The sequence below is a fragment of the Faecalibacterium sp. An77 genome, assembly GCF_002161315.1.
Lineage (GTDB): Bacteria > Bacillota > Clostridia > Oscillospirales > Ruminococcaceae > Faecalibacterium.
In genome coordinates, this window is the sequence record NZ_NFHK01000001.1 from 170,737 (window position 1) to 228,032 (window position 57,296).

At 63.0% G+C, this 57,296-nt stretch carries 51 protein-coding genes (2 of these 51 only partly in view); 30 read left to right on the forward strand and 21 right to left on the reverse strand.

Features of this window, described 5'->3' with window-relative positions; genetic code table 11:
• The 3 genes from B5G28_RS00740 to gpmI all read left to right on the forward strand — a co-directional run.
• Nucleotides 1-497 carry the final stretch of a phosphoglycerate kinase gene (locus tag B5G28_RS00740; RefSeq protein ID WP_087245423.1) on the forward strand. It extends 712 nt beyond the left edge of the window, so the window shows 497 of its 1,209 coding nt (coding positions 713-1,209); the start codon falls outside the window, past its left edge; the stop codon is at nt 495-497.
• A gap of 114 nt (nt 498-611) precedes the next feature.
• Entirely contained in the window at nt 612-1,382 is a 771-nt protein-coding gene (gene tpiA, locus B5G28_RS00745; protein WP_087245425.1) for a triose-phosphate isomerase, read from the forward strand.
• 39 nt (nt 1,383-1,421) lie between these two features.
• Nucleotides 1,422-2,954 carry a 2,3-bisphosphoglycerate-independent phosphoglycerate mutase gene (gene gpmI, locus B5G28_RS00750; RefSeq protein WP_087245427.1) on the forward strand — a complete coding sequence of 511 codons (1,533 nt, stop codon included), beginning with the start codon at nt 1,422-1,424 and terminating at the stop codon, nt 2,952-2,954.
• 403 nt (nt 2,955-3,357) lie between these two features.
• Here the strand turns inward: gpmI and B5G28_RS00755 are convergent, their stop codons facing one another.
• The 6 genes from B5G28_RS00755 to B5G28_RS14355 all read right to left on the reverse strand — a co-directional run bounded on the left by B5G28_RS00755 (nt 3,358) and on the right by B5G28_RS14355 (nt 9,743).
• Nucleotides 3,358-4,299, reverse strand: a complete 942-nt coding sequence (locus B5G28_RS00755) for an ATP-binding cassette domain-containing protein (RefSeq protein ID WP_087245429.1) — start codon at nt 4,297-4,299, stop codon at nt 3,358-3,360.
• Nucleotides 4,292-5,338 (reverse strand): ABC transporter ATP-binding protein, encoded by a 1,047-nt coding sequence (locus B5G28_RS00760; protein ID WP_087245432.1) that lies wholly within the window; start codon nt 5,336-5,338, stop codon nt 4,292-4,294. Before B5G28_RS00760 ends, B5G28_RS00755 begins: the two co-directional genes overlap by 8 nt.
• A 22-nt stretch (nt 5,339-5,360) precedes the next feature.
• The gene (locus B5G28_RS00765) at nt 5,361-6,302 is read right to left on the reverse strand and encodes an ABC transporter permease (protein WP_087245434.1); all 942 of its coding nucleotides are present in this window, start codon (nt 6,300-6,302) and stop codon (nt 5,361-5,363) included.
• A complete protein-coding gene (locus B5G28_RS00770; protein ID WP_087245436.1) occupies nt 6,302-7,252 on the reverse strand; it encodes an ABC transporter permease in 951 nt (316 codons plus the stop codon). Before B5G28_RS00770 ends, B5G28_RS00765 begins: the two co-directional genes overlap by 1 nt.
• Nucleotides 7,252-9,270, reverse strand: a complete 2,019-nt coding sequence (locus B5G28_RS00775) for an ABC transporter substrate-binding protein (protein WP_087245437.1) — start codon at nt 9,268-9,270, stop codon at nt 7,252-7,254. The genes B5G28_RS00770 and B5G28_RS00775 overlap by 1 nt, the downstream gene beginning before the upstream one ends.
• Nucleotides 9,271-9,452: 182 nt before the next feature.
• Nucleotides 9,453-9,743, reverse strand: coding sequence for a hypothetical protein (locus B5G28_RS14355; RefSeq protein WP_144066502.1), 291 nt, complete (start codon nt 9,741-9,743; stop codon nt 9,453-9,455).
• On the opposite strand from B5G28_RS14355, the gene B5G28_RS00780 reads away from it, so the two are divergent.
• Genes B5G28_RS00780 through B5G28_RS00790 form a run of 3 tightly spaced genes read left to right on the forward strand, consistent with a single transcriptional unit; the run spans nt 9,742 to nt 13,636 of the window.
• The gene (locus tag B5G28_RS00780; RefSeq protein WP_087245439.1) at nt 9,742-10,164 is read left to right on the forward strand and encodes a hypothetical protein; all 423 of its coding nucleotides are present in this window, start codon (nt 9,742-9,744) and stop codon (nt 10,162-10,164) included. The genes B5G28_RS14355 and B5G28_RS00780 overlap by 2 nt on opposite strands.
• A gap of 11 nt (nt 10,165-10,175) precedes the next feature.
• Complete coding sequence (locus B5G28_RS00785) at nt 10,176-12,752, forward strand: TetM/TetW/TetO/TetS family tetracycline resistance ribosomal protection protein (protein ID WP_087245441.1); 2,577 nt, start codon at nt 10,176-10,178, stop codon at nt 12,750-12,752.
• A 2-nt stretch (nt 12,753-12,754) separates the two neighbouring features.
• Nucleotides 12,755-13,636: an NAD(P)H-hydrate dehydratase gene (locus B5G28_RS00790; RefSeq protein ID WP_087245443.1), complete on the forward strand. Its 882-nt coding sequence runs from the start codon at nt 12,755-12,757 to the stop codon at nt 13,634-13,636.
• 42 nt (nt 13,637-13,678) lie between these two features.
• Here B5G28_RS00790 and B5G28_RS00795 read toward each other — a convergent pair whose 3' ends face one another.
• Nucleotides 13,679-14,140, reverse strand: a complete 462-nt coding sequence (locus B5G28_RS00795) for a methylated-DNA--[protein]-cysteine S-methyltransferase (RefSeq protein WP_087245445.1) — start codon at nt 14,138-14,140, stop codon at nt 13,679-13,681.
• A gap of 80 nt (nt 14,141-14,220) precedes the next feature.
• Between B5G28_RS00795 and B5G28_RS00800 the strand changes: the two genes are divergently transcribed.
• From B5G28_RS00800 to B5G28_RS00810, 3 genes are all read left to right on the forward strand, one after another.
• Entirely contained in the window at nt 14,221-14,958 is a 738-nt protein-coding gene (locus tag B5G28_RS00800) for an NAD-dependent protein deacylase (RefSeq protein WP_087245447.1), read from the forward strand.
• Between the two features lie 75 nt (nt 14,959-15,033).
• Nucleotides 15,034-15,660, forward strand: a complete 627-nt coding sequence (locus B5G28_RS00805; protein WP_087245449.1) for a hypothetical protein — start codon at nt 15,034-15,036, stop codon at nt 15,658-15,660.
• Nucleotides 15,661-15,744: 84 nt separating this feature from the next.
• Entirely contained in the window at nt 15,745-16,707 is a 963-nt protein-coding gene (locus B5G28_RS00810; protein WP_087245451.1) for a D-2-hydroxyacid dehydrogenase, read from the forward strand.
• A gap of 89 nt (nt 16,708-16,796) precedes the next feature.
• Here the strand turns inward: B5G28_RS00810 and B5G28_RS00815 are convergent, their stop codons facing one another.
• The 6 genes from B5G28_RS00815 to B5G28_RS00840 form a co-directional block, all read right to left on the reverse strand.
• Complete coding sequence (locus B5G28_RS00815) at nt 16,797-17,984, reverse strand: hypothetical protein (protein WP_087245453.1); 1,188 nt, start codon at nt 17,982-17,984, stop codon at nt 16,797-16,799.
• 3 nt (nt 17,985-17,987) lie between these two features.
• Entirely contained in the window at nt 17,988-18,473 is a 486-nt protein-coding gene (locus B5G28_RS00820) for an RNA polymerase sigma factor (RefSeq protein WP_087245454.1), read from the reverse strand.
• 160 nt (nt 18,474-18,633) lie between these two features.
• A complete protein-coding gene (locus B5G28_RS00825; RefSeq protein ID WP_087245456.1) occupies nt 18,634-19,797 on the reverse strand; it encodes an aminotransferase class I/II-fold pyridoxal phosphate-dependent enzyme in 1,164 nt (387 codons plus the stop codon).
• Nucleotides 19,798-19,873: 76 nt separating this feature from the next.
• On the reverse strand, nt 19,874-20,566 hold the full coding sequence (locus tag B5G28_RS00830) for a peptidoglycan-binding domain-containing protein (protein ID WP_087245458.1): 693 nt from the start codon (nt 20,564-20,566) through the stop codon (nt 19,874-19,876).
• A gap of 3 nt (nt 20,567-20,569) precedes the next feature.
• On the reverse strand, nt 20,570-22,924 hold the full coding sequence (locus tag B5G28_RS00835; RefSeq protein ID WP_087245460.1) for a peptidoglycan-binding protein: 2,355 nt from the start codon (nt 22,922-22,924) through the stop codon (nt 20,570-20,572).
• A 135-nt stretch (nt 22,925-23,059) separates the two neighbouring features.
• Nucleotides 23,060-24,169, reverse strand: coding sequence for an aldo/keto reductase (locus B5G28_RS00840; protein WP_087245462.1), 1,110 nt, complete (start codon nt 24,167-24,169; stop codon nt 23,060-23,062).
• A 216-nt stretch (nt 24,170-24,385) separates the two neighbouring features.
• Between B5G28_RS00840 and B5G28_RS00845 the strand changes: the two genes are divergently transcribed.
• Entirely contained in the window at nt 24,386-25,273 is an 888-nt protein-coding gene (locus tag B5G28_RS00845; protein WP_087245464.1) for an aldose 1-epimerase family protein, read from the forward strand.
• 2 nt (nt 25,274-25,275) lie between these two features.
• Nucleotides 25,276-26,373, forward strand: coding sequence for a DUF3810 domain-containing protein (locus B5G28_RS00850; protein ID WP_087245466.1), 1,098 nt, complete (start codon nt 25,276-25,278; stop codon nt 26,371-26,373).
• A gap of 80 nt (nt 26,374-26,453) precedes the next feature.
• Here the strand turns inward: B5G28_RS00850 and proS are convergent, their stop codons facing one another.
• Nucleotides 26,454-27,893 (reverse strand): proline--tRNA ligase, encoded by a 1,440-nt coding sequence (proS, locus tag B5G28_RS00855; protein ID WP_087245468.1) that lies wholly within the window; start codon nt 27,891-27,893, stop codon nt 26,454-26,456.
• A gap of 121 nt (nt 27,894-28,014) precedes the next feature.
• Nucleotides 28,015-28,251, reverse strand: coding sequence for an acyl carrier protein (gene acpP / locus B5G28_RS00860; protein WP_087245470.1), 237 nt, complete (start codon nt 28,249-28,251; stop codon nt 28,015-28,017).
• A 223-nt stretch (nt 28,252-28,474) separates the two neighbouring features.
• Between acpP and dapF the strand changes: the two genes are divergently transcribed.
• From dapF to B5G28_RS00880, 4 genes are all read left to right on the forward strand, one after another.
• Nucleotides 28,475-29,323, forward strand: coding sequence for a diaminopimelate epimerase (dapF, locus tag B5G28_RS00865; RefSeq protein ID WP_087245472.1), 849 nt, complete (start codon nt 28,475-28,477; stop codon nt 29,321-29,323).
• 24 nt (nt 29,324-29,347) lie between these two features.
• The gene (locus B5G28_RS00870; RefSeq protein WP_087245474.1) at nt 29,348-30,541 is read left to right on the forward strand and encodes an LL-diaminopimelate aminotransferase; all 1,194 of its coding nucleotides are present in this window, start codon (nt 29,348-29,350) and stop codon (nt 30,539-30,541) included.
• A 212-nt stretch (nt 30,542-30,753) separates the two neighbouring features.
• Nucleotides 30,754-31,224, forward strand: coding sequence for a YhcH/YjgK/YiaL family protein (locus tag B5G28_RS00875; protein ID WP_087245476.1), 471 nt, complete (start codon nt 30,754-30,756; stop codon nt 31,222-31,224).
• 100 nt (nt 31,225-31,324) lie between these two features.
• Complete coding sequence (locus B5G28_RS00880; RefSeq protein WP_087245478.1) at nt 31,325-31,846, forward strand: GNAT family N-acetyltransferase; 522 nt, start codon at nt 31,325-31,327, stop codon at nt 31,844-31,846.
• 139 nt (nt 31,847-31,985) lie between these two features.
• On the opposite strand, the gene B5G28_RS00885 is transcribed toward B5G28_RS00880, so the two are convergent.
• The 4 genes from B5G28_RS00885 to B5G28_RS00900 all read right to left on the reverse strand — a co-directional run bounded on the left by B5G28_RS00885 (nt 31,986) and on the right by B5G28_RS00900 (nt 37,986).
• Complete coding sequence (locus tag B5G28_RS00885) at nt 31,986-32,885, reverse strand: SPFH domain-containing protein (protein WP_204228788.1); 900 nt, start codon at nt 32,883-32,885, stop codon at nt 31,986-31,988.
• A 19-nt stretch (nt 32,886-32,904) separates the two neighbouring features.
• On the reverse strand, nt 32,905-33,348 hold the full coding sequence (locus B5G28_RS00890; protein ID WP_087245480.1) for an NfeD family protein: 444 nt from the start codon (nt 33,346-33,348) through the stop codon (nt 32,905-32,907).
• Nucleotides 33,349-33,605: 257 nt separating this feature from the next.
• Entirely contained in the window at nt 33,606-35,462 is a 1,857-nt protein-coding gene (locus B5G28_RS00895; RefSeq protein ID WP_087245482.1) for a glycoside hydrolase family 13 protein, read from the reverse strand.
• A 127-nt stretch (nt 35,463-35,589) separates the two neighbouring features.
• On the reverse strand, nt 35,590-37,986 hold the full coding sequence (locus B5G28_RS00900; protein WP_087245484.1) for a glycogen/starch/alpha-glucan phosphorylase: 2,397 nt from the start codon (nt 37,984-37,986) through the stop codon (nt 35,590-35,592).
• 690 nt (nt 37,987-38,676) lie between these two features.
• Between B5G28_RS00900 and B5G28_RS00905 the strand changes: the two genes are divergently transcribed.
• The 9 genes from B5G28_RS00905 to mgsA all read left to right on the forward strand — a co-directional run bounded on the left by B5G28_RS00905 (nt 38,677) and on the right by mgsA (nt 47,811).
• A complete protein-coding gene (locus B5G28_RS00905) occupies nt 38,677-39,069 on the forward strand; it encodes a cell division protein ZapA (RefSeq protein ID WP_087245486.1) in 393 nt (130 codons plus the stop codon).
• Nucleotides 39,070-39,119: 50 nt separating this feature from the next.
• Nucleotides 39,120-41,195, forward strand: coding sequence for a U32 family peptidase (locus B5G28_RS00910; protein ID WP_087245488.1), 2,076 nt, complete (start codon nt 39,120-39,122; stop codon nt 41,193-41,195).
• 80 nt (nt 41,196-41,275) lie between these two features.
• Nucleotides 41,276-41,722 (forward strand): dUTP diphosphatase, encoded by a 447-nt coding sequence (gene dut, locus B5G28_RS00915; RefSeq protein ID WP_087245491.1) that lies wholly within the window; start codon nt 41,276-41,278, stop codon nt 41,720-41,722.
• Nucleotides 41,723-41,731: 9 nt separating this feature from the next.
• On the forward strand, nt 41,732-42,313 hold the full coding sequence (locus B5G28_RS00920) for a Maf family protein (protein WP_087245493.1): 582 nt from the start codon (nt 41,732-41,734) through the stop codon (nt 42,311-42,313).
• Between the two features lie 237 nt (nt 42,314-42,550).
• The gene (locus B5G28_RS00925) at nt 42,551-43,573 is read left to right on the forward strand and encodes a rod shape-determining protein (RefSeq protein WP_087245495.1); all 1,023 of its coding nucleotides are present in this window, start codon (nt 42,551-42,553) and stop codon (nt 43,571-43,573) included.
• Between the two features lie 132 nt (nt 43,574-43,705).
• Nucleotides 43,706-44,536: a rod shape-determining protein MreC gene (mreC, locus tag B5G28_RS00930; protein WP_242956736.1), complete on the forward strand. Its 831-nt coding sequence runs from the start codon at nt 43,706-43,708 to the stop codon at nt 44,534-44,536.
• A 43-nt stretch (nt 44,537-44,579) separates the two neighbouring features.
• Nucleotides 44,580-45,113, forward strand: coding sequence for a rod shape-determining protein MreD (mreD, locus tag B5G28_RS00935; protein ID WP_087245497.1), 534 nt, complete (start codon nt 44,580-44,582; stop codon nt 45,111-45,113).
• Nucleotides 45,114-45,159: 46 nt separating this feature from the next.
• Nucleotides 45,160-47,220: a penicillin-binding transpeptidase domain-containing protein gene (locus tag B5G28_RS00940; protein WP_087245499.1), complete on the forward strand. Its 2,061-nt coding sequence runs from the start codon at nt 45,160-45,162 to the stop codon at nt 47,218-47,220.
• Between the two features lie 183 nt (nt 47,221-47,403).
• Nucleotides 47,404-47,811: a methylglyoxal synthase gene (gene mgsA / locus B5G28_RS00945; protein ID WP_087245502.1), complete on the forward strand. Its 408-nt coding sequence runs from the start codon at nt 47,404-47,406 to the stop codon at nt 47,809-47,811.
• Between the two features lie 94 nt (nt 47,812-47,905).
• Here mgsA and mnmA read toward each other — a convergent pair whose 3' ends face one another.
• On the reverse strand, nt 47,906-48,973 hold the full coding sequence (gene mnmA, locus B5G28_RS00950) for a tRNA 2-thiouridine(34) synthase MnmA (protein WP_087245504.1): 1,068 nt from the start codon (nt 48,971-48,973) through the stop codon (nt 47,906-47,908).
• A gap of 1 nt (nt 48,974) precedes the next feature.
• Entirely contained in the window at nt 48,975-49,436 is a 462-nt protein-coding gene (gene rnhA, locus B5G28_RS00955) for a ribonuclease HI (protein ID WP_087245506.1), read from the reverse strand.
• A 546-nt stretch (nt 49,437-49,982) separates the two neighbouring features.
• Here rnhA and B5G28_RS00960 point away from each other — a divergent pair.
• From B5G28_RS00960 to tilS, 6 genes are all read left to right on the forward strand, one after another.
• A complete protein-coding gene (locus B5G28_RS00960; protein ID WP_087245508.1) occupies nt 49,983-51,788 on the forward strand; it encodes a ribonuclease J in 1,806 nt (601 codons plus the stop codon).
• A 58-nt stretch (nt 51,789-51,846) separates the two neighbouring features.
• Nucleotides 51,847-53,826, forward strand: coding sequence for a DHH family phosphoesterase (locus B5G28_RS00965; RefSeq protein WP_242956738.1), 1,980 nt, complete (start codon nt 51,847-51,849; stop codon nt 53,824-53,826).
• Nucleotides 53,827-53,939: 113 nt separating this feature from the next.
• On the forward strand, nt 53,940-55,043 hold the full coding sequence (gene glf / locus B5G28_RS00970) for a UDP-galactopyranose mutase (protein WP_087245510.1): 1,104 nt from the start codon (nt 53,940-53,942) through the stop codon (nt 55,041-55,043).
• 145 nt (nt 55,044-55,188) lie between these two features.
• Nucleotides 55,189-55,644 (forward strand): 50S ribosomal protein L9, encoded by a 456-nt coding sequence (gene rplI, locus B5G28_RS00975; protein WP_087245512.1) that lies wholly within the window; start codon nt 55,189-55,191, stop codon nt 55,642-55,644.
• Nucleotides 55,645-55,762: 118 nt separating this feature from the next.
• A complete protein-coding gene (gene dnaB / locus B5G28_RS00980; protein WP_087245514.1) occupies nt 55,763-57,172 on the forward strand; it encodes a replicative DNA helicase in 1,410 nt (469 codons plus the stop codon).
• Between the two features lies 1 nt (nt 57,173).
• On the forward strand, nt 57,174-57,296 hold the 5' portion of the coding sequence (gene tilS, locus B5G28_RS15165; RefSeq protein WP_087245516.1) for a tRNA lysidine(34) synthetase TilS. Its footprint extends 1,350 nt past the window's final position; the window shows 123 of its 1,473 coding nt (coding positions 1-123); the start codon lies at nt 57,174-57,176; its stop codon lies beyond the right edge, outside the window.

Here is a 57,296-nt window from a genome sequence, read left to right on the forward strand (position 1 = left end):
TCGGCCAGAGCCTGTGCGATGACTCCAAGATCGACTACTGCAAGGAGATGATGGAGAAGGCCAAGGCCAAGGGCGTCAAGCTGCTGCTGCCCATCGACACTGTCTGTGTCAAGGCTTTCCCCGATCCCATCGACGCACCGGTTGAGACCGCTGTCTTCCCGGTTACCAACATGCCCTCTGATATGGAAGGCTGCGACATCGGCCCCGAGACCATGAAGCTCTTCGCCGACGCCGTCAAGTCCTCCAAGACCGTCGTCTGGAACGGCCCCATGGGCGTGTTCGAGAACCCCACCCTGGCAGCCGGCACCCTGGCTGTGGCCAAGGCTATGGCTGAGAGCGAGGCTACCACTGTCATCGGCGGCGGCGACAGCGCAGCAGCCGTCCAGCAGATGGGCCTGGGCGACAAGATGACCCACATCTCCACCGGCGGCGGCGCCTCCCTGGAGTACCTGGAGGGCAAGGATCTGCCCGGCATCGCGGTCATTCAGAACGCATAAGGCAGTCGCTTTTCACAAAGATGTGATGGGTGCGGCGGCGACACGCCGCCGCGCCCTTTTATTTTTGGGCGGCTTTTGGAGGCCGACCCTGGGAAAGACAAGGAGAATACGATTATGGATAAGGCAAAGCGCAAGGCTATCATTGCCGGCAACTGGAAGATGAACAAGACCGCCACCGAGGCTGCTCAGCTGATCGACGAGCTGATCCCCGCCGTCAAGGATGCCACCTGCGAGGTGGTCATCTGCACCCCCTTCACCGACCTGGTGACCGCCGTGGCCAAGACCAAGGGCACCAACATCCACGTGGGCGCCGAGAACGTCCACTTTGAGAAGTCGGGCGCCTTCACCGGCGAGATCAGCGCCGACATGCTGGTGGATCTGGGCGTGGAGTACGTCATCGTGGGCCACAGCGAGCGCCGTCAGTACTTCGCAGAGACCGACCAGACCGTCAACAAGCGCACCCTGGCCGCTCTGAACGCCGGCCTGAAGGTCATCGTCTGCGTGGGCGAGAGCCTGCAGCAGCGCGAGGAGGGCGTCACCGAGGAGCTGGTCCGTATGCAGACCAAGATCGCTCTGCGTGACGTCACCGCCGAGCAGATGGCCAACGTGGTCATCGCCTACGAGCCTGTCTGGGCCATCGGCACCGGCAAGACCGCTACCTCGGACCAGGCCGAGGAGGTCTGCGCCCAGATCCGCAAGGTCATCGGCGAGCTGTACGGCGAGGCCGTGGCTGAGGCTACCACCGTCCAGTACGGCGGCAGCATGAACGCCAAGAACTGCGAGGAGCTGGTCAGCAAGAAGAACGTGGACGGCGGCCTGATCGGCGGCGCCTCCCTGAAGGCTGCCGACTTTGCAGTGATTGTCAACGCTGCTTCCAAGGGCTGAGCCCCGGACAAATCAATAGAAACTGAGGAAGAAAAAACTATGGCAAAGAAACCCATGATGCTCTGCATCCTTGACGGCTTCGGCTGGGTGCCGGACGAAGTGGATGGCAACGCCATCGTCGCCGCCAAGACTCCCTATATCGACCACCTGTTTGCCACCTGCCCCAACGTCACCATCGGCGCCTCGGGCATGAGCGTCGGCCTGCCCGACGGTCAGATGGGCAACTCGGAGGTGGGCCACACCAACATTGGTGCCGGCCGCATCGTCTACCAGCAGCTGACCCTCATCACCAAGTCCATCCATGACGGTGAGATGCAGAAGAACGACGTCCTGGTCCGCAACATGAAGGCTGCCATCGACGCCGGCAAGGCCATCCACTTCATGGGCCTGATGGGCACCGGCGGCGTTCACAGCCACGAGGAGCACCTGTTCGGCCTGCTGGAGATGGCCAAGGCCATGGGCGCCAAGGACGTCTATGTCCACGCCATCATGGACGGCCGTGACACCGACCCCCACGACGGTGAGGGCTTCCTGCAGAACGTCCAGAACGAGCTGGACAAGCTGGGCATCGGCAAGATTGCCACCGTCACCGGCCGCTACTACGCCATGGACCGCGACAAGAACTGGGATCGCGAGGAGAAGGCCTACGCTGCCTTCGTCTACGGCGAGGGCGAGAAGGCCAACGGCTGGAAGGAATGCATCGAGCGCAGCTATGCCAACGGCGTTACCGACGAGTTTGTGGTGCCCTGCGTCACCTGCGAGGGCGGCCGTGTCTCGGAGGGCGACACCGTGGTGTTCATCAACTTCCGCCCCGACCGTGCCCGCCAGATGACCCGCATCTTTGTGGACGACGCCTTCGACGGCTTTGAGCGCCGCTATGGCCGGTTCCCGGTGCACTACGTCTGCATGACCGAGTACGACGCCACCATGCCCAACTGCGAGGTGGCTTATCCTCCCGTGGACCTGAACAACGTCATGGGCCAGTATATCTCCGACCTGGGCATGACCCAGCTGCGCATCGCCGAGACCGAGAAGTACGCTCACGTCACCTTCTTCTACAACGGCGGCCGCGAGGAGCCCTTCGCCGGCGAGGATCGCTGCGTGATCCCCAGCCCCAAGGTAGCTACCTACGACCTGAAGCCCGAAATGAGCGCCCCCGAGGTTGCCGAGGAGTGCGTCAAGCGGATTGAGAGCGGCAAGTACGACGTCATCATCCTGAACTTCGCCAACTGCGACATGGTGGGCCACACCGGCGTCTTTGATGCCGCTGTCAAGGCTGTGGAGGCCGTGGACCAGTGCGCAGGCAAGGTCATCGACGCAGTTCTGGCCGCCGGCGGCAAGGTCATCCTCACCGCCGACCACGGCAACGCCGACAAGATGAAGAACCCCGACGGCACCCCCTTCACCGCTCACACCACCAACCCGGTGCCCTGTGTGGTGATCGGCGCAGGCAACGACTTCACCCTCCGGGAGGGCGGCGTCCTGAGCGATCTGGTTCCCACCATGTTTGAGCTGATGGGCATTCCTCAGCCCAAGGAAATGACCGGCAAGAGCCTGATCGTCCGGAACTGATAAAGTCTCCCGCATCCCCGCATAAAACACAGCACAGAGCCCCGCAGGCCTGCGTCCAGCGACGCACCGCCCGCGGGGCTCTTTTTGCGCTTGGTGAGAAGGTTCCGCCCGCAGGGCAGGGGACTGCCCGGGGCCAAAACCTGCCAGGCAGAGCCTGCATTGCAGCAGACGAAAGTATCAAGGGGAAGGGAAGCCTTCGCACAGCGCCTCCTGGGGGCGTCCTGCGCTCTTTGCCCCGGCCCCGGAAAAGTTATGCCTTCCTGCCAAAACCCTCTGTAGGGCCTCCATTGGCCCCCATGAGGGCGGCGCCCGCCGCAGCACAATAAAAACCCCGCAGCTCCCGGTGAATACCGGAGGCCGCGGGGTCTTTTTGTGCTTATGAGGCTTTCAGGGGGCAGGGGAATCAGCGGGTAGCTTCATACTCCTTGCGGTAACCCTCCAGCTCCTTCTCGTTGCCGTAGACGAAGTGACCATTGGCAATTTCCTGCCAAACGGGCTTGTCGGTGCTGTAGTCGTGAATCGACGGATCATACACCAGCAGCTTTTTCTTCTTCTCCAGGCTGGGGTCCGGGATGGGCACAGCCGACAGCAGGGCTTTGGTGTAGGGGTGCAGCGGATGACGGAACAGTTCTTCCGTCTCGGCCAGCTCCACGATACGGCCCTTGCTGATGACGGCGATGCGGTCCGAGATGAACCGGACCACCGACAGGTCGTGGGCGATGAACAGGTAGGTCAGCCCGCGGGACGCCTTGAGGTTGTTCAGCAGGTTGAGCACCTGAGCACGGATCGACACGTCCAGCGCCGAGATGGGTTCGTCTGCCACGATGAACTCAGGCTCCATAATCAGAGCACGGGCAATGCCGATGCGCTGGCGCTGGCCGCCCGAGAACTCGTGGGGGAAACGGGATGCAAACTCGGGCAGCAGGCCCACCTCGTGCAGGGCAGCCATGACCTTTTCGTGCAGGTCATTCTGGTCCTTGTACAGGTGAAAGTTCAGCAGGCCCTCGGCAATGATATACTCCACCTTGGCGCGCTCGTTCAGCGAGGCCATGGGGTCCTGGAAGATCATCTGGCATTTGCGGATGACTTCCTGGTCCAGCTCCTTGGGGATCTTGCCGTTGATCTTGCGGCCCTTGAACAGGATGTCGCCGGCCGAAGTGGGGTTGATGCGGGTGATGGCGCGACCGATGGTGGTCTTGCCCGAGCCGCTCTCACCCACCAGGGAGAAGGTCTCGCCCTTGTAGATGTCGAAGTTGACGTGGTCAACGGCCACGAACTTCTTGCGCCCCGAGCCGAAGGAGATCTGGAGGTCCTTGATCTCAATGAGCTTTTCTCTCTCAGCCATTGGTGTGGTCCTCCATCATTTTCTTGCGCAGGTTCTGGATCGAGTGGGGGCGCTCCACTTTGGGGGCCCGGGGGTCCAGATACCAGGTCTTGGCGGCGTGGGTGGGCGAAACCTCAAAGAAGGGAGGCTCCTTGACAAAGTCGATGGCCAGAGCCTTCTTGTTCCGGGGTGCGAAGGCATCGCCGTGAATCTCGTTGAAGAGGTTCGGCGGGGTGCCGTCGATGGTGGGCAGAGCCTCGCCCTTGACGCCCAGCTGCGGCAGAGCCTGCAGCAGAGCCCAGGTGTAGGGGTGCCATGCGTCGTAGAAGATCTCCTCCACGGTGCCGTACTCCACAATCTGGCCGGCGTACATGACGGCCACACGGTCGGCCACGTTGGCCACAACGCCCAGGTCATGGGTGATGTAGATGACCGACATGCCCAGATCCTTCTGCAGATCGCGGATCAGCTGCAGGATCTGCGCCTGAATCGTCACGTCCAGCGCGGTGGTGGGCTCGTCGCAGATCAGGACCTGCGGCTTGCAGGCGGCGGCGATGGCGATGACCACGCGCTGCCGCATGCCGCCCGAAAACTCATGGGGGTACTGATTGTACCGGCGCTCGGGGTCGGGGATGCCGACCTTGCCCAGCATCTCGATGGCAGCCTTCTTGGCGGCTTCGCCCTTCAGGCCCTGGTGCAGCTCGATGCTCTCCTGAATCTGTTTGCCGATTTTCTTCAGCGGGTTCAGGCTGGTCATCGGGTCCTGCATGACCATCGAAATCTTCTTGCCGCGGATATTCAGCCATTCCTTTTCGGTGAACTTGGCCATATCGCGGTCTTCAAACATGATGCTGCCGCCGGTGATCTTGCCGTTGGCGTCCAGCATGCCCACAAAGGTCTTGGTAAAGACCGATTTGCCCGAGCCGCTCTCGCCCACGATGGCGAGGGTCTCGCCTTCGTACAGGTCCAGGGAGCACTTGCGGATAGCCTTCAGCGTCCGGCCGCGCAGGCTGAACTGAATCTCCACGTCACGGGCAGAGATAATCGCTTTTTTATCCATTGTTGTTTATCTCTCCCATCTGTTAAACGTGATTGCGCGGGTCGGCTGCGTCCGAGAATGCGTTGCCCATGATATAGAAGGAAACCGAGATGATGGACACGATGGACGCGGGGAAGATCAGCAGGTACGGATAATCCAGGAAGAAGGTGCGAACCTTTGCCAGCAACAGGCCCAGCGACGGGGTCTCGATGCCCAGGCCCAGGCCCAGATAGGACAGGGTGGACTCCATGTTGATGGTGTAAGGAATGTTCAGCGCCGTCTGCAGGATGATGACCGACACCAGGTAGGGCAGGATGTTCTTGGTCAGAACACGCCACAGCGGGGTGCCCAGGCACCGGGAAGCCAGGTTGTACTCCCGGTCACGGTACATGAACACCATGTTGCGCACCCGGCGCGCCGTCTGGAACCAACCGATGAAGATCATGGACACAGCCATGATGGTGAAGCTCTGGCCCACCATCAGGGCGATCAGGGTCATATAGATGATATAGGGAATGCTGTCGAACAGGTTATAAATTTCGGTGAACAACCGGTCCAGCTTGCGCACATAACCCCAGATCAGACCGAAGATGACGCCCACAATGCACTCGCCGGTGGCCACGACCAGGGCCAGGCGGATGGAAATCTGGGTGGCGTACCACACCTGGCACCAGTAGTCACGGCCCAGGTTGTCGGTACCAAACCAGAACTCCGAGTTGGGTTTGGTGAAAGCCGGCGCAGTGTCCGGGATCAGAGTGGCGTAGTCGTACTTGCCGATGACCAGTGCGATGAAGGAGAACACCACCAGAGCCAGGAACAGGATCAGGAAAAACACTGCAACCTTGTTTTTCAGAAAGTTGCGGAACACCGAGCCCCAGTAGGAATAGTTGGAGTAACCGATGCGCTCGGCCTCTTCGGGCGAGTACTCCACGACGTAAAACAGTTCGTCGTCGGTCTTGCCCGCAAAATCCGATGCTTTTGCCATCAGCGGTTGCCCCCTTTCTCTGCGATGGTGATGCGCGGGTCAACGAGCATCATCAGAATGTCGCCAAGGAAGATGCCCACGATGCTCAGCGCGGCGTAGAACATGACCAGAGTCTGGACGACGCTGGTGTCGTACCGCTGGATGGCATCGGTCAGCAGGGGACCCATGCCGGGAACGGAGAAGAACCGCTCCATCAGCAGCGAGCCGCTGATGGTCAGCAGCAGGGACTGAGGCATGAACTGGACCATGGGCACCAGTGCGTTGCGCAGCACGTGGCGGAACATGATCTGGCTGTAGCTCAGGCCCTTGACCTTGGCCAGTTTGATATAGTCACGGGTCAGCTCGTCCACCATATAGCGGCGCATCCACAGCGCATAGCTGGCCGTGGAAGCCATGGATAGACAGATGACCGGCAGCACGCTGGACGGCCCCAAGTTTCGGGTGGAGTACAGCGTGGGCATGCCAAACACCGTGGAGCCGATGACCAGCACCAGGGAGTACATGACCAGCGCCGGGACGGCGTTCACCAGGACGGTGTACACCGTGCCCAGCCAGTCCACAAACTTGCCCTTGAAAGCGGCCTGCGCCACACCGATGATGATGCCGCAGACCCAGGAAATGCAGAATGCGATTGCGCCCAGACGCAGGGAAACGCCCAACCGGTCGCCGATGACACGGGTGACAGCGATGCCGCTTTGAATTCTCCGCGAGGTACCGAAGTCCAGGTGGAGTAACTGCCCATAAAAGCGGACCAGCTGTTCCCCGATGGGGTCCAGAAGACCGGCGGCTTCCAGTGCTGCGTTCTTCTGCTCCGGGGTGAACTTCATCAACTGGTCTTCAGTGAAGTAGTAGTCCGTGGGCAGCATCCGCAGCAGCAGGAAGACGACGGTAACGGCGATCAGAATGGTGATAAACGACTGAAACAGCCGTTTAGCGGTGTATTTCAGCATTAAGCCTTCATGGCTGCCTCATAAGCAGCCGCGAGTTCTTCATACTGCTCCGTGGTATAGGCTTCCTCGGAGGTCTCCCAGTCAACGTACTTGTAGTTGCAGATGCCGTACATAGCGTTGATCTTGGAGTAATCGTTGACGTGGGTCAGGCAGAGCAGAACTTCGTACTGAGCCGGCATGGTCAGGCAGTTCTCCAGCATATAAGCCTCGGCGGTGGCAAAGGCCTCGTAGCGGGCGTCGATGTCGTCGACGATGGCGTCAGCCTCGTGGACCAGGCGCTCAAACTCCTGGTAGGTGGCGATCAGGTCAGCCTGCCAGTCGGCGGGGCCTTCCTCAAAGACCTTGGCGATATAGCTGTAGTTCCAGCTGTAGTAAGCGTTGGCGTCGGTCAGGGTCTCCTGGCCCAGGAAGTTGATGGGATCGCCGAAGTCAGCGCCCCAGCCGTTCTGGATATAGCTGTGACGGTGAGCGTTGACGACCTCCTTGGTGACGCTGGAGACGTACTCGCCCACATCCAGAACGATGAAGTCGTCGCCGAAGCAGTCGGAGAAAGCCTGCTTCATGACGGCAGCGCTGTCCTGAGCGGAGGTGTTGCCGGACAGGATATAGTTCCAGCAGTGGACAGGGAAGGTGACGCCGATGGCGCTCAGCTCTTCCATGGCCTGCTTCTTCAGAGCGGAAATGTCGCCGCCGTTGGCGCGCAGACGGATCATGGTCTCGCCGTCGTACTCGCCGTAGCCCATCTTCTTGCTGACCAGGCTGGTGTACTCAACACCCTGGGTGTTGTAGCAGACGCCGCGCATGGTGTAGTAGTCGTTCTCGCACTTCAGGGGGTTGATGGGGTTGGTACGGGCGTAGTAACGGGTCAGATCCAGGCCCTGCATGAAGCACTGACGGAAAGCAGTGTTGGCGATGGCCTTGTTCCAGTTGTCGTCGGGGGTGCCGTCGTCGTTGAAGCGCTGATAGTTGAAGTGGAACTGATAGCTGTACTTCTTGGGCTGGCGCTCGCACAGCTGGTTGTTGAACTCGTTGCTGGAGTCGTTCTGGATCTGGGTCACGGTGGACTCGGTCAGCTCGATCTCGTCCAGCTCACGGTTCTGGTACAGCTGGTAGCCGGTGACCATATCGGTCAGCATGGTGACGACCACGCGCTCGAAGCGGCTGTGATCGTTGGCGCCGTACCAGTTGGGGTTGGGGATGAAGCTCTTGGTGTTGGACTGAACGAACTCCTCGATCAGGTACGGACCGCAGTACCACATCTCAGCGTAGGTGGCGGCGCGGAAGCCCTCGATGCCCAGCTCGTTGATCAGTTCCTCCGAAGCGGGGTAGAAGCAGACATAACCTGCAACGGTGTCGAAGTAGGGGCAGGGATTCTTGCAGGTGAAGACCAGGGTGTAATCGTCCGGAGCCTCAATGCCCACGCCGTGGTCCAGCATGTCCTGATAGGTCAGGTCAGCAGCGGCATCGCCCTGCTCCACGGTGTACTCATAGTACTCCTCAGCGCCTGCGATGGTCTGCAGGGGCATGGAGGTGTTGAAAGCGGAGTTCTTGAACTGGTTCAGAACCCACTCGGAGCCCACCAGGAAGTCCTTGGAAGTGATGTGGCCCTTGACCTCACCGTTGACGTCGCACCAATCCACATCCTCGCGCAGGTGGAAGGTCCAGACGGAAGCGTCCTCGTTGTGCTCCCAGCTCTCGGCGATGGCGGCCACGGGCTTGCCGTAGCAGTCGGCGCTCAGCAGGCCGTCCACACAGTTGGTCAGGACGTTGAAGTCGGAAGCGTTCTGGCTGTACAGGACGTTCCAGCTCTCGATCTCACGGACGTTGGACTCGTAGCTGTACACCTCAGTCAGGCCGCCGGTGGTGGCAGTGCTGCCCGAAGCAGCGCCCGAGGTGCTGCCCGAAGCGGTGGAGCTGGAGCTGCCGCATGCGGCCAGCAGACCAGCGGCGCCCACAGCGCCTGCGCCCTTCAAAAAGGAGCGGCGGCTAAATGCATGAGGTTCATAGTTTGCGTTCATGTGTTGTATCCTCCCTGTTATTCTTCGTGTCACGGCAAGAGTTGCAGATTTTGCCTGTTCCCATTCCTGCGGCGGTTGCAGAGTCAGTGTATTGCCAACGAATACAAAAAGGCCCAAATACAGACCTCAGCGTCTGTATCTGTGCCCCGCCGCAGAATCCTTAACACACAGGTATTCTACCATCATAAAGGGCGGATGTCAAGAAAACAGGCGGCGCTCAGGCCAACAAATTGCCCCTTCAGGGCGAAAAAGAGTGAAAAAAAGGTGAAAATGAGTGAGCTGCTTTCATCTTGCACCTGTAAAATGTGCAAAAGAATCGTGCTTGATGCACGAGGACAAAATGTGCGCCCGCGGCGCACAGGACGGCGGGTGACTATCTTTTTGGCGCAAAACGTGTTACAATACAGACATTGCCGCTGTGGTGCAGGCCATTGCCCGGGCTGCAAAACCAAGGATGAGGTACGATTGGTCATGAAGAAACTTTTTTCCATTTATAAAAAGGATATGTTCCGCGCGATCCTGTATAAAACGGTGACACGCGCATCCGTCGCCCTGTGCGTCTGCCTGCTGTGGGAACGTTTTTTAAGCGACGGACACTTCACCATCTGGGAAGCCCCCTGCCTGGCGGTGGGGGCGATCTTCCTGGGGTGGGCCTGGCTCAGCTACCTGCGGCTGGACGGGGTCCGGGTTCCCTTCCTGGACCGGGACAAGCTGTCGTCGGAACGCGGACAGCGCCGCAGCCACGCCAGCCACACCATGGCGGACTTTGCCGACGAGAAGATCGTCTCCTTTGACGAGCTGTCCCCGGAGGAAAAGTCCTTTTGCAGCATGCTGTCCAGCCTGATCCTGGGGGTCCCCATGACCGCCATCGGGCTTCTGGCCGGCGTTCTGTGAGGAGGGCGGCCATGGCAGACAAGACAAAGCGCCTGGTGGTGGGGGTGCTGGCCCACGTGGACTCGGGCAAGACCACCCTGTCCGAGGCCATGCTCTACCGGGCCGGGGCCATCCGCAAACTGGGCCGTGTGGATCACCGGGACGCCTTCCTGGACACCGACAGCCTGGAGCGGGCCCGGGGCATCACGATTTTTTCCAAACAGGCCCTGTTCGAGACTGAAAACGCCCGCATCACCTGGCTGGATACGCCGGGCCACGTGGATTTCTCGGCGGAGGCGGAGCGCACGGTCCAGGTGCTGGACTATGCGGTGCTGGTCATCAGCGGCCCCGACGGGGTCCAGAGCCACACCGAGACCATCTGGTCCCTGCTGCGGCGGTGCCGGGTGCCCACCTTCCTCTTTATAAATAAGATGGACCTGCCCGGCCCCGGCCGGGATGCCCTGCTGGACCAGCTGCGCCGGCGGCTGGGGGAGGGCTTTGTGGATTTCGGCGCCGATGAGGACCAGCGCAATGAGGCCCTGGCCCTCTGCGATGAACATTTGATGGACGCCTACCTGGCCGGGGAACCCCTGGCCGAAACCGACATCGTCACCGCCATTGCCCGGCGGCACGTCTTTCCCTGCTGGTTCGGCTCAGCCCTCAAGGTGGATGGGGTGGACGCCCTGCTGGAAGGCCTGGACCGCTGGACCCGGCCTGCCCCGGCAGGAGAACACTTCGGGGCCAAGGTGTTCAAGGTCTCCCAGGACGACCAGGGAGCCCGCCTCACCTGGCTGCGGGTTACCGGCGGCGTCCTGAAAGTCAAGGATACCCTGTCCGGCGGCCCCGAGGGAGAGGGCTGGTCCGCCAAGGCCGACCAGCTGCGGCTGTATTCTGGGGCCAAGTATACCCTGGCCAATGAGGTGGTTCCCGGCCAGGTCTGCGCCGTCACCGGCCTCACCGGGGCCAAGCCCGGAGAGGGTCTGGGGGCCGAGCGGGACGCCGGGGACCCCCTGCTGGAACCGGTCCTCACCTACCAGGTGATTTTGCCCCAGGGGGCGGACGTTCATACCGCCCTGGCCAACCTCCGCCGCATTGAGGAGGAGGAACCCGAGCTCCATGTGGTGTGGGATGAGACCCTGGGCCAGATTCACATTCGGCTGATGGGCGAAATTCAGCTGGAAGTGCTGCAGAGCCTGCTGTCCCGCCGGTTCGGGCTGGACGTCACCTTCGGTGAGGGCGGCATCCTTTATAAAGAGACCATTGCCGAGGCGGTGGAGGGGGTGGGCCACTATGAGCCCCTGCGCCACTACGCCGAAGTGCATTTGAAGATGGAGCCCCTGCCCCCGGGCAGCGGCATCCAGTACGATATCGACTGCCGGGAGGAAGTTCTGGCCCGGAACTGGCAGCGGCTGGTCATCGCCAACCTGGAGGAAAAGGAACACCGGGGCATCCTCACCGGCGCGCCCCTCACCGACGTGAAAATCACCCTCATCGCCGGCCGGGCCCACCTCAAGCACACCGAGGGCGGCGACTTCCGCCAGGCGGCGCTGCGGGCGGTGCGTCAGGGCCTGATGATGACCAAAAACGTCCTGCTGGAGCCCTGGTATCACTTCCGGCTGGAACTGCCCGCCCAGAACCTGGGCCGGGCCATGAATGACATCCAGCAGATGGAGGGAACCTTCGGTCCCGCCGGCCAGGAAGGGGAGATTGCCATTCTGGAGGGTTCGGCGCCGGTCAGCGGCCTGCGGGGTTATCCCCGGGAGCTGGCGGGCTATACCCATGGCCGGGGCCGCCTGACCCTCACCCCCGACAGCTACCGCCCCTGCCGCAACGCCGCCGATCTCATCGCCGCGTCGGGCTATGACCCCGAGCGGGACCTGGAAAACCCCGCCGACTCGGTGTTCTGCGCCCACGGCGCCGGGTATGTGGTGCCCTGGGACAAGGTGCGGGAGCATATGCACGTGGAAAGCGGCTGGGGCAAGGCCAAGCCCGCCCGGGCCGAGGACCCGCAGCCGGTGCGGCGGGCGGCGGCCTTCCGGGCCTCCCTGGAAAACGACGCCGAGCTGATGAAAATCTTCGAGCAGACCTATGGCCCCATCAAGCGGGACCCTCTGGCGGCCTTCCGCCCGGTCAAGAACGACCGGCCCGATTTCAACGCCGAACAGTGGAAGGTGCTGCCGGAATATCTGCTGGTGGACGGCTACAATATTATCTTTGCCTGGGATGACCTGTCCGCCCTGGCCAGGGACAACCTGGCCTCGGCCCGCCAGAAGCTGATGGACATTCTGTGCAACTATCAGGGATTCAAGCAGTGCGTGCTGATCCTGGTGTTTGATGCCTACCGGGTGCCGGGCAGCCCCGGCTCCATCGAGCAGTACCACAACATCCATGTGGTCTACACCCGGGAGGCCGAGACGGCGGATATGTTCATCGAGCGGGTCACCCATGAAATCGGCCGGGAGCGCCGGGTCCGGGTGGCCACCTCGGACGGCATGGAACAGGTGATTATCCTGGGCCACGGGGCGTACCGGCTGTCGGCCCGTCAGTTCCGGGAGGAAGTGGACGAGGTGGAGCGGGAGATCCGCGCCCTGATCCGTCAGGAGGAGTGACCATGGAGCATCTTTGTGAGGAATTCGTCTTTTCCTGCATCGCCCCCCGGGCGCAGGAGAGCCATAAGGGCAGCTACGGCCACCTGCTGGAGGTGGCAGGCAGCCGCCGCTATCGGGGCGCCGCCGGCCTGGCCGCCGAGGGGGCCCTGCGCACCGGCGCGGGCATTGTAACCCTGGCGTCGGTGGAGCCGGTGCTGGCGGCGGTGGCCGCCCGCCTGCCCGAATGCTGCCTGCTGCCCTGCCGGGAAAGCGAGGAGGGCGGCATCCACGCCGGGGAGGCGGACAACCTGTCCCAGGCCCTTCAGAAGGCCACCGTCCTCCTGATGGGCCCCGGCATGGGCAACACCACCCACACCCAAAACCTGGTCCGCCGCCTGGTGGGAGAGGCCAGGGGAACGGTGGTGCTGGACGCCGACGGCCTGAACGCCGCCGCGGCTTTGATGGCAGCCGGGGAACCCCTGCCCCGCCCGGCGGGCAGCCTGATTTTGACCCCTCACCCGGGGGAGATGTCCCGCCTCACCGGCCTGACCATGGCAGAAATCGCCGCCGACCCCGCCGGGACGGCGGTGGGCTTTGCGGCCAAGTGGGGCTGCACCCTGGTGCTGAAGGGCCACCGCACCCTGATCGCCGCGCCGGATGGCCGCCTGTGGCAGAACACCACCGGCAATGCGGGCCTTTCCCGGGGCGGCAGCGGGGACGTGCTGGCGGGCATGGTCAGCGGGCTGGCGGCCTGCGGCCTGCCTGCCCCGGAGGCGGCGGCCTGTGCCGTCTGGCTCCATGGAGCCGCCGCCGACCGCACTGCCGGACGTCTGGGCCAGTATGGGATGCTTCCCCACGACATTCTGGCCGATCTGGGCGAAATCTTCGCAGAGCATGACCGATAAAACCAACAGCGTGCCGCAGAAAAACGGCACGCTGTTTTTGCGTCAGGGTTTGGGCTGTTCCAGGGCCAGCAGGGCGGCTTTGCGGTCCAGCCCGCCGGCGTAGCCGGTGAGGCGGCCCGAGCTGCCCACCACCCGGTGGCAGGGGATGATGATGCCGATGGGATTGCAGTGGCAGGCGCCGCCCACCGCCCGGGAAGCTTTGGGCCGGCCCACCGCCGCCGCAATCTGGCCATAGGTCCGGGTTTCGCCGTAGGGGATGGCCTGCAACGCCTCCCACACCGCCCGCTGAAAGGCGGTGCCCTCGGGGGCCAGGGGCAGGTCAAACACCCGGCGGGAACCCGCAAAATATTCTTCCAGCTGCCGCCGGGCCTCGGCCAGCAGCGGGGTGGGGCAGGGGGCTTCCTCCCCGGTGAGGGGAGCGCAGAAGTTCACCGCCGCCAGGGCGTCCCCCTCCTGGGCCAGACAGAGGGGGCCAAAGGGACTGTTCCAGTGCCAGAGAACCAAAAACACCGCTTCCTTTCTGGTAAAAATATGCTATACTTTTACCATAGCACAAACCACATTGTTTGGAAAGGGGCGGTTTTATGCTCAGGGCACTGGAAGCCATTCTTGCAGAAAGTAAAAACATCGTCTTTTTCGGCGGCGCAGGGGTCAGCACCGAATCGGGCATCCCGGATTTCCGCAGCGTGGACGGGCTGTACCACCAGACCTACGACTACCCGCCCGAGACCATCCTCAGCCATACCTTCTGGGAGCAGAACCCGGAGGAATTCTATCGCTTTTACCGCAACAAGATGATTGTCCGGGGAGCCAAACCCAATGCGGCCCATCTCCGGCTGGCCAAACTGGAGTGGGAAGGCAAGCTGAAAGCGGTGGTCACCCAGAACATCGACGGACTGCATCAGGCTGCCGGTTCCCAAAAGGTCTATGAGCTCCACGGCAGCGTTCTGCGGAACTACTGCGTCCGCTGCGGCAAGTTCTACGATGTGGAGTTCATCGCCAATAGCACCGGGGTGCCCCGATGCACCGACTGCGGCGGCATCGTCAAGCCCGACGTGGTCCTCTATGAGGAATGCCTGGACGAGTCCACCATGGCGGGGGCCGTTGCGGCCATCCGCCGGGCCGATACCCTCATCATCGGAGGCACCAGCCTGGTGGTCTATCCTGCGGCGGGGCTGATCCGGTATTTCCAGGGCCGGCACTTGGTAGTGATCAATATGCAGCCCACCGGGGCCGACCGTTCCGCCGACCTGTGCATCGCCAAGCCCATCGGCCAGGTGCTCAGCGAGGACATTGACCTGGACGCCGCCGACACCGTCTGACAAAAAGCATCCGGTCCTCTCTGGTAGAATATCCGGTGCAGGCGTACGGCCTGCAGGAAGGGGATCGGATTCATTATGTTGCATCTTTGTGAGCCGGCGGTGCAGCCGCGCCGCCTTTCGGCCGAGGAATTTTGTATGCTGGCCCGGCGGGAGGCCTCCAGCCTGTACCGCCCCCGCAGCGAGGTGCTGCGGATGCTGGCGGTGGGGCAGGCTTTTGGGGTCTGCGGGCCCCGCGGGGAGCCCCTGGCCGCCATGATTGAGCTGCCCCTCACCGCCGACGTGGAAGCCGCGGCGGCGCTGCGGCAGTTTCTGGGCCGTCAGGGTCTGGGCCGGGGTTCGGTGCTGGCCCCGCCGGTGGGGGACCGCAGCCTGCTGCCCGAGCTTTTGGGGGCGGCGCTGGTGCCGGCCTGCCGCCATGCGGGGGCGGGCCCGGTGTGGGCGGTGCTGGAGTCCACACCCGACGCCGAGGATTTATTGCCCGCCTATCTGGATGCAGGGCTGGCCCTGCGGGCGCTGCGGCCCCTGAACGGGCTCTCGCCCTGCTGGCTGTTCAGCCGGGTGCCGGGGATGAACCGGGCCGAGCCGGTGTGGGTGCCGCTGGCGGACCGGGCGCGGCTGGCGGCTCTGCTGAGCCGGGGCTGGTCGGCGGTGGGCAGCGAAACCACCGCCGGGGCCACCACGCTGGCCCTCTGCCCGGTGTAAATCCCGGCCCGAACATAGAGGCTCAGCCCCTCCTGCGGGAGAGGCAGAACATAACAACGTATCAACAAGAGGGGAAGTCAAAAGATGAAACTGGTTATTTTGGAAAGCTACGTCATGGAACCGGGGGACCTGGACTGGTCGGGCCTGCGGGCGCTGGTGCCGGATGTCGCCGAGTACGTCCGCACCCCCTACGATCAGATTGCCCAGCGGATCGGGGACGCCGAGCTGGTGGTGCTGAACAAGTGCCGGATGGACGAGGAGATTCTGTCCAAATGCCCCAACCTGCGGTGGGTGGGGATCATTGCCACCGGCACCGACAATCTGGACCTGGAAGCCTGCCGCCGGCATGGGGTCAGCGTGGCCAACGTGCCGGCCTATTCCACCTACAGCGTGGCCCAGATGGCTTTCAGCCTGCTGCTGGCCATCTGCCAGTGCCCCGAACGGCAGGATAAAGCCCTCCGGGACGGCTACTGGCAGCTGGAAATCCCCGCCGGGTATGGCATTCTCCCCCAGGTGGAGCTGTATGGCAAGACCTTCGGCGTCTGCGGTTACGGCAACATCGGCCGCCAGACCGCCCGCCTGGCCCGGGCCTTCGGGATGGAGGTGCTGGTCTGGACCCGCACCGTCCGCCCCGAGTACGCGCAGGATGGGGTGACCTTTGTGGATCTGGATACCCTGCTGGCCAAGAGCGATATCGTCAGCCTCCATTGTCCCGCCACCCCCGCCACCCGGGGCCTGGTGAATGGGGAGGCTCTGGCCAAAATGAAGCCGGGGGCCATCCTGCTGAATACCGCCCGGGGCGCCCTGGTGGATGAAGCCGCCGTGGCCCAGGCCCTGACCAATGGACATCTGGGCTATTACGCCGCCGATGCCTTTGCGGTGGAGCCCCTGCCGGCGGACAGCCTCCTGCGCACCGCCCCACGCACCCTCTTTACCCCCCATGTGGCCTGGGCCACCGGCGGGGCTCTCAAGCGCCTGATGGAAATCACCGCCCGCAACCTGGAGACCTTCCTGGCCGGGGCAGGGGAGAACATCGTCAACCGGTAACCGAAAAAGCCCCGCCCGTCGCGGGCAAGCGGCAGGCAGGGCCAACAGGGAGACTTTTTGCAGCGGTCCTTTCGGGGACCGCTTTTGTGTTACAGGGTGTACATGGCGGCGTTGACCGACATGGTGTCGGGATCGCTGACCTCTTCGTCCTCGTCGTCGTCGGTGATCACATGGAAGGAGCCGGTGGCCACCGCCTGCACCGCGCTCTCCAGGGCGGACTTGCAGAAGATGGAGCCGCAGTTGAACAGGGACAGGTGCTCCAGCACATCGGCGGGGGTCAGGTCATCGGTCAGGGTCACTCTGGGGCAGGCCACCAGGGTCAGACCCTCGGGGAAGGCCTCCAGCAGGTTTTTGTCCACCGTCATCTTGATCTTGTCGAACAGGGGCTTGCCCGGCAGATAAAAGACCTCGCCGTCCAGCACCGTCTCGGGAATGGCGTCCAGAGTGTCGGCCATCTCCTCGGGCAGGTAGACGTCGCCCTCCACCTGCAGGTATTCCAGATCGCTCAGGGCTTCGGCGCAGTCGGGGGTCAGGTATAGGTCGCCCAGCACCACCAGGCTGTCGCCGTACCGGCGCAGGCCGGCGGCGCTGAGGGTCAGATCGTCCTGAACAACCGAGGTGCCGTCGGGCAGCACTACCATCCGGGTGTCGGCGTCAAACAGGGGGGCCAGGCTCTCGGCCAGGGTCTCGCTGACGTAGGCCTCGGGAACCATGAAGCGGACCCCCTTGCTGGCCAGCTCGTCGCCGTCCAGCTCGCTGTCCACCGCCACCAGGCGCTTGGCGGCCCAGTACAGCCGGGGCTCAGCCCGCAGGGCAAAGGATTTGTCCAGCACGGCGTTGTTTTTCAGGATGACCGCCCCTTCCGGATAGGTGTAGAGCTTGCCGTTGATGGAGGCCTTGCTGGCCAGGACGGTGGCCAGGAAGTCGGGACAGTAGACGGTGCCGTTGATGGTCATGCCCATATACTGGCGCAGGGCGTCCCCGGCGTCGGGGGTGATGGTCATGGTGCCGTTGATGAGCAGATACTGGCGGCCGTTGGGGGTGTTGCGGCCGGTGAAGGTGGTCTTGCCGTTGATGGTGTTGAGGGTGGTCTCGTCGTCCAGGTCGATGCTCTTGGAGCAGTTGATCCGGACGTTGTGGCGGGACATCATGGCCCGGGCGTTGGGGCTGGTGATGAACAGAGCCCCGTTGATGTCGATGGATTCAAAGTTGGCCAGGGTTTCCTCCTGGACCTTGCGGGCGTCGCAGACAGCGGCATTGATGTTCAGCTTTTTCATGATTTATTCCTCCTCAAGTGAATCTTGCAGCGTTTTTCGGATGCGGTGGAGACGGGTGCGGATGGTGGCGGCGGGCTGGCCGGTGATCCGGGCCAGCTCGGCGGCGGTGTACCCTGCGTCGTACCGCAGGGTGAACAGGGCACGGTCGCTGTCGGCCAGATGGGCCAGCAGGCTGGCCAGCTCCACCTGACCCATGGCGGATAATGCGGTATCGTCGGCCGGCTCCTCGCCGGGGGGCGGGGCAAACTGTTCCAGCAGCTCCTGCTCTTTGGCCGAGCGGCGGACGCTGTCGCAGAACAGATTGTGGGCTGTCTCAAACAGCCAGCTTTTCAGCTGGGGCGCGCTCAGGGTGCTCAGCAGGTCCTGGTGTCCCAGCGCCCGGAGAAAGGTCTCCTGGGCCAGATCTTCGGCCCGGTCCTCGTCGCGGGTCATCCGGCAGCAGAACCGGACCAGCTTGTCCCAGAAGTCGTCGTATAATGTTTCCCACACGGGCGGTTTCACCTCCTGTCCAGGCTGTCTGCCTGTTCCTGGCCGCCTTCTGTCTGTAGGACGAACGGCAGGGGCGAAGTGTTTCACGGAAAAGAAAAAATTTCAAAAAAACCAGCCGGCAGGGTTGATCCCTTGCCGGCTGGCGCTGTTTTGGATGGATTTAGTTCAGGATGCCGCTGTCCCGGATGGCGGCCACCGCCTCGGCGATCCGCTCAGCGGGCATGGTCAGGGCAAAGCGGACATAGCCCTCGCCCAGAGGCCCAAAGCTGGAGCCCGGGGTGCACAGGACGCCGCTCTTTTCCACCAGATCCATGCAGAAATCCATGCTGGTGGCATACCGCTCGGGGATGGGAGCCCAGACAAACATGCTGCCGTGGCTGTCGGGGACGTTCCAGCCGATGGACCGCAGGCCGCCGCAGAGGGCGTCCCGGCGCTGCTGGTAGACGGCGCACTGATCCTTGACCATGTCCAGGGGACCGGTCAGGGCGGCGATGGCAGCCTTCTGGATGGGCAGGAACATACCGAAATCAATCTGGCCCCGCAGGCGGCGGAAGGCCGCCACCACGTCAGGCCGGCCCACCAGGAAGCTGATCCGGGCGCCGGTGACGTCAAAGCTCTTGGACAGGCTGAAGAACTCCACGCCCACATCCATGGCGCCGGGGGTGTTGAAGAAGCTGTGGCCCTCGGCCCCGTCAAAGATGATGTCGCTGTAGGCGTTGTCGTGGATGATGAGGATGTCGTATTTCTTGGCGAAGGCCACCAGCTCCTCGTAGAGGGCGGGGTTGCCCACGCTGCCCACCGGGTTGGCCGGCAGGGATACGATCATATACTTGGCCCGGCGGGCGACGTCCTCGGGGATGTCGGCCACGTAGGGCAGGAAGCCGTGTTCCTTCACCAGGGGATAGTAGTAGGGCTCGGCCCCGGCCAGCTTTGCCCCGGCGATAAAGACGGGGTAGCAGGGGTTGGGCAGCAGGACGGTGTCCCCCTCGTCGCACAGGGCCATCCCGATGTGGCCGCAGCCCTCCTGGCTGCCGTTGCAGCTGGCCACCTGGTCGGGGGTGATCTCCACACCAAACCGCCGCTTGTAGTAGGCGCAGACCGCCTCCAGCATCTCAGGCAGATCCCGCAGGCTGTACTTCCAGTTCTCGGGGTCCCGGGCGGCGTCCAGCAGAGCCTGCTGGATGTGGGGCGCAGGGGCAAAGTCGGGGGTGCCGACGCTCAGGTTGTAGATCGTCCGGCCCTCGGCCTCCAGGGCCACCTTTTTCTCGTTCAGCGCTGCGAAGATTTCGTCGCCGAACAGCTTCATCCGCTTTGAAAATTCCATCCTTTTCCCTCTCCTTTTTCTATACCGCTTTAGGTTTTGACCATTTTAGCACGTTTTGCCATCCAATGCAACCGCCTTAGTCGATGGTGGAGGCGGTGCGGCCCACCCCCAGGACGGCGGTGGTGATCTTGGTCCAGGTGCTGCAGCCGCAGACGCCGTCCACCGTCAGCCAGTTGCGGCGCTGATAGCCCCGCAGAGCGTTTTCGGTCATGGTGCCGAAAATGCCGTCGATCTGGGCGCCGGTGGAGTAGCCCAGGGTGGACAGGGCATCCTGCAGGATCATCACATAGCAGCCCCGGCTGCCCCGCCGGAGGGTGGGGTAGCCTGTGCCGGAACTGGTGCAGGCGGGCAGGCCGTACCGGCGGTCAAAGTGGACCCAGGTGGGGGTCTGGGAGAGGGGTTCCACATAGCTCCAGGCGCCGGTGCGGAGGGCGGCGCTGTGGATTGCGGCGCGGTTGGCGCTGGTGGTGTTCTGGCCCACGTCAAAGGCCACGCCGGCGTAGTGCTGGCTGCGGGTGCCGTGGCCGCCCTCCCAGATCCGCCGGAAGGCATAGCCCACATAAATGCCCTTGCCGTACCGGCGGCGGGTCAGGTTCCAGGCCTCCATGGCCGCGGTGGTGGTCCAGAGGGTGGGGCTGCCCGACTCCCCGCGGAATTCCCGCACCTTGAGGGTGCTCTCGGTGCTGTAGGGCATGGGGTCGTTTTCGTTGATCTTGGGATAGGTGTAGATGCGGTTGGAGTATTCGTCGTAAATCAGTAGGCGTGCCATGGCTCAGTCCCCCTCAATGGCGCCGGTCTCCTGCTGGATGGCGCCGATGCTGATGGCGTTGGTCATCAGGTCCAGACTCAGGGCCTCGGCGGCAAACCAGGTGTCAGCATCCACAATGCCGGTCTCGGGCAGGCCCAGCAGAGCCTGCAGGCTGCGGGTGTCCTCGGCCAGCTCGTCGGTGTAGGTCTCCAGGATGCCCGGGCTGGTGACATCGTCGTAGTAGTAGGCGATGCGGGCCAGCATGGTGGTGTAGTACAGCACCGCGCTGCCGGAGGACCCCACCGTCAGCGGCGTGCCGGGATAATCCATCCGGGTCAGGGAGACCACCGGGCCCGACAGGCGCAGCCGGTTGACCTGGGCGTACAGGGTGTCCCAGGTGGCGCGGCCCACCACGCCGTCCACCGTCAGGCCGAAGACCCGCTGGAAGGCCCGGACGGCGGCCTCGGTGCTGGCGCCGAACTGGCCGTCGATGGTCACCGAGGGAATGCTGGAGTCATAGGAGTGCATCAGATAGAGGTAGTACTGCAGCTCCCGGACCGCCCGCCCGCTGGAACCGCGGCGCAGGGTGCCGGGGAACTCGCCGGGCCGCAGGCTGGAGGACAGCAGGTCGTTGGCGATGTCGGTGTAGACCTCCCGCATCTTGTTCCAGGTGGTGCGGCCCACCACGCCGTCGTCGGTCAGGCCGAAGTACCGCTGGAAGGTTTCCACCGCCCGGCGGGTGCTGGGGCCAAAGATGCCGTCCACACTGGGGTTGTTCAGGCCGGTGTAGACGGTGCGGGCGATCTTCATCCAGAACTGAATCAGGCGGACGTTTTGGCCGGTGTCACCCTCCCGCAGGGGAACGCCGGGGTAGGCGTTGGGGATGCCGTTGTCCACCTGGATGCTGCGGAACTGGGCATAGATGGCGTTCCAGGTGGTTTCGCCCACCACGCCGTCCACCGTCAGACCGTACCGCTGCTGGAAGGCCCGCACTGCGGCGGCGGTGCCGGCGCCGTAGACGCCGTCCACCGTCACCGACGGAATGGAGGAGACGTACTGGCTGATGGTGTTGAGCCAGAACTGGACCTGTTCCACCGCGCCGCCGGTGGAGCCGGTGCGAAGGGTGGTGCCGCCCCAGGTGCCGTCCGACAGGACGCCCGAGACGGTTTCGCCCTCGCTGGTCAGCTCGGCCAGATCCTTGACGGCTACATAAATATAGCTGATCTTGTACCAGGTCTGGCGGCCCACCACGCCGTCGGCGCTCAGGTTGAACTGCTGCTGGAACCGCTTGACGGTGGCCTCCATCTGGCTGCCGAAGATGCCGTCCACGTTCAGAAGCCCCAGGAAGGGGTAGTCCTTGGTGATGCGGTTGAGCTGGCGCTGTAAGGTAAAGACGCTGGGGTCGCGGTCGCCCCGGCGCACCGGGCTGCCGGGATAGCTCTCGGGGATGGAGGCGATGTTGGAGGTGCGGACCACCTCGATGTTGCTGCCGTAGTAGTACTTCAGGATGCTGAGGGCGTTGCGGCCCTGCTCGGCCAGGGTGACGGTGCCCCACTGCTTGAGGCCGGGGCAGGAGACGCTCTTGCCGTCGCAGTACTCGGTGTAGTAGGGGTTGACGGTGCCCACCTTGCGGACGTAGGTGTTGAAAATGTCGTCGGTCAGGTTGACCATCACGTCAAAGACGGTCCGGCCGTGGACATAGTACTGGTCGTAGCTGGTGGAGTTGGTGATATTGAAGTTGTAGCCGCGGCTGGGGTACCACTCGGTGTAGATGCGGTTGAGGGCCAGAGAAATCTGGCAGTGGATGTTGGCCCGCAGCGCCTGCTCAGGCCAGGTGGGGTAGACCTCGCTGGAGGCCACGTTGGCGATATAATCCCGGAAGGATACCGTCACGTTTTTGGCCGAGGAGGAGGGGGTGCCCAGATGGACCGTGATGCGCTTGGGGATGACCACCGCCGGCAGGACCCGGGGGTCTGCGGCGGGTGCGGGGCCGCTGCCGCCGCCCCCCGCAAAGAGGGGATGGGGCGGAATGACCACCGGCTCATCCGGCTCGGCCACCCGGGCGTCAGCGGGGATCATCTCCAGCGGAGCCAGAGTGACCTGGCCCGAGAAGATCTGGATGCCCTCGATCTTCACCGTCCGGTAGCCGGCTTTTTCGGCCACCAGATCGCAGACGGCGTAGGGGCGGACGGTGGTGTTGTTGGGGTCCAGAGAATAGCTGCAGGCCGGGGCCTCGATCTGGATGTCGGCCACGCTGCCGCCGTTGTCGGTGACCCGGCTGGTGGCGAAGCCGTCGCCGGTGACCTGGACGGTGACGCCGGGCATCGGCGCCGATTCCCGGGCCGCAAAGGTTTGGATGCGCAAAATTCCTGTTGCCATAGGCTGATGCTCCTTTACATAGGATATGGGTTGCCCCAGCATATGCGGACGGCCCCCGGAGGGTGAGGGCAGAGGCATCCTTATAGAAAACAAAAGCCCCCGCCCGAAGGCGGAGGCAGAAAACCCGAAAAAGGCTCAGCGTTCCAGCATGCCGGCGCACTGGTCCAGCAGCTGGGTCACCGGCAGATGCTGGGGGCAGGCGCTTTCGCACTGCTTGCACCCGATGCAGTCGGAGGCGAGGCGGCCCGGGGCGGTGGCGGCAGCATAGGCGGCCCGGGCTTCTTCCTGCTGGCCGTTGGCCAGCTGCTTGTTGGCGGCGGCGAAAATCTGGGGGATGGGGATTTCCTTGGGGCAGCCCTTGGCGCAGTAGCCGCAGGCGGTGCAGGGGATGGCCGCAGAGTGGCCCAGAATCTTCTGGGCCTGCTGGATGACCGCCTGTTCCTGGCTGTTTAGGGGGCGGAAATGGGTCATGGTGGCCAGATTGTCCTGTAACTGGCCGGGGGTGGACATGCCCGACAGCACCGCCAGCACCCCGTCCAGAGAAGCCGCAAACCGCAGCGCCCAGGAGGCATAGGAAGCCCCGGGGGCGGCCTCGTCAAAGAGCTTGCGGACCTCCGGCGGCGGGTCGGCCAGGGCGCCGCCCTTCACCGGCTCCATAATGACAATCTGTTTGCCGTGGCGGCGGGCTACCTCGTAGTTGGCCCGGGCCTGGACGGTGGGATTCTCCCAGTCGGCGTAGTTGATCTGGAGCTGAACAAACGCCACTTCAGGGTGCTGGGTCAGCAGCTCGTCCAGCAGCTGGGGCCCGCCGTGGAAGGAGAAGCCGTACTGCCGGATCAGCCCTCTGGCCTGCTGCTCCTTGACAAAATCCCAGATGCCGAAGCGGTTGTACCGCTCGGTGTTGTTTTCCATGATGGCGTGGAGCAGGTAGTAGTCAAAATACCCTGCCCCCGAGCGGGCCAGACTGGTTTCCAGCTGGCGCTTGGCGGATTTTTCGCTGCGGGCCAGGCCGGCGTGGAGCTTGGAGGTCAGGGTGAAGCTGTCCCGGGGATGGCGCTCCACCAGGGCTTTCCGGGCGGCCTCCTCCGAGCCGTAATAAATCCGGGCGGTGTCAAAATAGGTGAAGCCTGCCTCCAGGAACAGGTCCACCATCTCGCTGGTCTGGGCGATGTCGATGCCCAGGCCCTTGCGGGGCAGGCGCATCAGGCCAAAGCCGAGAGGCCCGCGCGCAGTGGATTCAGACATGGGATCTCCTCCTTTTTCGGGCCCCGGCGGGCCCGATGTTCTGAAAGGGGCAGGGGCTGCCCCGTGGGTCGTGGTTTGTCTGAGTGCATTATACACCATCCCGGCGGCGGTGTCCAACCGCAAAAGCGGCCCGCAGCGGGATTGAGCGTTGCTTTTTTGGCTGTATGGTGTATACTGGAAACACAATCCTACACAAATCAAAAGGAGGTTTATCCCATGCAGGCAACCATCCGCAATGAATATCTGACTTTGACGGTGGACACCCACGGCGCCGAGGCGGTCAGCGTCCGGAATGCTGCCGGGCAGGAGATGCTCTGGCAGGCCGACAAATCCGTCTGGGGCCGCCACGCCCCCATTCTGTTCCCCTGGACCGGCAAGCTGGCGGGGGGCATCCTGACTCACAACGGCAAGAGCTACAAGGGCGGCCAGCACGGCTTTGCCCGGGATCTGGAGCACACCCTGGTGCAGGCCGACGAGAACGTGATCCGGCTGGAGCTGCGGGCGGACGACGAAATCAAGGCCACCCGCTTCCCCTACGACTTTGTCCTCACCAGCACCTTCCGCCTGGAGGGCAAGACGGTTCACCACACCCTGACGGTGGAGAACCCCGCCCATGCCCAGGAGCCGCTGCCCTTCGGCATTGGCTATCACCCGGCCTTTGTGGTGCCCTTTGACGACGCCCACACCACCGCCGACTATGAGTTCCGGTTTGACCGGCCCGAGAGCCCGGTGATTCTGGACGCCCGCCCCAACGGCCTGCTGTCGGGCAAGTGCTATTATCAGTGGAAGAACGCCGACCACATTCAGCTGGAGAACGGCATGTTTGACAACGACAGCTTCTGCATGGCGGGCCTGCGGTCCGAGACCCTGGGCATCTATGAGAAGGACACCGGACGGAACGTCACCTGCAACATTGCCGGCTATCCCTATACCCTGATCTGGAGCGCCAAGAGCGACACCATGAAGTTTGTCTGCATCGAGCCCTGGCACAGCCTGCCCGCCGCCGAGGCGGACGGCCCCTCCTGGTCCAAGCGGGCATCGGCGGCCATCCTGGCCCCCGGCGAGAAGTGGGAGACCACCCTCTGCACCACCTTTGACCGTTGACGGTGCGTGAGTTTGCCGCCGCGCATCGGGCGGCCTTTGTGGCCCTGGGCGGGGCGGCCGCGGCGCTGGCTCTGTTCTGGCTGACCCGCTCCAACCGGGTTTTGATGAACGCCTGGGTGGACCGGGTGTCCATGCCGGTCAAGCGGCTGCTGGGAGCGGTGACCAATCCGCTGCCCTTCAGCGTCTGCGAGGCGGGGGCCACCCTGTTGATCGTGGGAGCTCTGGTTTATCTGGGGCGCTCGGTCTGGATGGCCGCCCATGGCCGACCCGACGCCCTGGGGGCCTGGGTTTTGCATCTGGCGGTGCTGGTGCTATGGGGGTATTTCGGGGTGTGCGCCTTATGGGGCACCCAGTACTACGCCGACAGCTTCGCCCAGAAGGCCGGCATGGAGGTGCCCGGTGTCCAGGTGGAACAGCTGGCCGCCGTGACCCGCTATTTCGGCCAGCAGGTGGCGGCCTGTGCCGACACCGTCCCCCGGGATGAAAACAACTGCTTCGCGGTGAGCCGGGAGGAGATTTTCGGCCAGACCGCCGGCCTCTACGACCCCCTCACCGAGCGCTGGTCCTTTCTGGACGGGCCGGAGCGGAAGGCCAAGCCCGCCTTTTACTCCAAGCTCATGAGCGCCTGGGGGTTCACCGGCTATCTGTGCCCCCTCACCGGGGAGAGCACCCTCAACGTGGACTGTCCCGAGGTCTTTCTCCCGGTGACCATCGCCCATGAGTTTGCCCATCAGCGGGGTGTGGCCGCCGAACAGGAGGCCAATTTCGTGGGCATCATGGCGTCCATCACCAGCGGCCGGGAGGCCTATGTCTACTCGGGCTGGCTGTACGGCTATCTGCATCTGTCCAATGCCCTCTATCGGGTGGACCCGGAGGCCGCGGCGGCCTGTTCCGCCATGCTGCCCGAAGGGGCCCGGGCGGATTTCACCGCCAACAACGCCTATTGGGCCAGCTGGGAAGGCCCGGTTCAGGAGGTGGGGGAGTCGGTGTACACCGCCTTTTTGGAGAGCTACGGCCAGACCCTGGGCATGCAGAGCTACGGCGCCTGCGTGGATTTGCTGGTGGAGGAGTTCCTGCCCTGTACCGGCTGGACCGAATAACGACAAAACAAAAACTCCGCGCCTGGTGGATTCCAGAGCGCGGAGTTCTTTTATTTGTTTATGAGATCAGGCCGAGGGGATCAGTAGGCCACGCCCCAGTAGATCATAGTCTTGGCGGGCTTGCCGCAGCAGGGGCAGACGCCGCTCAGCTCTTCCTGCTCGAAGGGCATGCACCGGCTGGAGAGGCCGGCCTCTTCCTTCATCTTGAGCTCGCAGGCCAGATCGCCGCACCACATGGTCTTGATGTAGCCGGTGTTCTCGGCGGCCAGCTGCTTGACCTCCTCCATGGTGGTGGCAGCCCAGGTGCGCTTTTCGCGGTTCTCCAGGGCGCGCTGGTACAGGTCATGGGTCAGAGACTCCAGCAGGGCGGGGATGGCGGTCTCCAGCTCGTCCAGGCTGACAAAGACCTTTTCGCGGGTGTCGCGGCGGACCAGGACGCACTGGTTCTTCTCCAGATCCTTGGGACCCAGCTCCAGGCGCAGGGGAACACCCTTCATCTCCCACTGGCTGAACTTCCAGCCGGGGGCGTTGTCGCTGTCGTCCAGCTTGACGCGGGCGTACTTGGCGATGGAGGCGGCCACCTCGGCGGCCTTCTCGGTGACGCCGGGCTTGTGGGGGGCGATGGGCACCACCACCACCTGCCAAGGGGCAATGGCCGGGGGCAGGATCAGGCCGTCGTCGTCGCCGTGAGTCATGATGATGGCGCCCACCAGACGGGTGGACACGCCCCAGCTGGTCTGGAACGGATAGTGCAGCTGGTTGTCACGGCCGGTGAAGGTGACGTCGTAGGCGCGGCTGAACTTGTCGCCGAAGTAGTGACTGGTGCCGCTCTGCAGGGCCTTGCCGTCCTTCATCATGGCCTCGATGGTGTAGGTGGCCTCGGCGCCGGCAAACTTCTCCTTGTCGGTCTTGCGGCCCTTCACCACGGGGATGGCCAGATCATCCTCGCAGAAGCTGGCGTAGCAGTTCAGCTGGGCCATGGTCTCGGCCTCGGCCTCGGCGGCGGTCTCATGGATGGTGTGGCCTTCCTGCCACCAGAACTCGCGGCTGCGCAGGAAGGGACGGGTGGTCTTTTCCCACCGGACCACGCTGCACCACTGGTTGTACTTCATGGGCAGCTCGCGGTAGCTGTGCAGGACCCGGGACCAGTGGTCACAGAACATGGTCTCGCTGGTGGGCCGAACGGCCAGCCGCTCCTCCAGTTCGTCGCTGCCGCCCATGGTGACCCATGCCACCTCGGGGGCGAAACCGTTGACCAGGTCGCCTTCCTTCTTCAGCAGGCTCTCGGGAATCAGCACCGGCATGGCCACGTTTTCGTGGCCGGTGGCCTTGAAGCGGGCGTCCAGATTCTTCTGGATGTTCTCCCAGATAGCCTGGCCATAGGGCCGCAGGATGATGAAGCCCTTCACACTAGAATACTCCACCAGCTCTGCCTTGACGCAGATGTCGGTGTACCACTGTGCGAAGTTCTCCTCCTGGCTGGTGATTGCCTGTACGAGCTTTTTCGTCTCTTTTGCCATGGTTGTTTTATCCTCCTCATAGGCCGTGCGCCAAACGCAGCGGCGTTCCGCACGAGCCCGTAAATAAAAAGCTCCCGCCCGGCGGGGTCAACCCCCAAAAGCGGGAACTGAACAGCGCAGTTTACGCCAGCTGGCTGTCAACGTACCGGACCACGTCCCCGACGGTGTGCAGGTTCTCGATGGCGTCGTCGGGTACCTCGATCCCAAACTCATCCTCCAGCGTCATGACCATGTCCACGATGTCCAGGCTGTCGGCCTCGAAATCGTTCAGCAGATCGCTGTCCATGGTGATCTTCTCGGGCTCGACGCCCAGCTGCTCGGCCAGGAAGCCGCGAATCTTCTCAAACGTATTCTCCATAATCGTACATTCTCTCCTTTTATGAATTCTGCGGCGGCCGCCGGGGCCGCTGTGCACAAAAGTTCCTCTTACTTTATAGCGTAAGGCCACACTGTTGTCAAGCCCTGTTTTAAGATTCCATGGGAGAGGGCAGGAAAATTGGTCAAAACACGTCTTTGTGCTTGTCAGACGGGCCCGGGTTCATTATAATGATAAAAGATACAAACCCAATGGGAGGGATACTATGAAGCTGGCCTTTACCAAGATGCAGGGCTGTGCCAACGATTATATCTACCTGGACTGCCGCGCCGCCGGCCTGCCGGAGGACATCGCCGGCCTGGCCCGGAAACTGTCGGCCCGCCGGTTCTCCATTGGCGGGGACGGCGTGATCTGTATCTGCGCACCCCAGTCTCCGGACGCCGACGCCACCATGCGGATCTTCAACGCCGACGGCAGCGAAGGGATGATGTGCGGCAACGGCATCCGCTGCGTGGCCCAGTGGCTGTACACCCATGAGCCGGCCTGCGCCGGCAAGGATCTCCTGCGCATCGACACCCTCAGCGGGCAAAAGCAGATGCGCCGCTGCGGCCCGGGGCTGTGGCAGGTGGAGATGGGCCGCTACAGCGCCATGGCGGCGGACCTGCCCGCCGTGAACATGGGGGAGGGACCCCTGGTCCGCTGCACCCTGGAGGCCGCCGGCCAGAGCTGGCAGGTCACCTGCATCAGTGTGGGCAACCCCCACTGTGTGACGGTGGTGGAGGACGTGGACGCCCTGAACCTGGAGGCCATCGGCCCGTCCTTTGAGAAGCATCCCAACTTCCCCCAGCAGATCAACACCGAGTTTGTCCAGCTGCTGGACCCCTGCCGCGTCAAAATGCGGGTGTGGGAGCGGGGCAGCGGCGAGACCTGGGCCTGCGGCACCGGGGCCTGTGCCACGGTGGCAGCCCTGACCGAGCTGGGTCTGGTCCCGGCGGGGGAGGATATCCACGTCCTGCTGCGGGGCGGTGAGCTCATCATCCGGGTGCTGGAGGACCAGCAGCTGCGGATGACCGGCCCCGCCGTCACCGTCTGTGAGGGCGTAACCGAAGTCTGAAACAAAAGAGAGGAAGAAACGACCATGAAGATGAATCAGCACTACAACGAGCTGAAGGCCAGCTATCTGTTTGTGGACATCAACCACCGGATCGCCGCCTTCCAGCAGGCTCACCCCGACAAGGAGATTATCCGCCTGGGCATCGGCGACGTGACCCGTCCCCTGGCCAAGAGCGTGGTCAAGGCCATGGAGGAGGCCGTCCGTGAGATGGGCACCGCCGAGGGCTTCCACGGCTATGGCCCCGAGCAGGGCTATGACTTCCTGCAGAAAGCCGTCCAGAGCTACTACGCCCAGCGCGGCGTCCAGCTGGAGGCCGACGAAATCCTCATCAGCGACGGCGCCAAGAGCGACCTGGCCAATGTGCTGGGCCTGTTCGACACCGACAACACCGTCCTGGTGCCCGATCCCGTCTATCCCACCTATGTAGACGACAACGTCACCGACGGCCGCAGGATTGTCTACGCCCCCACCAGCGAGGCCAATGGCTTCCTGGCCATGCCCGATCCCTCGGTCAAGGCCGACATCATCTATATCTGCAGCCCCAACAACCCCACCGGCGCCGCCTACAACCGGGACCAGCTCAAGCAGTGGGTGGACTACGCCAAGGCCAATGACGCTGTGATCCTCTACGACGCCGCCTATGAGTGCTTTGTGTCGGAGGAAGGCCTGGCCCGCAGCATCTTCGAGGTGGAGGGCGCCCGGGAGTGCGCCATCGAGATCTGCTCCTTCTCCAAGATCGCCGGCTTCACCGGCACCCGCTGCGGCTATACCGTGGTGCCTCACCAGCTGGAGCGGGAGGGCATGAACCTGAACAAGCTCTGGCTCCGCCGCCAGACCACCAAGTTCAACGGCGTGCCCTATATCGTCCAGCGGGGCGCCGCAGCCATCTTCACCGAGGAGGGCATGGCGGAAATCCAGGCCAACCTGGACTACTACCGTCAGAACGCCAAGGTCATCGCCGATGCCCTGAACGAGTGCGGCGTCTGGTACTGCGGCGGCCACAACAGCCCCTATATCTGGATGCGCTGCCCCGGCAACATGGACAGCTGGCAGTTCTTTGACTGGCTGCTGGAGAATGCCGGCGTGGTGGGCACCCCGGGCGTGGGCTTCGGCAGCTGCGGCGAGGGTTACTTCCGCCTGACCGCCTTCGGCGACGCCGAAAAGACCCGTCTGGCCGCCCAGCGGATCAAAGAGGCCATCCTCTCCCTGAGCAAGTAAAACATCTTCCCGGCAGGGCGCTGCATCCGGTGCGGGCTCTGCCGGTCTTTTTGCCCCAAAATCCGCCCGTCTGCCCGGCCGCACCGCGCACAGCGACAGGGAAAGGCCCGGTTTTTTGTGATGAATGAACGTTGAAACGGGTCGGTTTTTATGCTATACTGGCCCATAGAGCGCCCGCAGGGCGGCGCGCTCTGGAAGGAACGGAGGATACCATGATTTTTGATACCCTGAACAACCTGCCCAACTATCTGGGCATGAGCAGCAATCTGGACGCCGCCATCGAGTACATCATGGCCCGCGATATCACCACCCTGACCGAGGGCCGTACCCGCATCAGCGGGGACGACGTGGCGGTGGAGGTGCGCACCATGACCCCGCAGCCGGGGGAAAAGGTGGATTTCGCCTGCCGCGAAAATACCCTGACCCTGGTGACCGACCTGGTGGGCAGCGAGATGTTTGAGGTCTCGCTGGGGGACTTCTCGGTCAAAAAGCCGGCCGATGGAGATGCGCCGGCCTATGGCAGCGCTCCCACCAGTGCCGCCGGCATGCTGTCGGAGGGGCGGTTCGCCCTGTTCCTGGCCGGAGAGCCCTATAAAGTGGGCATCAAGGCCCAGGGCTGCGGCAAGATCAAGCAGGCTGTGTTCCTGATCGGTTTGGACGAGGAGGAAGACGGCGAGGCGTAAGGGCCCCGGCCGCTCCGGCGAGACGGCCGGAGGGCGGATGCGGCCTGTGCCTGCCGGGAACTGACGTTCAAAAGGCCTTTGAAACGGGAGGGGATGTTGTATGAAGATCGAAACCATCGAGACCCCGCGCCTGTGTCTGCGCGGTTTTATGCCGGAGGATGCGCCCTTTGCCATCAGCCTGTGGAACGATGCCGTCACCGGCCGTTGGCTGTCCGACCCGCGGATCGAGGATATCCCCGACAAGGACGCCTACCTCAAGACCATTGAGACCCTGGGGGACGCCATGGACTGCTGCTATCTGGTGGCAGTGGACCGGGAGAGCGGGGAGCGGATCGGCACCTGCAGCTTTAAGCCCGAGAACAATGGCCGCAGCTATGACCTGGCCTATGCCGTGGACCCCGTCCGCCAGCGCAACGGCTATGGCACCGAGATGGTCCAGGCCCTGATCGACTACGCCCGGGCCCGCCGGGCCGGCGCGGTCACCGTTTGCATCGCCCGGGATAATGAGGCATCCAACGCCCTGGCCCGCAAGGTGGGGGCGCAGATCATCGCCACCGGGTCCTTCACTAAGGAAGGCACCGGCGAGGTGATTCCCAACTACCTCTACGAGGTGAAGCTGTAACCCCGGCGAAAATCTCTGCAACTGACAAAATCCCCTGCGTCCCAAATCGGGATGCGGGGGATTTTTTGCGCTCTTTTCGGGCGAATGGGCCAAAAATGCCCCGGCAGCGGGGCTGCCGGGGCAGGGAAGGCGATGGGATTTACTTGGGATCGGTGAGCAGCTCCTTGATGGAGGGCACCACAGCGCCCAGGTTCTGCAGCTCGGAGGGGATGATGATCTTGGTGGCGTTGCCGTTGGCCACCTTGGCCAGAGCTTCCAGGCTCCGCAGGGCCAGCACCTTGTCCTCGGGCTTGGCCTCGTTCAGCAGACGGATGGCGTCGGCCTCGGCCTGCTGGATGGCCAGAATGGCCTGAGCCTGGCCCTCGGCCTCCAGAATCCGCTGCTGCTTGACGGCGTCGGCCCGCAGGATGGCGGCCTCGCGCTCGCCCTCGGCGGCGGTGATGGAAGCCTGCTTTTCGCCCTCTGCCTTCAGGATGACGGCCCGCTTTTCACGCTCGGCCTTCATCTGCTTCTCCATGGCGTCCTGGATCTCAGCCGGCGGGGTGATATTCTTGACCTCCACGCGGTTGACCTTGATGCCCCATTTGTCGGTGGCCTCGTCCAGGATGGCGGTGATCTTGGAGTTGATGATATCGCGGCTGGACAGGGTGTGGTCCAGCTCCATCTCGCCGATGATGTTGCGCAGGGTGGTGGCGGACAGGCTCTCCAGCGCGGCAATGGGCTGGTTGACGCCATAAGTATACAGCTTGGCATCCATCACCTGGAAGAACACCACCGTGTCAATCTGAATGGTGACGTTGTCGCGGGTGATGACGGGCTGGGGGGCGAAGTCCCCCACCTGCTCTTTCAGGCTGACCTTTTTGGAGATGCGCTCCATAAAGGGGATTTTGATGTGGAGGCCGGCTTCCCAGGTGGCGGCATAGACGCCCAGCCGCTCCACCACATATACGGTGGACTGGGGGACGATCACGATGTTGGTGACCACGATGACCAGGACCACAAGGATCAGGGCCAGAATCAGGAAAGTCATGATGGGCATGGATGTACGCTCCTTTCTGTCAGTGGATGGGTGTCTCAAGGGGAACGGGCTCGACGATCAGCAGGGTGCTGCGGATCTCGGCCACGCGGCAGCGTTCGCCGGGTTCAAATGAGGTGCCGGGTTTGGCCTGGGCGTTCCAGTCTACACCGTCCAGACGCACCCGGCCGGGCACGTCGTCGGTGACGGCGGTGAGAACGGTGGCGGTGCGGCCGATGTTCAGATCGGCGTTGGTGGGCACCGGGGACTTGCGCAGCTTGGCCGCCAGGGGCCGGAGGGCCAGCAGGCAGACAAAGCTGACAGCCACAAAAATCACCGACTGCACCCGGAGGCTGTCGGTAAAGATGCAGCTGACCAGGGCAACAGCGCTGCCCACAGCGAACCAGACCGACACCAGGTTGAAGGTGGAGGCCTCCACGAACAGGAGGACGATGGTGGCGATCAGCCACCCGATTGGCTGAAGCATAGTATCTCCTTTGCTATGGGGTGGACCGGCACCACAGATCGGGTGCCATGTCTTTATCATATGCGATTTACCTATTCAGGTCAAGGGTTTTTGGATGGAAGGGCAGTCCCGGCACCGAAATTTGGAATTTGATACAAAAAAGCCCGGCGCTTTTTGGCGTACCGGGCAGAAATTGCGTGCAATTTTTTGCAAAATGCTGGATTTTGGCGGGGATGTTCTTCCAGTTCCTGGCAGAAACACTCCTCCGCGTCTGGCATTTACTGGTAATCGTAGTAGCTGTGGTTGGGGTTGTGGCCGATTTCCTCCACCGTGATGGTGAAGCCCATGGGGTTCACCTCGGTGAATTTGCCGCTGGACAGCTGCTCCACAATCATGTGGTCGGTGCGGTTGGCGATGATCTCCGCCACCTCATATTCGCCGATCCGCTGGAAGTGGAGAATGCCGCCCTCGGCCCGCAGCACCCGGATGTCTCCCTCCCGGAAAGCATCGCAGGTTTTCCGCAGCTCGGCCAGCTGGGCAATGACGGGGCGCAGCCGTTCCTCGTGGCTGTCCCAGAGGTAGAAGGCCCGGTTGAAGGGGTCGCGGTAGCCCTGCATCCCAATTTCGTCCCCGTAGTAGACACAGGGGACGCCCGGCAAAGTGAAGATGATGGCGTAGGCCATCTTCAGCAGCACCAGACCTTCCTCATAGGCCTCGCCGGTGACGCTGCGGCCGCTCTGCCATTCCCGGCCCCGGCCGTTGGCGGGCTCATCGGCAATGACGGTGAGGGCCCGCTCGGTGTCGTGGGTGGACAGGAAGTTCAGCGCGGTGTGGAGGGCCGGGGCGGGGTAGTGCTCGCAGATGGAGAGGATCTCGTCGGCGGCGTCCTCGGCGGGCTTGCCGCAGACAAAGTCCAGCACAGCGTTCTTGAAGGGATAGTTCATGACGCTGTCCAGCCCCTTGCCCAGCAGGTAGGTGCGGCGGTGGCCAAAACCGTATTTGGTGGTGGCGTCCTCCCACACCTCGCCGATCAGCAGCTTGTCGGGGCCGGCCCGCTTGACGGCGGCCCGGATCTTCTCAATGAAGGCGTCGGGCAGCTCGTCGGCCACGTCCAGCCGGAAGCCTGCCGCACCTCGGCGCAGCCAGGTGTCAATGACGCCGCCCTCGCCGGTGATGAACTCCACATAGGAGGGCTCCTCCTCGTTCACCTCGGGCAGGGTGTCAAAGCCCCACCAGCTGCGGTAGCCGCCGTTGTACTGGGGGGAGAAATCGTACCAGGGGCGATAGGGGGAGTTGGGGTCCCGGTAGGCGCCGCCGCTGCCGTAGCGGCCCTCTTTGTTGAAATAGAGGCTGTCGGAGCCGGTGTGGCTGAACACGCCGTCCAGGATGATGCGGATGCCGAACCGGGCGGCAGCCTGGCACAGCTCCTCAAAATCCTTGTTGGAGCCCAGCAGGGGGTCCACGTTCAGATAGTTGGCGGTGTTGTAGCGGTGGTTGGAGTGGGCCTCGAAAATGGGGTTCAGATAGATATAGGTGACCCCCAGCTGATGCAGATAAGGCAGCTTGAGCTGGATGCCCTTCAGGTCGCCGCCGAAATAGTCGTGATTCAGGTGGCCGCCGGTCTCATTGGGCTGCCAGAAGGGCTCGGCGTGCTTGTCGGCCCGGTAAATCCGGTCCGAGAAGGGCATATGCTTGTTTTCCACCGCCTCGCAGAACCGGTCGGGGAAGATCTGGTAAAAGACTCCGCCCTTGACGCAGTCAGGGGTCTCAAAGTCCGGGTCGTAGACGGTGAGCTGCCAGCGCTCGCCGTCCTGCCAGGACAGGACGCCCTCGCCCATCTTCCCCCGGAAAATCCGGCGGAAGTCGGTGTACAGGTCAAAGTAATAGAAGTACAGGCCCACGTCCTCCACCCGGACGTCCACCGAAAAGTGGTTCAGGCCGGGGGTCTGGCCGTCGAACTGCATCCGGTAGTAGACGGGCTGGTCCCCGGGGCCCTCCTTCTGGAGGACCAGATGGGGGTCCACATAGCCCAGATTCTCCGGGATGGTGAGGGCCAGATGCAGAGTCTGCCCGGCGGGCAGGGCGCCGAAGGGGCGCTTGTAATAGGTATCGCAGCTGTTGAACAGGCAATCCAAAGTCGGTCGTTCCTTTCAAAATCAAGTCCCGGTCTCCGGCGTGCCGCCAGAAACCAGAAATGGGGGAAGCAGACCCCATGTGCGCGCGGGCGCGGGACCACTTCCCCCAAAAAGGTTCAAAATGCGATTACTTGACGGTGGGTGCGTGCCAGATGTCCCGAGCGTAATCCAGGACGGAACGGTCGGCGCTGAAGATGCCGCTGTTGGCGATGTTCTTCAGGCTCATCTTGGCCCAGCCCTCGCGGTTGGCGTAGAGCTTCTGCAGGTCGCTCTGGGCGCGGCGGTAATCCTTGAAGTCGGCCATGACCATGTAGGGGTCATTGGTGAACAGGTTGGAGGTGACCTCGTGGAAGTTCTCGCCGTTCCAGCCGCGCTCCAGGAAGTTCAGCACTTCGTTGGCGATGTCGTCGCCGGTGATGAAGGAGCTGGGGTGATAGCCTACCCGCTTGAGATTCTCCACCTCCTGGGTCAGCATGCCGAAGATGATCTCATTCTCGCTGCCTGCGGCGTTGGCGATCTCCACGTTGGCGCCGTCCAGGGTGCCCAGGGTGATGGCGCCGTTCAGCATGAACTTCATGTTGCCGGTGCCGGAAGCCTCGGTGCCGGCCAGGGAGATCTGCTCCGAGACCTCAGAGGCGGGCATCAGGTGCTCGCTCAGGGAGACGCAGTACTCTTCCAGGTAGACAATGCGCAGCTTCTGGTTGACGTCGGGATCGTTGTTGATCAGGTCGCCCAGCTTGCAGATCATGCGGATCATCTGCTTGGCCATATAGTAGCCGGGGGCTGCCTTGGCGCCGAAGATATAGGTCTTGGGGATGAAGTCGGCGTTGGGGTTGGCCTTCAGGTACAGGTACTGGGCAGCGATGTTCAGCGCATTCAGGTGCTGGCGCTTGTACTCGTGCATCCGCTTGACCTGGCAGTCAAAGATGGAGTTGGGATCGATGACCTGGCCGGTGCTCTTGGCCAGGTAGTTGGCGAACTCCTGCTTGTTGGCCAGCTTGATCTTGTTCAGCTCGGTCAGAACGGTCTTGTCGCCGGCATAGGCGTTCAGCTTGCTCAGAGCCGAGGCATCGTGCTTGTACTCGGTGCCGATGGTCTCATCCAGCAGCTTGCACAGGCCGGGGTTGGCGCCCAGCAGCCAGCGGCGGTAAGCGATGCCGTTGGTGACGTTCTTGAAGGCGGCCGGCTTGTACAGGTAGTAGTCGTGGAAGACGCTCTGCTTGATGATCTCGCTGTGCAGCTTGGACACGCCGTTGATGCTGTTGGAAGTGTAGGCGCAGATGTTGGCCATGCGGATCTGGTTGTCGCCGATCAGGGCCATATAGTCGATCTTGCCCTTGTCGCCGGGGAATGCCTTGTTCAGGTCGATGCGGCAGCGGCGGTCCATCTCGCAGACGATCTGGTAGATGCGGGGCAGGGTCATCTTGAAGATGTCCACATTCCACTTCTCCAGAGCCTCGGCCATGACGGTGTGGTTGGTGTAGGAGAAGACCTTCTGGCAGATCTCGAAGCTCTTGTCCCAGTCGAAGCCGCACTCATCCAGCAGGATGCGCATCATCTCGGGGATGGCCAGGGTGGGGTGGGTGTCGTTCAGCTGGATGGCCACCATGTCGGGCAGGTTCTCCAGGGTGCCGTAGGTGGACAGATGATTCTGGACGATGTCGCCGATGGAGGCAGCCGACAGGAAGTACTGCTGGCGCAGACGGAGAATCTTGCCCTCCACGTGGTTGTCGTTGGGGTACAGAACCTTGGAAATCAGCTCAGCCGATGCGCTCTTGCTCATGGCGGTGCTGTAGTTGCCCAGCGAGAAGCTGGACATATCGAAATCGGGAGCCTTGGCCTGCCACAGACGCAGCTTGGCCACGCCGGAACCGTCGTAGCCCTGGACGTACATGTCCGAGGGGACAGCCATGACGCTGTTGTAGTTCATGTGCTGGACGTAGTGGAAGCCGTGGTCCCAGTTCTCACGGATTTCGCCGTCAAAGCGGACCTCAATGGCCTGCTCGGGATGGCTCTTGAGCCAGACCTGGCCGCCGGGCAGCCAGTTGTCGGCGCGCTCCTGCTGCCAGCCGTCCACGATCTTCTGCTTGAAGATGCCGTACTCGTACAGGATGGAGTAGCCGGTGCCGCCGATGCCGGTGGTGGCCATGCCGTCCAGATAGCAGGCAGCCAGACGGCCCAGACCGCCGTTGCCCAGACCTGCGTCGGGTTCTTCCTCATAGATGGTGTCGACGTTGATGTCGGCGGCGGCCAGTGCATCCTTGCAGACCTTGTCCAGGCCGAGATTGAGCAGGCTGACCTTCAGGCTGCGGCCCATCAGGAACTCCATGCACAGATAGTACACCTGCTTGGAGCCCGTGCCGATCACCTTCGACTGGAACTTCTTGTAGTTGTCGCTCATCATCTGACGGCAGATCAGGGCCAGAGCACGATAAATCTGCTGGTTGGAGGCAACCGACAGATCCACGCCGTACTCACTGGTCAGCTTGTTCTGCAGAAGGGTAGAGAATTCCTTGGTTGTCATACGTGTAATCTCCTGTCCATATGAGATAGGTGGCGCAGCCGATGAAAAAGGCGGCATTCAGAGCCTGTTGCGGGCGCTGGATGTCCAGCTGCACGCCCTTCGGTGCGGCTGAAAGGCCCTGTGCGCCCTCCAGCCTGCCTGACTTCCCCCGGGCGGCAGCCACACCGCAGTTTGCGGTGCGTCGGCGCTGCAGCCTGTAGCTGGTGGAACGACAGATGGCCTTCCGGCGTCATGGCCGTTTCAGATACACTGTAGTAAAAAACAACGGAAATACCGCGGTAACTTGCCGTGTTCATTCCGCGTTCATAACACAACAATGTTATTATAATCACTTCCCGTGTTGAATGCAAGGAAAAGCGGTATTTTTTCCGTATCCGCCATATTTTCAAGAAAAAGTTTGTGCTGAAAGTGCAGGAATTTCAAATTGGCTCTTTCTCTTGCGGGTCAATTATATTATAATAGGGTCAAACAAAAGGGCTTCTGCCGTGCCGGGGCGCCCCGTTCAGAGGGGAAACTCGGGGAGAAATGGCAGGAGAAACTCCCGCGCACGCATCTTGTCTGAACAAGAAACGGGAATAAGGCGGTAAAAACCTGCCTTTTTGGCCCGAAAGATCCCGGCTTTGAGCGGGAAATGACCGGCACAACCGGGAACCGGGCCGGTGTTTGCAAGGAACGGAAAGCGAGGCTGCTATGGTAAACAAAGTACGTGTCAACATTGCGGGGGCGCAGTACGCCTTCGCCACCACTGATTCCGAAAAATACATTACCTCCCTGGCCGAGAAGCTGGACCGGGACATCGGCAAGCTGATGGAGGCCAATCCCAGCCTGCCGGTGACCAAGGCGGCGGTGTTCTGCGCCATGGATTATCTGGACGAATATCAGAAGAGCACCGGCAGCGCGGAGAATATGCGCAGCCAGATTCAGGATTATATTGCCGACGCGGCCCGGGCCCGCTCAGCGGAGGACAAGCTCCGGGCCGAGAATGAGGCCCTGCGCCGGGAGGCGGCGGCCCTGCGGGAACAGCTGGACCGCCTGCGCCGCCACGACAAGGACAAAGAGAAAGACAAGGACCGCCAGCCGTAACCAGAGGATGGGCAGCCGGGCGGCACACCATACACAAGCAGAGGAGAACTATGGCACGAATTGAGATCCTGGCCCCTGTGGGCAGTGAAGAAATGCTCCGCGCCGCCGTGTACAGCGGCGCCGACGCGGTTTATCTGGGATTTGCGGGCTTCAACGCACGGAGCGGCGCGGGGAATTTTGACGCCGCCAGCCTGTGCGAGGCGGTCCGTTTTTGTCATGCCCGCGGGGTGCGGGTGCACGTGGCGATGAACACCACCGTCTATGCCGGCGAGCTGGACAACCTGGCCGGCGCGGTGCGGGCGGTGGCGGCCAGCGGCGCCGACGCGGTGATCTGCCAGGACATGGCGGTGGCCGAGCTGTGCCGCCGGATTGCCCCGGACCTGCCCCGCCACGCCTCCACCCAGATGAGCGTCCACACCCTGGAAGGCGCCCTCAAGATGGCCGAGCTGGGGTTCAGCCGGGTGATTCTGGCCCGGGAACTGAGCCTGCCCGAGATGGAAAAGATCACCCGGGGCTGCGGCATCGAGACCGAGTGCTTTGTCCATGGCGCTCTCTGCATGAGCATGAGCGGCCAGTGCTATATGTCCGCCTTTCTGGGGGGCCGCAGCGGCAACCGGGGCTCCTGTGCGGGCCCCTGCCGCCTGCCTTTTGATGCCAACCCCCTGCCCGAAGGCCGCCCCGGCAGGGCGCATCACCTGTCCCTGAAGGACAATTCGGTCATCGACCAGTTGGACAAGCTGGAGGCGGCGGGCGTGGCTTCGGCCAAGATTGAGGGCCGCCTGCGGACGCCGGAATATGTGGCGGCGGCGGTCAACGCCTGCCTGGCGGGCCGGGACGGCCTGGCTTACGACCGGGAGGTCCTGCAGAATGCTTTCAGCCGCTCGGGCTTTACTTCGGGCTATCTGGATGGAAAAATCGACGGCACCATGTTCGGTACCCGCAGCGAGGCGGACGCCGAACAGACCCGCCGGACCCTGCCGGCCCTGCGGGAACTTTACCGCCGGGAACGGCCCCGGGTGCCGGTTCAGATGAAGCTGGAGGTCAGCCCCGATGGGGAAAAGCTGACCGTCACCGACCCGGAGGGCAACCGGGGCATTGCCTACGGGGAGGCTGAGCCCCAGCCGGCCCGCACCGATCCCGCCGACGCCCTGCGCCGCAGCCTGTCCAAGACCGGCGGCACCCCCTTTGAGGCGGGGGAGATCCAGATCGAGATGGACGGCGGCCCCTGGTATCTGCCGGGCAGCGCCGTCAACGAGCTGCGCCGTGCCGCCCTGGACAGCCTGCTCCAGAAGCGGGAGGTCCTCCGTCCCTGGCCGGTGGAAGCGGTGGCGTTGCCGCCCCTGACCCGGCGGAACGCTCCTGCCCGGCCCCAGCTCTGGGCCCGGTTTGAAAAGTGGGAGCAGGTGCCCCAGCGGGCTCTGGATTCGGATGGGCCGGTGCGGCTGATTCTTCCCATCGCCGAGGCGGGCCGGGTTCCCGAGGAACTGCGGGGCAAGACCATCCTGGAACTGCCCCGGGCCATGTTCGGCGCGATGGAAACCGACACCCTGCGCCGGGTGGCCGAGGTCAGAGAGATGGGCTTTGCCAGCTTTGAGGCCAATAACATTGCCCATCTGCGGATTTGTCAGGGCCTGCCCCTCACCGGCGGCATCGGCCTGAACCTCACCAACCCGCTGGCGGCCCAGTTCTATGCAGATCAGGGCCTGTCGGCCATGCTGGTGCTGCCCGAGGTGAAGGACAGCGAAATGGCCTTTATTGCCCCCACCCACAGGGGAAAACCGGTGCCCACCGGGGCCCTGATCTATGGCCATATGCCCCTGATGCTCACCCGGGCCTGCCCCCTCCAGAATATCCACAACTGCGCCCATTGCAGCCGGGAGGGAGTCCTCACCGACCGGAAAGCCAAAAAGTTCCCGGTGCGGTGCGGAGGCGGCGTCCGGACGGTCTATAACCCGGTGCCCCTGTATATGGGGGATAAGCCGGGCCTGCTGCCGGTGGATTACGGCGTGGCCTATTTCACCATCGAGAGCCGGGAAGAGGCCGGGGCGGTTCTGGACCAGATTCTCCAGGCCGCACCCTTTGACGGGGAATTCACCCGGGGCCTGTATTTCAAGGGCACCAACTGAGACGCTGGGCCCCGCCCGCAAAAAGGACGGGTGCAGCCCTTACATTATATAATATCAAAGAAGAAAAGGAATGTTCTGCCATGCAGCAAGTCACTGTAAAATATAAAGTACTGGACGCCCGGGCCCATGTGCCCGCCTATGCCACCGCCGGAGCGGCTGCCGCCGATCTGTGTGCGGTGCTGGATGCACCCATGACCCTGGCCCCCATGGAGCGGGCCCTGGTCCCCACCGGCCTGGCCATCGAGCTGCCCGGCCCCGAGACGGTGGCCCTGGTGTACGCCCGCAGCGGCCTGTCCATCAAGCATGGCCTGTGCATGGCCAATGGCGTGGGGGTTATCGACAGCGACTACCGCGGCGAGCTGAAGGTCCCCATGGTGAACCTGGGCCAGGAGAGCTACACCATCCAGCCCGGGGAGCGGGTGGCCCAGCTGTGCATTGCGCCGGTGTATACGGCGGCCTTTGTTCCGGCCGAGACCCTGGGGGATACCGCCCGGGGCGAGGGCGGCTTTGGCTCCACCGGCAAGTGAGGAGGCGGGATCATGAAACTGATTTTAGCCTCCGGCAGTCCCCGCCGCAGGGAACTGCTGAGCCTGTATACCACCGACTTTGAGGTCTGCGCCAGCGATTTTGACGAGCGGGCGGTTCAGGCCGAATCCCCCGCCGCCCTGGCCGAAGCTCTGGCCCGGGGCAAGTGCCTGGCGGTGTCGGGCCAGAACCCCGGCTGCCTGGTGGTGGGCAGCGACACGGTGGTGGAGCTGGACGGGGAAGTGTTCGGCAAACCAAAAGACGCCGCCGACGCCCGCCGGATGCTGCGGGCCCTGTCAGGCCGGACCCATCAGGTTCACACCGGGGTCTGCGTCTCGGACGGCACAACCGCCGAGAGCTTTGTGGATACATGCAAGGTGACTTTTTTCCCCATCCCCGAGGAGGAGATGGAACGCTGCATTGCCAGCGGGGAACCCTTTGATAAGGCCGGGGCCTACGCCATCCAGGGCCAGGCAGCCCTCTGGCTGGACCGGCTGGAAGGGGACTATTACACCATCATGGGCCTGCCCGTCAGCCGGACGGCCCGGCTGCTGGAACGGGTTTCGGGGAAAAATCTTGCAGTTCAAAGATGAAAAAAGGGGGAAAAATTGTCAAAGCACTTGTGAAAACGGGGCTTTGTGACTATAATAATGAGAGGACTGGCCTGCCCTGGGGCTGAAAACAGGGCAGACCGCCGGAAAGGGAAAGCATCTGGACCCTCCGGCCGCCTGTGGCGGGAGGGATCTTCCAAGATAACGGCAGGCGCGGGCAGGGCCCGGGCTGGGCCGGGAGATTGAGGCAACTGGAGTTTAGAAGGAGTTAGCTGCGCTATGAGTTTTTTGTCTAAGGATATCGGGATTGACCTGGGCACCGCCAATACCCTGGTGTATATGAAGGGCAAGGGGATCATCATGCGGGAGCCGTCGGTGGTGGCGGTGGATACCCGCAACGATGAGGTCCGCTGCGTGGGCGCCGAGGCCAAGGCAGTCATCGGCCGTACCCCCGGCAGCATCGTGGCGGTCCGTCCCCTGAAGGACGGCGTCATCGCCGATTTTGATATCACCGCCAACATGCTGGAGAACTTCCTCAAGAAGGCCTGCGGCAACAGCCTGTTTGCCCGGCCCCGGGTGGTCATCTGCATTCCCTCGGGCGTCACCGAGGTGGAGCGCCGCGCTGTCCGTGAGGCAACCCTCAAGGCCGGCGCCCGTCAGGTGTCGGTGATCGAGGAGCCCATGGCCGCCGCCATCGGCGCAGGGCTGCCCATCAGCGAGCCCACCGGCAGCATGATCGTGGACATCGGCGGCGGCACCGCCGAGATCGCCGTCATCTCTCTGGGCGGCATCGTGGCTTCCCGCAGCGTCCGCATGGCCGGCGATATGTTCGACCAGGCCATCATCGCCTTCATCAAGCGCAAGTATAATCTGCTGATCGGCGAGCGCACCGCCGAGCAGATCAAGATCGACATCGGCTCCGCCTACAAGCTGGAGGAGGAGATGACCATGGAGATCAAGGGCCGCAACCTGGTGGACGGCCTGCCCAAGAACATTGTGGTTCACTCCGAGGACGTCCGCGAAGCCCTTCTGGAGTGCCTGGTCAAGATCACCGACGCCATCAAGGAGACCCTGGAGCGCACCCCGCCCGAGCTGAGCGCCGATATCATCGACCGCGGCATCACCCTGACCGGCGGCGGCGCCCTGCTGCGCGGCCTGGATAAGCTGATCCAGAGCGAGACCGGCATCGATGTCCATGTGGCCGAGGACCCCCTGGACTGTGTGGCCACCGGCGCCGGCGCGGTGCTGGACCATGTGGATGTGCTGCACGACGTGCTGGACACTGACGGGGATCATATGTAAGACTTTGGGCCGGACGGAGCGCCCGGGATGTATATTCCGGCCCCAAAACCGGCATAACCATAAAAGCGAAAACAAGAGCGCGGATGGCACCGGCTGTCCGCGCTTTTTCACCCAGTGAAGGGGAGGCGGGCCGTGAAAGATTTTTTTGAGACCTGGAAATTCAGGATTCTGATCGCGGTGGCGGTCTTTCTGGCCGGGCTGATGGCGTATGCCGCGGCCAATGGCCGGCTGACGGCCGCTCCGCAGGAGCTGCTGAGCGTGGCGGTGGCGCCCTTCCAGAAGGTGGCTTCTCTGGTGGGCGGCGGGGTGTCGTCGGTGTGGGAAAAATACACTTCCATCGACGAGACCATGGAAGAAAACGAGGCTCTCCGGGCCGAAAACGCCGAGCTGCGCCGCCAGCTGGTGGATTATGACCAGCTCAAGGCCGAGAACGAGGCCTTCAAAAACCTGGCCGGCATCCAGGAGGATAACCCCGAGATGAGCTTTGTCTCGGCCTTTGTCATCGGCCGGGACGCTCTGGACGCCTTTGGAGGCTTCACTCTGGACAAGGGCACCGCCCACGGGGTGGAGCGGGGCGACACCGTCATCGACGATGAAGGCCAGCTGCTGGGCACCGTCATTGAAGCCGACCTGACCAGCTGCCGGGTGCTGACCATTCTGCACCCCAGCTTCAACGCGGCGGGCGTGGTGTCCCGCACCCGGGACAACGGCATCCTCACCGGCGACGCGGCCTACGCCGCCAAGGGCCAGTGCGTCTTCACCGACCTGTCCCGTGAATCCATGGCGTCGGTGGGGGATGAGATCATCACCACCGGCCTGGGCGGCGTCTATCCGCCGGATATCCTGGTGGGGCGGATCGTCAGCATCGAGCCGGAGGCCAGCGGCACATCGGTCATCGCGGTGATTCAGCCCGACGCCGACGTGCTGGGGGTCAAGCAGGCCTTCATCATCACCGACTACTGAGCTTCCAACCGTTTTGGATCACCGTTAGAAAGGCGGGACTTTGATGGAATCACGCCGCAAGCGCAGGCGCTCCCAGTTTTATAAGTGGGGCCTGTATGTTCTGCTGCTCCTGGCCTGCACTGTGCTGCAGACTGTGCCGGGATTTTTGCAGTTCGGGCAGGCCAAGCCGGTCTTTCTGCTGCCGCTGGCCCTGGCCGTGGCCGTCTGGGAGGATGAGTTCTCCGGGGCGCTGTTCGGCGCAGTCTGCGGCCTGATGTGGGATTACACCGCCGGCCGGACGGTGGGCCTGCTGGCCCTGGCCCTGATGATGCTGAGTTTCGGGGTGTCGGTGGCCAGCCAGCTCTACCTCAAACTGACCCAGACCAACTTTGCCCTGGTGACTGCCGGGGCGCTGGCGCTGGTGCTGTGCAGTGACTTTCTGTTCTATTACGCCATGCCGGGCTACAGCAATATGCTGGAGCGCTTTGTGGGCTATGTGCCGCTGACCGTCCTGATGAGCGCTGTGCTGTCGGTGCCGCTCTACCGGGCCGTCCGGTGGACCAGCGAGACGTTTAAAATCGACAACGGCGTCATCTAGCGCCCGGCCCGCGGCCGGCCAAACGCCGAAAGGGGGGACCCTCACCATGGATGAACATAAAATCGTGACCCGGCGCCTGGCAATGCTGATAGCTGTCGCCCTGGCGGTCTTTGCGCTGTATGTTTTGCGGCTGATCTTTTTGCAGCTGGTCCATGGGGATGAGTTTGCCGCCCGCGCCACCAGCACCACCGAATACCGCTTCAACGTCACAGCGGCCCGGGGCGACATTGTGGACAGCGCCGGCCGCCGGATTGCCACCAGCACCACCTGCTACAATGTGGAGCTGAGCAAGCTGCTGATCGGGGACAACGACCTGAACGAGACCATCCGCAAGGCGGTGGAAATCCTGCAGGCCAACGGCGAAAGCTGGAACGACGGCCTCCTGATCAGCTACGCCGACGGGGCGGGGAACTATGACTTTACCGGAGATCCCGCCAGCCAGAGCGACCAGAACGCCATTGCCGCGGTGAAGGAGGCCCTGGGCCTCCAGCAGTACGCCACCGCCAACGACGTGATGGACCGCCTGATTGAAAAATACGAGCTGGAGAGCTATGACCCCACCTGGCAGCGGATTCTGGGAGGAATCCATTACCAGATGGAGCAGGAAGCTTTTTCCAACGTGAACAACTTCACCCTGGCCGAGAACGTCTCGGACAAAACCGTGGCCACCGTCAAGGAACACAGCCTGACTCTGCCGGGCGTGGAGATTGCCGAGACCAGCGTCCGCAGCTACACCGACGGCACCATTCTGCCCCATGTGCTGGGCCGGGTGGGCAAAATCACCGCCGAAATGTGGCGCGTCACCGATGAAAACGGCCAGGTGACCTATCCTCTTCGGGATAAGGGCTACGCCATGAACGACGTCATCGGCATCTCGGGCCTGGAGTCGGCCTATGAGGACCAGCTCCGGGGCCAGGACGGCGTTGAAACCATCACCCGGGACAGCGACGGCGTCATCATCGACACCAGCATCACCACCGAGCCGGAGCCCGGCAAGACGGTGATGCTCACCGTCAACAGCGAGTTCCAGAAGGCGGTGGACGACGCTCTGGCCCGCAACGTCCAGCAGATTGCCACCACCTACAACGTGGACGCCAGCGCCGGCGCAGTGGTGGTCATCGACGTCAAGACCGGTGGAATCCTGGCCTGCTCCAACTATCCCAGCTACGACCAGAACCTCTACAGCACCCAGTACAGCGCGTACAGCGCCGACCCCGGCCTGCCCCTGTACAACCGGGCGCTGCAGGGCCTGTATACCCCTGGTTCCACCTATAAGCCCTCGGTGGCGGTGGCTGCCCTCATCAGCGGGCTCATTGACCGCAACAGCACCGTCTACTGCAACGGCGTTTACAACTACTTCAGCGATTACCACCCCCGCTGTACCCGTCACGGCCACAGCGGCAACATCGACGTGGTGACCGCCATCAAGTGGAGCTGCAATATCTTCTTCTACGACGTGGGCCGCCGGCTTACCAGCGATGTGTACGATGACTACGCCTATCGCCTGGGCCTGGGCACGCCTACCGGCGTGGAGGTCAGCGAGTCCACCGGCCGCCTGACCACCAAGGAGGACTCCAACTACACCGCCTCTCTGGAAGTCCAGGCCGCCATCGGCCAGGGCAACACGGTGGTCACTCCGGTGCAGCTGGCAACCTATGCCGCCACCATCGCCAACAAGGGCGTCCGCTACCGGACCCACTTTGTGAAGGCCCTGCTGGACACCAACACCGGCGAGGTGCTGGAAGAGGTGGAGCCCGAGATCGTGGAGATCATTGAGGACGACGTGGGCGCTTTTGATATCGTGGAAGAGGGCATGGTGGGCGCGGCCCAGACCGTTGCCGGCCTGGCCAACTACCCCTACACCATCGCCTGCAAGACCGGCACCCCCCAGCGCAGCGAAAAGACCCCTTCGGGCAGCTACTACACCAACTCCACCATCATCGCCTATGGCCCGGTGGAGGACCCCCAGATTGCGGTGGGCATCGTGGTGGAATACGGCGGCGGCGGTTCCCGTACCGGCGAGCTGGTGGCGGATATTTTCAACGCCTATTTCTTCGAGCGTTCCAACGGAATGACCCCTGTTCAGGAGGGTCAGCTGCTGGAGTGATGGATACAAAAATAAAAGAATTTTTCGTATCTGTAGGAAAAATCTCGTCTCATTCTAAAAAAAATTGAAGGTTCTGTATAAAAACGGTTGCTATTCTGAGAAAAATGTGGTAACATTATGATTGGAATGGCAGCATATTTGATTGGTATTGATTTTGAGTCTAGGCAAAGGAGATGGATACGGATGACGATTGCGCTGATCGCACATGACTCTAAAAAGGAATTGATGGTGCAGTTCTGTACGGCGTATTGCCGTATCCTCAGCCAGAACCAGCTTGTGGCCACCGGAACAACCGGCAAATTGATTGCCGAGTCCACCGGTCTGCCGGTCAAGCGGTTTCTGTCGGGCAAACAGGGCGGTGACCAACAGATCGCGGCCCGCATTGCTTGCAATGAGATTGACCTGCTCATCTTCTTCCGGGACCCGATCAATGCCAAGCCCAGCGAACCCAATGAAATGACCCTGCTGCGTCTGTGCGACGTACATAATATTCCGATGGCGACCAACATCGCTACCGCCGAGGTGCTGATCCACGGTCTGGAGCGCGGCGACCTCGACTGGCGGAGTATTGTGAACCCGCCCCAGGCCTGATCGCAGGAATAAGAAAGTGTGAAAAGAACCCCGCCGCCCGGTTCGGTCCGGAAGCGGCGGGGTTCTTTTTTGATGTGTTTTGGATGCCGGCGGGTTATTCGGCCCGCAGGATGAAGCCGCTGCCCACCACGGCGCCGTCCTGATAGAAGGCGGCGGTCTGGCCGGGCGCAGGGGCCCGCACCGGCTCCTCAAAGACCAGGACAGCCTCCCCGTCGAAGCGGGCGGGCTGGGCCTTGGCGGCGCTGCGGACCTTGACCTGATAGGTTCCGGCGGGCAGGGGAGCGCCGTCGGGGGTGACCAGGTCGGCCACCGTCACGGTGGTGAAATATTCCTCTCCGGCCCGGGCCAGCTGAATGTCGCCGTTGTCCAGGATAGAGCGGATGAACACCGGCTCGCCCAGGGCGATGCCCAGGCCCTTGCGCTGGCCCACCGTGTAGTGGAGGACACCCTTGTGGGGGCCCAGGTCCTCCCCGTCGGGGGAGATGAACCGTCCGGCCTTGCCGGACAGGCCCCGCTCCTCGATGTAGGCGGCGTAGTCCCCGCTGGGAATGAAGCAGATCTCCATGCTGTCGGGGGCATCGGCACAGTCCAGGCCGAAGTCCCGGGCCATTTCCCGGACGTCGTCCTTTTCAAATTCGCCCAGAGGCAGAATCAGACGGCTGAGGACCGCCTGGTCCAGCCGGCTGAGCATGTAGCTCTGGTCCCGGGCAATGCTTTCGGGCAGGTGAATCCGGCTGACGCCGTCGGCGTCCACCTCCACCCGGGCATAATGGCCGGTGGCGATGTACTGGATGCCCAGACGGTCGGCGGCCGCCAGCAGGGCGGTGAATTTTACCGCCGGATTGCAGCGGACGCAGGGATTGGGGGTGCGGCCGGCGCAGTAGTCGGCGCAGAAGGGGGTCACCACTTCCCGCTCAAACAGCTCCTGGGCGTCCAGCACCAGGCATTCGATGCCCATCTGCTGGGCGGCCCGCTGGGCAGCCTCCACCGCCCCGGCGTGGGCGTCGGAGAAGCGGATCACCGCGCCGGTCACTGCGAAGCCCTGCTGCTGCAGCACCCGCACCGTCACGCTGGAGTCCACCCCTCCGCTCATCCCCACCAGGACCTTGTCCTGCTCCTCGTAGGTGTCGAACCCGTTGCCGGGCAAAAATGCGTCGTTCATGTCAATTCTGCCTCCCGCCATGTGCTTTGCTCTGGGCTACGGCCAGCTGGTCGCACCGCTCATTTTCGGGGTGCCCTGCGTGGCCCTTCACCCAGATGTAGGTGATGGTGTGTTTTTCAGCCAGCTCCAGCGCCTTGGCCCACAGGTCGGCGTTCAGCGCGGGGGACTTGTCGGCCTTTTTCCAGCCCCGGGCCCGCCAGGATTTGGCCCAGCCCTTTTCCAGCCCGTTGATGACATACTGGCTGTCGGAACAGTAGCGCACCTCGCAGGGCTCTTTCAGCAGGCCCAGCGCCTCGATGAAGGCTGTCAGCTCCATCCGGTTGTTGGTGGTGGCGGCGTCCCCGCCGCTCAGTTCCTTTTCATAGACTTTTTCGCCGCTGCGGTACCGCAGAACCGCTCCCCAGCCGCCCGGGCCGGGGTTGCCGCTGCAGGCGCCGTCGGTGTAGATCTCAACCTTTTTCATCCTGTTCTCCTGCAAAACGTAAAGAGCATTCTACCTCTTATATTAGAGGCACCGGACCCGTTCTGTCAAGCCCAAATGCACAGGCCGCGGGCCGGGGCCGCAGCGGGGGGCAGGGGAGCCGCTGGGCATTTTTGGAAAAAACATCCGCTCCGCCCCGGGGCTTTGTCGCACATACGATGCATTTTGCCTCCCGGGCCGCCCTGTATGCTCCCAGGGGTGGTATATTTGGTGACTGCGTCGCCCAAGCTTGAATTGACAAAAGCGGGTGCAGATACTATAATTGTTCCAAATAGAACGCGCGGAAGGGTGCATGTACAGCATGCGCCTGCCATCCCGGGGGCTGGCCGCGGTCGCATTGAGCAGATGGACCGTGCAGGCTGACCCAAGGCCCCGGGGGCAAAAAAGATCTCACCGATCACAAAAAAGATCATAGAGCCGGAGACCGGCTTTTTATAATACGATTGTTTACCGGAGACCGGGCAGAATGCCGCGGCCTCCCCGTCGGCATGGGTAAGATACCCTGCCGCATTTGTTTTGGAGGTACAAATGGCACAGGCAAAAGAGAATACGGGCAGCCCGTCCAGCAACGCAAGACGGAACAATTCCAGCGGTGAGGGCCGGACCCAGCGCCCCCGCCGCCCCATGTATACCCGGCGCCCCCGGCGTCCTCAGAACGTCCAGAAGGGCGGCACCCGCGTGCCCATCCACATTTATCCTCTGGGCGGCCTGGGAGAAGTGGGCAAGAATATGACCGTCTACGAGTGCTGCGGCGATATGATTATCGTGGACTGCGGCTTGGTTTTCCCCGACAGCGAGATGTACGGCGTGGATATGGTCATCCCCGACTTCACCTTTGTGCTGCAGAATAAGGACAAGATCAAGGGCCTGCTGATTACCCACGGCCATGAGGACCACATCGGCAGCATTCCCTACCTGCTGCAGAAGATGGACCTGCCGGTGTACGGCACCAAGCTGACCCTGGGCCTCATCCGCAACAAGCTGGAGGAGTTCAACCTGGCGGGCCGCACCCACTTTGTGGAGATCACCCCCAAGCAGAAGCTGCGTCTGGGCTGCTTCACGGTGGAGCCCATCCACGTCAACCACTCCATCCCCGATTCGGTGGGCTTTGCCATCGACAGCCCGGCGGGCGTCATCATCCAGACCGGCGACTTCAAGATCGACTACACCCCGCTGGCCTGCGGCCCCACCGATCTGACCACCCTGGCCGAATACGGCCGCCGCGGCGTGCTGGCCCTGCTGAGTGATTCCACCAACGCCGAGCGCCCCGGCTTCACCGCCACCGAACAGAAGGTGGCCGCCGGCGTCCACAACCTGTTCACCCAGGCCCGGAACAAGCGGATCATCATTGCCACCTTTGCGTCCAATATCTACCGCATCCAGCAGATCATCGACCTGGCGGTCCAGGAGGGCCGCAAGGTGGCTTTCAGCGGCCGCAGCATGGTGAATAATACCGCCATGGCCCAGGAGCTGGGCTATATGCACATCCCCGACGGCACCCTCATCAACATTGAGGAGCTGAACCGATACGCCCCCGAGGAAGTGGTGCTGATTACCACCGGCAGCCAGGGCGAGCCTTTGAGCGCTTTGTCCCGGATGGCTTCCTGCAGCCACCGCCAGGTGCGGGTGGGCCCGGGCGACTTCATCATCATCTCGGCCAACCCCATCCCCGGCAACGAAAAGAGCGTCACCAAGATTGTCAACGGCCTGCTGATGCTGGGGGCCGAGGTCATCTACGAGAGCATGTACGACGTGCACGTGTCGGGCCACGCCTGCCAGGAGGAGCAGAAACTGATGCTCACCCTGACCAAGCCCAAGTACTTCCTGCCGGTCCACGGCGAGTACAAGCAGCTGAAAAAGCATGCCCTGACGGCGGCCAGCCTGGGCATCCCCCACAGCAATATCCTCATCGCCGAGAACGGCTCCAACGTCATCCTGACCCAGGACGAGATCAAACTGGGCGACCCGGTGACCGCCGGCGCCGTGATGGTGGACGGCCTGGGCGTGGGCGACGTGGGCAATGTGGTCCTGCGGGACCGCAAGCACCTGTCCGAGGACGGCCTGGTCATCATTGTGGCCACCGTGGACAGCAAGACCGGCAAAGTCCTGGCCGGGCCCGACCTGGTGAGCCGCGGCTTTGTCTATGTGCGTGAAAACGAAAGCCTGATGGACGGCGCCCAGAGCACCGTCGAGATGGCTCTGAACCGCTGTGTCGAGGAGCACGTCCGCGACTGGAACAGCGTCAAGACCCGGATGCGCGAGGCTCTCAGCAGCTATATCTACCGGCGTACCAAGCGCAGCCCGATGATTCTGCCCGTTCTGATGGAGGTCTGAGCAAGACCCGCGGGCATAGTTTTTCCTCCCCGGGAGGAAGGGAAGAGAGGCATCCGCCATGAAGCAAAAACCCAGATGGACGCTGGAAATGTTTACGGCGGGCTTTGCGCTGCTGGCAGCTGTGCTGATGTTGCTGCTGCTGATGGTGCAGCCGGCTGTCTGGCCTGTGCTGCTGGTACTCGTCGTTTTGTGCGGGGTGCTGGTGGTGGTGTCCCGGTACCGTGTGCGCCGCTGGGCGGCGCGCTGGGTGACCGGCACCAGCTTTGAGAACTCCAAGACCCAGTACAGCCTGGCATCCCTGTCCCAGCCGGCGGCCCTGCTCAGCGGGGACACGGTGGTCTGGTATAACATCCCCTTCCGGGATTATGTGCTGAACGGCGCCGACCAGCTGGCCGGCCGGGTCAACAAGCTGCTGCCGGGCCTGGAACTGGCCCAGTGCGGCACCCCCAACGGCCAGGTTCTGGCCTGCGCCAGCGGTGTGTGGCGGATTCACGCCTCCACCGTGGACGGCGAGGGGAAAGAGAAAACCAGCATTCTGGTCCTCAACGATGAGACCGCCCTGCGCAAAATCGAGAACGAATACAAGGCCAGCCGCCCCGGCTATATGATTTTCTCGGTGGACGGCTACGACGACGTGTTCAGCGATATGCTGGACAGCGAGAGCGCCCGCCTGCTGGAGCGGATCAACCGCACCATCGAGGGGATGATCGCCCGGGGCACCGGCTTCCTCCGCCGCGTGGCCAATGGCCGCTATATCGCGGTGGTGGAGGAGCGCCAGCTGGAGCAGTTTGCCCAGCAGGGCTACGACGTGCTGGATAAAATCCGCGCCCTGGAGCCCAGCGTCAACCTGTCCATTTCCATCGGCATCGGCCGGCGGGCCCCCACGCTGCATGAGGCCCAGGAGATGGCGGTGCAGGCTCTGGACATGGCTCAGGGCCGCGGCGGCGACCAGGCCGCCGAGATGACCCCCGACGGCTTTACCTTCTACGGCGGCGTCAGCCACGGCGTGGAAAAGCGCAGCAAGGTCCGCAGCCGTATCGTGGCCGAGGCCCTGGTGGAACTCATCAAGGCGGCGGACCACGTGGTCATCATGGGCCACCGGATGAGCGATCTGGACGCCATCGGCTCGGCCGAGGGCGTGCTGCGGATCTGCAAGATCTGCGACGTGCCGGCGGTCATTGCCGTCCGGCGGGAGGCCACCCTGGCCACCAGCCTGATCCATGCCATTGAGGACGCCGGCCAGGAGAGCGACTTCATTGATCCCCGCAGCGCTCTGGCCATCATCACCAAAGAGACTCTCTGCATCGTGGTCGATACATACCAGGTTGGCCAGGTGGAGAGCAAGGAAATTCTGGACAAGTGCGGCAAAGTCGCGGTCATTGACCACCACCGCAAGGGCGTGGGCTATATCGAGAACGCCGTTCTGGTCTGCCATGAGCCCTACGCCTCCTCGGCCAGTGAGCTGGTCACCGAGCTGCTCCAGTATGTGGGCGGCCGGGACGACAAGCCCACCCGGGTGGAAGCCGAGGGTCTGCTGTCCGGCATCATGCTGGATACCCGGAATTTCAGCCTTCATACCGGCGTGCGCACCTTTGAGGCGGCCGCGGCCCTGCGCCGCTACGGCGCCGAAACTGAGCGCGCCTGGTCCCTGTTTGACGTCAGCCTGACCGAATACAACTCCAAGGCCGGCCTTGTCTCCAAGGCGCAGATGTACAAGGGCTGCGCCGTGGTTCTCAGCGGCGAACTGCCGGCGGAGGCCCAGGTGGCCGTTCCCCAGGCAGCCAACGACCTGCTGAGCATCGAGGGAGTGCAGGCCAGCTTTGTGGCGGTTCAGACCGGCAGTATGGTCAAGATTTCGGCCCGCAGCATGGGCCAGGTCAATGTCCAGGTCATTATGGAGAGCCTGGGCGGCGGCGGCCATCAGACCATGGCGGCCACCGTCCTCAAGCACACCTCCCTGGACCAGGCCCGGGAGCGCCTCCACGCCGCCATCGACGGCTACCGTGCGTCCCAGAAGAAGGGCAGCGCCAAGGACTGACGTCCCGGCGCGCCTCCATCATCCGCTGAACGGGTGCGGCTGCAGAGCAGACGCGCCTTTTCAGCACAACGGGCTGGCCTGTCCGGCCCGTCCCCGAACAAAGGAGAAGCGGAATGAAGCAGTATGATTATCTGATCGTGGGCGCCGGCCTGTTCGGCGCGGTTTTCGCCCAGGAGGCCCGCCGGGCCGGCAAGCGCTGCCTGGTCATCGACCGGCGCAGCCACATTGCAGGCAACATCTACACCGAACAGGTGGAGGGCATCAACGTCCATCGCTACGGCGCTCATATTTTCCACACCAACTCCAAGGACGTGTGGGATTATGTGGGCCGCTTTGCCACCTTCAACCGCTACACCAACAGCCCCATCGCCAACTACCACGGCGAAATCTACAACATGCCCTTCAATATGAACACCTTCAACCGGATGTGGGGCGTGGTGACTCCTGCCGAGGCCAAGGCCGAGATCGAGCGCCAGCGGGCCGCCGCCGGCATCACCGAGCCCAAAAACCTGGAGGAGCAGGCCATCAGCCTGGTGGGCACCGATATCTACGAGAAACTGGTGAAGGGCTATACCAGCAAACAGTGGGGCCGCCCCTGCGACCAGCTGCCGGCCTTCATCATCAAGCGGCTGCCGGTCCGCTTCACCTACGACAACAACTATTTCAACGCCCTCTATCAGGGCATCCCCAACGGCGGCTATACCGCCATGGTGGAGGGGATGCTGGAGGACACCGAGGTCCGCCTGGGTGTGGATTACCTCCAGGAAAAGGAGTCTCTGGACGCCCTGGCCGACCGCGTGGTCTATACCGGCCCCATCGACGCCTATTTCGGCTATCGCCTGGGCGCGCTGGAATACCGCAGCGTCCGGTTTGAGACCGAGGTGCTGGACACCGACAACTACCAGGGCAACGCGGTGGTGAACTACACCGACGCCGAGACCCCCTACACCCGGATCATCGAGCACAAGCACTTTGAGTTCGGGACCCAGCCCAAGACGGTCATCAGCCGGGAGTACAGCGCTGAGTGGAAGGTGGGGGATGAGCCCTACTATCCCGTCAACGACGACAAGAACGGCGCCCTGTATGCCCAGTACCGGGCCCTGGCCGACGGGGAGAAGAACGTCCTGTTCGGCGGACGCCTGGGCGAGTACCGCTACTACGATATGGACAAGATCATTGAGAGCGCCCTGGAGGCCGTCCGGAAGGAACTGGACTGAGGGGCTGCGGACCGGGTTTCGGTCTGTCACCCGGTCACAAAAGACGTCGCCGCGCCCTTGCCGAAACGGCCGGGATGCGGTATACTAAAGGAAGAAAATGGGCCTGGTGTGCAGACGCCGCCGGGCCGGAAATGAGGGATCATCCATGAAGGTTATTTTGAAGCAGGACATCAAGGGAATCGGCAAGAAGGACGAAATCCATGAGGTTTCGGACGGCTACGCCCGCAACTACCTGTTCCCCCGCAAGCTGGCGGCTGTGGCCGATGCCAGCGCCCTGAACGTTGCCCGCAGCAAGGAGGCCGCCGCCGACTTCCATGAGGCGGAGAATGTGGCCGCTGCCCAGGCTCTGGCTGCCAAGATCAACAGCCGCATCGTCACCGTCAAGGCCAAGGGCGGCGCATCGGGCCGCCTGTTCGGCAAGGTCACCAGCAAGGAAATTGCTGCCGCCCTGTCGGAGGCTACCGGCGAGACGGTGGACAAGAAGAAAATCGAGCTGGAGATCAAGGACATCCGGGATGCCGGCGTGTTCAACGGCAAGGTCCGGCTGTATCCGGGCGTTGTGGCCAGCTTTAAAGTGAATGTGGAGGTCGAGCAGGCGTAAAAGCTGCGACGGCTGCCGCTGCGCTCCCTGCAAAAAGGGGGCGCTTTTTTGGCTGAAAGAGGGCTGCAAGCCCGTTTGGCCCATTTATGCCCATTTATGGTAGAAAGGGGGAGTACCCATGCCGGAGGAACGCCGCCGTTCCCGCTATGGCAGTGAGCTGAATCTGGAGAGCATGGGCATCCAGCCGCCCTACAGTATGCAGGCAGAGCAGAGCGTGCTGGGCGCCGTCCTGCTCAAGCCGGACGTTTTGACCGACCTGGTGGAAATCGTCCGCCCCGAGATGTTCTACGCCACCCAGAACGGCCGGATTTATTCCGAGATGATCCGGCTGTTTACCGGCGACCAGACCATCGACTTTGTCACCCTGCTGGACGCGGTGGTCTCGGACAATATTTTCGCCAGCCCCGACGAGGCCAAGGTCTACCTGACCGGCCTGGCCGAGACGGTGCCCAGCATCTCCAACGTCAAGGCCTACGCCGAGATCGTCCAGGAGAAGTACCTGGTCCGCCAGCTGATGGGTGTGGCCACCGACATTCTGCAGGACGCCGGCGATGAGCCGGACGCCTCCATGCTGCTGGAGACCGCCGAGCAGCGGCTGTATGAGATCCGCTCCGGCCGGGATTCCAGTGCGTTGACGCCCCTGTCCTCCAGCATGGTGGAGACCCTGACCAACCTGCAGAAGATCAGCGGCCCCGACGCCGACAAGTACAAGGGCATTCCCACCGGGTTCCGGCTGCTGGACACCGTCCTCACCGGCCTGGGCCGGGGCGACCTGATTATCCTGGCGGCCCGTCCCGGCATGGGCAAATCCAGCTTTGCACTGAACATCGCCACCCGCGTGGCCATGAAACAGCACATCCCGGTGGCCATTTTCAGCCTGGAAATGACCAAGGAGCAGCTGACCAATCGCATCCTCTCGGCCGAGGCCGGCATCGACAGCCAGGCCTTCCGCACCGGCGCCCTGACCGCTTCGGACTGGGAGTATCTGGCTCTGGCCACCGAAAAGCTCCACGATGCCCCCATTTACATGGACGACACCTCGTCCATCACCATCACCGAGATGAAAGCCAAGATCCGCCGGATCAACCAGGACCCCAGCCGGCCCAACATCGGCCTGATCGTCATCGACTATCTGCAGCTGATGACCTCCGGCCTGCGGACCGAAAACCGGGTCCAGGAGATCAGCACCATCACCCGAAACCTCAAGATCATGGCCAAGGAGATGAACGTCCCCATCATCGCCCTGAGCCAGCTGTCCCGTGCGGTGGAAAAACAGGGCAGCAATTCCAGCCACCGCCCCCAGCTGTCCGACCTGCGCGATTCGGGTTCCATCGAGCAGGACGCCGACTGCGTCCTGTTCCTCTACCGCGACTCCTACTACGCCAGCCAGCAGCCCGACGGCGCAGAGGTGGACGCCGACACCGCCGAGTGTATTGTGGCCAAAAACCGCCACGGCGAGACCAGTACCGTCCCGCTGGGTTGGGACGGCGCCCACACCCGGTTTATGGATGTGGATTTCCAGCACTGATATGAGCCAGAACGACGCCGAAATCCTCCAGACAACCCAAGCCCGGGTGCTTGCCCATTGTGGGCAGGCCGGGCTTTTTGTGCATGGACAGCGGGTGGTGGCGGCCGTGTCGGGCGGGGCCGAC

Excerpts from the sequence above, each read along its gene's own strand:
- B5G28_RS00960 (WP_087245508.1), top strand. The coding sequence starts at position 49,983 with ATGGCACAGGCAAAAGAGAATACGGGCAGCCCGTCCAGCAACGCAAGA.
- B5G28_RS00870 (WP_087245474.1), top strand. The coding sequence starts at position 29,348 with ATGAAGATGAATCAGCACTACAACGAGCTGAAGGCCAGCTATCTGTTT.
- B5G28_RS00825 (WP_087245456.1), bottom strand. The coding sequence starts at position 19,797 with ATGGAATTTTCAAAGCGGATGAAGCTGTTCGGCGACGAAATCTTCGCA.
- glf (WP_087245510.1), top strand. The coding sequence starts at position 53,940 with ATGAAGCAGTATGATTATCTGATCGTGGGCGCCGGCCTGTTCGGCGCG.
- B5G28_RS00815 (WP_087245453.1), bottom strand. The coding sequence starts at position 17,984 with ATGAAAAAGCTGAACATCAATGCCGCTGTCTGCGACGCCCGCAAGGTC.
- B5G28_RS00765 (WP_087245434.1), bottom strand. The coding sequence starts at position 6,302 with ATGGCAAAAGCATCGGATTTTGCGGGCAAGACCGACGACGAACTGTTT.
- B5G28_RS00880 (WP_087245478.1), top strand. The coding sequence starts at position 31,325 with ATGAAGATCGAAACCATCGAGACCCCGCGCCTGTGTCTGCGCGGTTTT.
- gpmI (WP_087245427.1), top strand. The coding sequence starts at position 1,422 with ATGGCAAAGAAACCCATGATGCTCTGCATCCTTGACGGCTTCGGCTGG.
- dut (WP_087245491.1), top strand. The coding sequence starts at position 41,276 with ATGCAGCAAGTCACTGTAAAATATAAAGTACTGGACGCCCGGGCCCAT.
- B5G28_RS00790 (WP_087245443.1), top strand. The coding sequence starts at position 12,755 with ATGGAGCATCTTTGTGAGGAATTCGTCTTTTCCTGCATCGCCCCCCGG.
- B5G28_RS00845 (WP_087245464.1), top strand. The coding sequence starts at position 24,386 with ATGCAGGCAACCATCCGCAATGAATATCTGACTTTGACGGTGGACACC.
- B5G28_RS00940 (WP_087245499.1), top strand. The coding sequence starts at position 45,160 with ATGGATGAACATAAAATCGTGACCCGGCGCCTGGCAATGCTGATAGCT.
- mnmA (WP_087245504.1), bottom strand. The coding sequence starts at position 48,973 with ATGAACGACGCATTTTTGCCCGGCAACGGGTTCGACACCTACGAGGAG.
- B5G28_RS00760 (WP_087245432.1), bottom strand. The coding sequence starts at position 5,338 with ATGGATAAAAAAGCGATTATCTCTGCCCGTGACGTGGAGATTCAGTTC.
- acpP (WP_087245470.1), bottom strand. The coding sequence starts at position 28,251 with ATGGAGAATACGTTTGAGAAGATTCGCGGCTTCCTGGCCGAGCAGCTG.
- B5G28_RS00885 (WP_204228788.1), bottom strand. The coding sequence starts at position 32,885 with ATGCCCATCATGACTTTCCTGATTCTGGCCCTGATCCTTGTGGTCCTG.
- B5G28_RS00800 (WP_087245447.1), top strand. The coding sequence starts at position 14,221 with ATGCTCAGGGCACTGGAAGCCATTCTTGCAGAAAGTAAAAACATCGTC.
- tpiA (WP_087245425.1), top strand. The coding sequence starts at position 612 with ATGGATAAGGCAAAGCGCAAGGCTATCATTGCCGGCAACTGGAAGATG.
- B5G28_RS00905 (WP_087245486.1), top strand. The coding sequence starts at position 38,677 with ATGGTAAACAAAGTACGTGTCAACATTGCGGGGGCGCAGTACGCCTTC.
- B5G28_RS00780 (WP_087245439.1), top strand. The coding sequence starts at position 9,742 with ATGAAGAAACTTTTTTCCATTTATAAAAAGGATATGTTCCGCGCGATC.
- B5G28_RS00770 (WP_087245436.1), bottom strand. The coding sequence starts at position 7,252 with ATGCTGAAATACACCGCTAAACGGCTGTTTCAGTCGTTTATCACCATT.
- B5G28_RS00810 (WP_087245451.1), top strand. The coding sequence starts at position 15,745 with ATGAAACTGGTTATTTTGGAAAGCTACGTCATGGAACCGGGGGACCTG.
- proS (WP_087245468.1), bottom strand. The coding sequence starts at position 27,893 with ATGGCAAAAGAGACGAAAAAGCTCGTACAGGCAATCACCAGCCAGGAG.
- B5G28_RS00805 (WP_087245449.1), top strand. The coding sequence starts at position 15,034 with ATGTTGCATCTTTGTGAGCCGGCGGTGCAGCCGCGCCGCCTTTCGGCC.
- B5G28_RS00875 (WP_087245476.1), top strand. The coding sequence starts at position 30,754 with ATGATTTTTGATACCCTGAACAACCTGCCCAACTATCTGGGCATGAGC.
- B5G28_RS00840 (WP_087245462.1), bottom strand. The coding sequence starts at position 24,169 with ATGTCTGAATCCACTGCGCGCGGGCCTCTCGGCTTTGGCCTGATGCGC.
- B5G28_RS14355 (WP_144066502.1), bottom strand. The coding sequence starts at position 9,743 with ATGACCAATCGTACCTCATCCTTGGTTTTGCAGCCCGGGCAATGGCCT.
- B5G28_RS00830 (WP_087245458.1), bottom strand. The coding sequence starts at position 20,566 with ATGGCACGCCTACTGATTTACGACGAATACTCCAACCGCATCTACACC.
- B5G28_RS00965 (WP_242956738.1), top strand. The coding sequence starts at position 51,847 with ATGAAGCAAAAACCCAGATGGACGCTGGAAATGTTTACGGCGGGCTTT.
- B5G28_RS00900 (WP_087245484.1), bottom strand. The coding sequence starts at position 37,986 with ATGACAACCAAGGAATTCTCTACCCTTCTGCAGAACAAGCTGACCAGT.
- B5G28_RS00775 (WP_087245437.1), bottom strand. The coding sequence starts at position 9,270 with ATGAACGCAAACTATGAACCTCATGCATTTAGCCGCCGCTCCTTTTTG.
- mreD (WP_087245497.1), top strand. The coding sequence starts at position 44,580 with ATGGAATCACGCCGCAAGCGCAGGCGCTCCCAGTTTTATAAGTGGGGC.
- dapF (WP_087245472.1), top strand. The coding sequence starts at position 28,475 with ATGAAGCTGGCCTTTACCAAGATGCAGGGCTGTGCCAACGATTATATC.
- mgsA (WP_087245502.1), top strand. The coding sequence starts at position 47,404 with ATGACGATTGCGCTGATCGCACATGACTCTAAAAAGGAATTGATGGTG.
- rnhA (WP_087245506.1), bottom strand. The coding sequence starts at position 49,436 with ATGAAAAAGGTTGAGATCTACACCGACGGCGCCTGCAGCGGCAACCCC.
- B5G28_RS00835 (WP_087245460.1), bottom strand. The coding sequence starts at position 22,924 with ATGGCAACAGGAATTTTGCGCATCCAAACCTTTGCGGCCCGGGAATCG.
- B5G28_RS00910 (WP_087245488.1), top strand. The coding sequence starts at position 39,120 with ATGGCACGAATTGAGATCCTGGCCCCTGTGGGCAGTGAAGAAATGCTC.
- dnaB (WP_087245514.1), top strand. The coding sequence starts at position 55,763 with ATGCCGGAGGAACGCCGCCGTTCCCGCTATGGCAGTGAGCTGAATCTG.
- B5G28_RS00785 (WP_087245441.1), top strand. The coding sequence starts at position 10,176 with ATGGCAGACAAGACAAAGCGCCTGGTGGTGGGGGTGCTGGCCCACGTG.
- B5G28_RS00925 (WP_087245495.1), top strand. The coding sequence starts at position 42,551 with ATGAGTTTTTTGTCTAAGGATATCGGGATTGACCTGGGCACCGCCAAT.
- B5G28_RS00755 (WP_087245429.1), bottom strand. The coding sequence starts at position 4,299 with ATGGCTGAGAGAGAAAAGCTCATTGAGATCAAGGACCTCCAGATCTCC.
- B5G28_RS00890 (WP_087245480.1), bottom strand. The coding sequence starts at position 33,348 with ATGCTTCAGCCAATCGGGTGGCTGATCGCCACCATCGTCCTCCTGTTC.
- rplI (WP_087245512.1), top strand. The coding sequence starts at position 55,189 with ATGAAGGTTATTTTGAAGCAGGACATCAAGGGAATCGGCAAGAAGGAC.